At 68.7% G+C, this 56,764-nt stretch carries 50 protein-coding genes, 1 tRNA gene and 2 pseudogenes (2 of these 53 running past the window's edge); 30 read left to right on the forward strand and 23 right to left on the reverse strand.

The features are described 5' to 3' along the window. Nucleotides 1-385, reverse strand: partial view of a YajQ family cyclic di-GMP-binding protein gene (locus tag AC5Y7V_RS05415; RefSeq protein ID WP_499879034.1) — the 5' portion only. It extends 107 nt beyond the left edge of the window; the window shows 385 of its 492 coding nt (coding positions 1-385); it begins with the start codon at nt 383-385; its stop codon lies beyond the left edge, outside the window. A gap of 68 nt (nt 386-453) precedes the next feature. Here AC5Y7V_RS05415 and AC5Y7V_RS05420 point away from each other — a divergent pair. Together AC5Y7V_RS05420 and AC5Y7V_RS05425 are read left to right on the forward strand one after the other, a co-directional pair. Then, nucleotides 454-539: transfer RNA gene (locus AC5Y7V_RS05420), tRNA-Tyr, on the forward strand. A 149-nt stretch (nt 540-688) separates the two neighbouring features. Next, on the forward strand, nt 689-1,981 hold the full coding sequence (locus tag AC5Y7V_RS05425) for an NRAMP family divalent metal transporter (protein ID WP_499879035.1): 1,293 nt from the start codon (nt 689-691) through the stop codon (nt 1,979-1,981). On the opposite strand, the gene AC5Y7V_RS05430 is transcribed toward AC5Y7V_RS05425, so the two are convergent. The 3 genes from AC5Y7V_RS05430 to AC5Y7V_RS05440 are packed head-to-tail and all read right to left on the reverse strand — an operon-like array spanning nt 1,978 to nt 5,083. Further along, nucleotides 1,978-2,997, reverse strand: a complete 1,020-nt coding sequence (locus AC5Y7V_RS05430) for a cation diffusion facilitator family transporter (RefSeq protein ID WP_499879036.1) — start codon at nt 2,995-2,997, stop codon at nt 1,978-1,980. The genes AC5Y7V_RS05425 and AC5Y7V_RS05430 overlap by 4 nt on opposite strands. 14 nt (nt 2,998-3,011) lie before the next feature. Continuing rightward, on the reverse strand, nt 3,012-4,343 hold the full coding sequence (locus AC5Y7V_RS05435; protein ID WP_499879037.1) for an ATP-binding protein: 1,332 nt from the start codon (nt 4,341-4,343) through the stop codon (nt 3,012-3,014). Further along, entirely contained in the window at nt 4,343-5,083 is a 741-nt protein-coding gene (locus AC5Y7V_RS05440) for a response regulator transcription factor (RefSeq protein WP_499879038.1), read from the reverse strand. Before AC5Y7V_RS05440 ends, AC5Y7V_RS05435 begins: the two co-directional genes overlap by 1 nt. Nucleotides 5,084-5,191: 108 nt before the next feature. Here AC5Y7V_RS05440 and AC5Y7V_RS05445 point away from each other — a divergent pair, with 108 nt between their 5' ends. Further along, nucleotides 5,192-6,163, forward strand: a complete 972-nt coding sequence (locus tag AC5Y7V_RS05445; RefSeq protein WP_499879039.1) for a DUF1259 domain-containing protein — start codon at nt 5,192-5,194, stop codon at nt 6,161-6,163. Between the two features lie 8 nt (nt 6,164-6,171). Here AC5Y7V_RS05445 and chrA read toward each other — a convergent pair whose 3' ends face one another. The 4 genes from chrA to AC5Y7V_RS05465 form a co-directional block, all read right to left on the reverse strand. Beyond that, on the reverse strand, nt 6,172-7,353 hold the full coding sequence (gene chrA / locus AC5Y7V_RS05450; protein ID WP_499879040.1) for a chromate efflux transporter: 1,182 nt from the start codon (nt 7,351-7,353) through the stop codon (nt 6,172-6,174). Between the two features lie 66 nt (nt 7,354-7,419). After that, nucleotides 7,420-7,818: a hypothetical protein gene (locus AC5Y7V_RS05455; protein ID WP_499879041.1), complete on the reverse strand. Its 399-nt coding sequence runs from the start codon at nt 7,816-7,818 to the stop codon at nt 7,420-7,422. Further along, nucleotides 7,815-8,108: a PepSY domain-containing protein gene (locus AC5Y7V_RS05460; RefSeq protein ID WP_499879042.1), complete on the reverse strand. Its 294-nt coding sequence runs from the start codon at nt 8,106-8,108 to the stop codon at nt 7,815-7,817. The genes AC5Y7V_RS05455 and AC5Y7V_RS05460 overlap by 4 nt, the downstream gene beginning before the upstream one ends. A gap of 116 nt (nt 8,109-8,224) precedes the next feature. Further along, on the reverse strand, nt 8,225-8,968 hold the full coding sequence (locus AC5Y7V_RS05465; protein WP_499879043.1) for a YoaK family protein: 744 nt from the start codon (nt 8,966-8,968) through the stop codon (nt 8,225-8,227). Nucleotides 8,969-9,318: 350 nt separating this feature from the next. Between AC5Y7V_RS05465 and AC5Y7V_RS05470 the strand changes: the two genes are divergently transcribed. Further along, entirely contained in the window at nt 9,319-10,320 is a 1,002-nt protein-coding gene (locus tag AC5Y7V_RS05470) for a hypothetical protein (RefSeq protein WP_499879044.1), read from the forward strand. Between the two features lie 447 nt (nt 10,321-10,767). Here AC5Y7V_RS05470 and AC5Y7V_RS05475 read toward each other — a convergent pair whose 3' ends face one another. The 3 genes from AC5Y7V_RS05475 to AC5Y7V_RS05485 form a co-directional block, all read right to left on the reverse strand. Further along, nucleotides 10,768-12,360, reverse strand: coding sequence for an ABC transporter family substrate-binding protein (locus AC5Y7V_RS05475; protein WP_499879619.1), 1,593 nt, complete (start codon nt 12,358-12,360; stop codon nt 10,768-10,770). A gap of 353 nt (nt 12,361-12,713) precedes the next feature. Beyond that, the gene (locus AC5Y7V_RS05480; protein WP_499879045.1) at nt 12,714-13,358 is read right to left on the reverse strand and encodes a DUF5134 domain-containing protein; all 645 of its coding nucleotides are present in this window, start codon (nt 13,356-13,358) and stop codon (nt 12,714-12,716) included. A gap of 375 nt (nt 13,359-13,733) precedes the next feature. Continuing rightward, nucleotides 13,734-14,459, reverse strand: a complete 726-nt coding sequence (locus AC5Y7V_RS05485) for a hypothetical protein (protein WP_499879046.1) — start codon at nt 14,457-14,459, stop codon at nt 13,734-13,736. Between the two features lie 101 nt (nt 14,460-14,560). Here AC5Y7V_RS05485 and AC5Y7V_RS05490 point away from each other — a divergent pair, with 101 nt between their 5' ends. Together AC5Y7V_RS05490 and AC5Y7V_RS05495 are read left to right on the forward strand one after the other, a co-directional pair. Continuing rightward, entirely contained in the window at nt 14,561-15,478 is a 918-nt protein-coding gene (locus tag AC5Y7V_RS05490; protein WP_499879047.1) for an alpha/beta hydrolase, read from the forward strand. A gap of 115 nt (nt 15,479-15,593) precedes the next feature. Continuing rightward, nucleotides 15,594-16,625, forward strand: coding sequence for a fused (3R)-hydroxyacyl-ACP dehydratase subunits HadA/HadB (locus tag AC5Y7V_RS05495; RefSeq protein ID WP_499879048.1), 1,032 nt, complete (start codon nt 15,594-15,596; stop codon nt 16,623-16,625). A 6-nt stretch (nt 16,626-16,631) separates the two neighbouring features. Here the strand turns inward: AC5Y7V_RS05495 and AC5Y7V_RS05500 are convergent, their stop codons facing one another. Further along, complete coding sequence (locus AC5Y7V_RS05500; protein ID WP_499879049.1) at nt 16,632-17,993, reverse strand: hypothetical protein; 1,362 nt, start codon at nt 17,991-17,993, stop codon at nt 16,632-16,634. A gap of 106 nt (nt 17,994-18,099) precedes the next feature. On the opposite strand from AC5Y7V_RS05500, the gene AC5Y7V_RS05505 reads away from it, so the two are divergent. After that, complete coding sequence (locus AC5Y7V_RS05505) at nt 18,100-19,539, forward strand: amidase (RefSeq protein WP_499879050.1); 1,440 nt, start codon at nt 18,100-18,102, stop codon at nt 19,537-19,539. A 76-nt stretch (nt 19,540-19,615) separates the two neighbouring features. On the opposite strand, the gene AC5Y7V_RS05510 is transcribed toward AC5Y7V_RS05505, so the two are convergent. From AC5Y7V_RS05510 to AC5Y7V_RS05520, 3 genes are all read right to left on the reverse strand, one after another. Further along, the gene (locus AC5Y7V_RS05510; RefSeq protein ID WP_499879051.1) at nt 19,616-20,848 is read right to left on the reverse strand and encodes a cytochrome P450; all 1,233 of its coding nucleotides are present in this window, start codon (nt 20,846-20,848) and stop codon (nt 19,616-19,618) included. Nucleotides 20,849-20,954: 106 nt separating this feature from the next. After that, the gene (locus tag AC5Y7V_RS05515; protein WP_499879052.1) at nt 20,955-22,163 is read right to left on the reverse strand and encodes an MFS transporter; all 1,209 of its coding nucleotides are present in this window, start codon (nt 22,161-22,163) and stop codon (nt 20,955-20,957) included. Between the two features lie 23 nt (nt 22,164-22,186). After that, nucleotides 22,187-23,056 (reverse strand): NYN domain-containing protein, encoded by an 870-nt coding sequence (locus AC5Y7V_RS05520; protein ID WP_499879053.1) that lies wholly within the window; start codon nt 23,054-23,056, stop codon nt 22,187-22,189. Nucleotides 23,057-23,164: 108 nt separating this feature from the next. On the opposite strand from AC5Y7V_RS05520, the gene AC5Y7V_RS05525 reads away from it, so the two are divergent. From AC5Y7V_RS05525 to AC5Y7V_RS05555, 7 genes are all read left to right on the forward strand, one after another. Continuing rightward, nucleotides 23,165-23,518: a hypothetical protein gene (locus tag AC5Y7V_RS05525; RefSeq protein ID WP_499879054.1), complete on the forward strand. Its 354-nt coding sequence runs from the start codon at nt 23,165-23,167 to the stop codon at nt 23,516-23,518. 15 nt (nt 23,519-23,533) lie between these two features. Continuing rightward, entirely contained in the window at nt 23,534-23,950 is a 417-nt protein-coding gene (locus AC5Y7V_RS05530) for a hypothetical protein (RefSeq protein ID WP_499879055.1), read from the forward strand. 68 nt (nt 23,951-24,018) lie between these two features. Continuing rightward, nucleotides 24,019-25,101, forward strand: a complete 1,083-nt coding sequence (gene galT / locus AC5Y7V_RS05535) for a galactose-1-phosphate uridylyltransferase (protein ID WP_499879056.1) — start codon at nt 24,019-24,021, stop codon at nt 25,099-25,101. After that, nucleotides 25,098-26,195, forward strand: coding sequence for a galactokinase (locus AC5Y7V_RS05540; protein WP_499879057.1), 1,098 nt, complete (start codon nt 25,098-25,100; stop codon nt 26,193-26,195). The genes galT and AC5Y7V_RS05540 overlap by 4 nt, the downstream gene beginning before the upstream one ends. Then, a complete protein-coding gene (locus AC5Y7V_RS05545; protein ID WP_499879058.1) occupies nt 26,192-26,953 on the forward strand; it encodes an enoyl-CoA hydratase in 762 nt (253 codons plus the stop codon). The genes AC5Y7V_RS05540 and AC5Y7V_RS05545 overlap by 4 nt, the downstream gene beginning before the upstream one ends. Nucleotides 26,954-27,011: 58 nt before the next feature. Beyond that, entirely contained in the window at nt 27,012-27,239 is a 228-nt protein-coding gene (locus tag AC5Y7V_RS05550) for a ribbon-helix-helix domain-containing protein (protein ID WP_499879059.1), read from the forward strand. Continuing rightward, nucleotides 27,226-27,573 carry a type II toxin-antitoxin system PemK/MazF family toxin gene (locus AC5Y7V_RS05555; protein ID WP_499879620.1) on the forward strand — a complete coding sequence of 116 codons (348 nt, stop codon included), beginning with the start codon at nt 27,226-27,228 and terminating at the stop codon, nt 27,571-27,573. Before AC5Y7V_RS05550 ends, AC5Y7V_RS05555 begins: the two co-directional genes overlap by 14 nt. 33 nt (nt 27,574-27,606) lie before the next feature. Here AC5Y7V_RS05555 and AC5Y7V_RS05560 read toward each other — a convergent pair whose 3' ends face one another. Together AC5Y7V_RS05560 and lpqN are read right to left on the reverse strand one after the other, a co-directional pair. After that, nucleotides 27,607-28,092 (reverse strand): hypothetical protein, encoded by a 486-nt coding sequence (locus tag AC5Y7V_RS05560; protein ID WP_499879060.1) that lies wholly within the window; start codon nt 28,090-28,092, stop codon nt 27,607-27,609. A gap of 74 nt (nt 28,093-28,166) precedes the next feature. After that, entirely contained in the window at nt 28,167-28,841 is a 675-nt protein-coding gene (gene lpqN / locus AC5Y7V_RS05565; protein WP_499879061.1) for an envelope biogenesis lipoprotein LpqN, read from the reverse strand. 154 nt (nt 28,842-28,995) lie between these two features. Between lpqN and AC5Y7V_RS05570 the strand changes: the two genes are divergently transcribed. Next, nucleotides 28,996-31,629: a GH92 family glycosyl hydrolase gene (locus AC5Y7V_RS05570; RefSeq protein WP_499879062.1), complete on the forward strand. Its 2,634-nt coding sequence runs from the start codon at nt 28,996-28,998 to the stop codon at nt 31,627-31,629. Between the two features lie 4 nt (nt 31,630-31,633). On the opposite strand, the gene AC5Y7V_RS05575 is transcribed toward AC5Y7V_RS05570, so the two are convergent. Beyond that, nucleotides 31,634-34,021 (reverse strand): lysylphosphatidylglycerol synthase domain-containing protein, encoded by a 2,388-nt coding sequence (locus tag AC5Y7V_RS05575; RefSeq protein ID WP_499879063.1) that lies wholly within the window; start codon nt 34,019-34,021, stop codon nt 31,634-31,636. A 120-nt stretch (nt 34,022-34,141) separates the two neighbouring features. Here AC5Y7V_RS05575 and AC5Y7V_RS05580 point away from each other — a divergent pair, with 120 nt between their 5' ends. From AC5Y7V_RS05580 to AC5Y7V_RS05635, 12 genes are all read left to right on the forward strand, one after another. Further along, the gene (locus AC5Y7V_RS05580; RefSeq protein WP_499879064.1) at nt 34,142-35,092 is read left to right on the forward strand and encodes a class I SAM-dependent methyltransferase; all 951 of its coding nucleotides are present in this window, start codon (nt 34,142-34,144) and stop codon (nt 35,090-35,092) included. A gap of 2 nt (nt 35,093-35,094) precedes the next feature. After that, on the forward strand, nt 35,095-36,033 hold the full coding sequence (locus AC5Y7V_RS05585) for a class I SAM-dependent methyltransferase (protein ID WP_499879065.1): 939 nt from the start codon (nt 35,095-35,097) through the stop codon (nt 36,031-36,033). A gap of 60 nt (nt 36,034-36,093) precedes the next feature. After that, nucleotides 36,094-37,272, forward strand: a complete 1,179-nt coding sequence (locus AC5Y7V_RS05590) for a glycoside hydrolase family 76 protein (protein WP_499879066.1) — start codon at nt 36,094-36,096, stop codon at nt 37,270-37,272. 82 nt (nt 37,273-37,354) lie between these two features. Then, complete coding sequence (locus AC5Y7V_RS05595; protein ID WP_499879067.1) at nt 37,355-38,077, forward strand: FadR/GntR family transcriptional regulator; 723 nt, start codon at nt 37,355-37,357, stop codon at nt 38,075-38,077. Beyond that, nucleotides 38,074-38,871 (forward strand): MlaE family ABC transporter permease, encoded by a 798-nt coding sequence (locus AC5Y7V_RS05600; protein ID WP_499879068.1) that lies wholly within the window; start codon nt 38,074-38,076, stop codon nt 38,869-38,871. The genes AC5Y7V_RS05595 and AC5Y7V_RS05600 overlap by 4 nt, the downstream gene beginning before the upstream one ends. A 1-nt stretch (nt 38,872) precedes the next feature. Further along, the gene (locus AC5Y7V_RS05605) at nt 38,873-39,742 is read left to right on the forward strand and encodes an ABC transporter permease (RefSeq protein ID WP_499879069.1); all 870 of its coding nucleotides are present in this window, start codon (nt 38,873-38,875) and stop codon (nt 39,740-39,742) included. Between the two features lie 5 nt (nt 39,743-39,747). Next, on the forward strand, nt 39,748-40,962 hold the full coding sequence (locus AC5Y7V_RS05610) for an MCE family protein (RefSeq protein WP_499879621.1): 1,215 nt from the start codon (nt 39,748-39,750) through the stop codon (nt 40,960-40,962). Further along, nucleotides 40,959-41,990, forward strand: coding sequence for an MCE family protein (locus AC5Y7V_RS05615; RefSeq protein WP_499879070.1), 1,032 nt, complete (start codon nt 40,959-40,961; stop codon nt 41,988-41,990). Before AC5Y7V_RS05610 ends, AC5Y7V_RS05615 begins: the two co-directional genes overlap by 4 nt. Beyond that, complete coding sequence (locus AC5Y7V_RS05620; protein WP_499879071.1) at nt 41,987-43,411, forward strand: virulence factor Mce family protein; 1,425 nt, start codon at nt 41,987-41,989, stop codon at nt 43,409-43,411. The genes AC5Y7V_RS05615 and AC5Y7V_RS05620 overlap by 4 nt, the downstream gene beginning before the upstream one ends. Next, nucleotides 43,408-44,865 carry a virulence factor Mce family protein gene (locus AC5Y7V_RS05625; RefSeq protein ID WP_499879072.1) on the forward strand — a complete coding sequence of 486 codons (1,458 nt, stop codon included), beginning with the start codon at nt 43,408-43,410 and terminating at the stop codon, nt 44,863-44,865. Before AC5Y7V_RS05620 ends, AC5Y7V_RS05625 begins: the two co-directional genes overlap by 4 nt. Then, entirely contained in the window at nt 44,862-46,004 is a 1,143-nt protein-coding gene (locus AC5Y7V_RS05630) for a virulence factor Mce family protein (RefSeq protein ID WP_499879073.1), read from the forward strand. Before AC5Y7V_RS05625 ends, AC5Y7V_RS05630 begins: the two co-directional genes overlap by 4 nt. Nucleotides 46,005-46,007: 3 nt before the next feature. Further along, the gene (locus tag AC5Y7V_RS05635) at nt 46,008-47,558 is read left to right on the forward strand and encodes an MCE family protein (protein WP_499879074.1); all 1,551 of its coding nucleotides are present in this window, start codon (nt 46,008-46,010) and stop codon (nt 47,556-47,558) included. A gap of 5 nt (nt 47,559-47,563) precedes the next feature. Here AC5Y7V_RS05635 and AC5Y7V_RS05640 read toward each other — a convergent pair whose 3' ends face one another. Beyond that, the gene (locus AC5Y7V_RS05640; RefSeq protein WP_499879075.1) at nt 47,564-48,265 is read right to left on the reverse strand and encodes a TVP38/TMEM64 family protein; all 702 of its coding nucleotides are present in this window, start codon (nt 48,263-48,265) and stop codon (nt 47,564-47,566) included. Nucleotides 48,266-48,338: 73 nt separating this feature from the next. Between AC5Y7V_RS05640 and AC5Y7V_RS05645 the strand changes: the two genes are divergently transcribed. Next, a complete protein-coding gene (locus AC5Y7V_RS05645) occupies nt 48,339-48,581 on the forward strand; it encodes a type II toxin-antitoxin system Phd/YefM family antitoxin (protein ID WP_499879076.1) in 243 nt (80 codons plus the stop codon). Between the two features lie 3 nt (nt 48,582-48,584). Beyond that, a pseudogene (locus tag AC5Y7V_RS05650) lies at nt 48,585-48,848 on the forward strand (PIN domain-containing protein); the annotation flags it as partial. Between the two features lie 154 nt (nt 48,849-49,002). Here AC5Y7V_RS05650 and AC5Y7V_RS05655 read toward each other — a convergent pair. Then, nucleotides 49,003-49,281, reverse strand: a pseudogene (locus AC5Y7V_RS05655) (hypothetical protein); the annotation flags it as partial. On the opposite strand from AC5Y7V_RS05655, the gene AC5Y7V_RS05660 reads away from it, so the two are divergent. Next, nucleotides 49,264-49,503 carry an antitoxin gene (locus tag AC5Y7V_RS05660; RefSeq protein WP_499879622.1) on the forward strand — a complete coding sequence of 80 codons (240 nt, stop codon included), beginning with the start codon at nt 49,264-49,266 and terminating at the stop codon, nt 49,501-49,503. The pseudogene AC5Y7V_RS05655 and the gene AC5Y7V_RS05660 sit on opposite strands and share 18 nt — an antisense overlap. A gap of 49 nt (nt 49,504-49,552) precedes the next feature. Here the strand turns inward: AC5Y7V_RS05660 and recD are convergent, their stop codons facing one another. The 3 genes in view from recD to recC are tightly spaced (at most 2 nt apart) and all read right to left on the reverse strand, a layout consistent with a single transcriptional unit that may run on beyond the window. Beyond that, on the reverse strand, nt 49,553-51,265 hold the full coding sequence (gene recD, locus AC5Y7V_RS05665; protein ID WP_499879623.1) for an exodeoxyribonuclease V subunit alpha: 1,713 nt from the start codon (nt 51,263-51,265) through the stop codon (nt 49,553-49,555). Between the two features lie 2 nt (nt 51,266-51,267). Continuing rightward, nucleotides 51,268-54,564 (reverse strand): exodeoxyribonuclease V subunit beta, encoded by a 3,297-nt coding sequence (recB, locus tag AC5Y7V_RS05670; RefSeq protein ID WP_499879077.1) that lies wholly within the window; start codon nt 54,562-54,564, stop codon nt 51,268-51,270. Continuing rightward, nucleotides 54,565-56,764, reverse strand: the 3' portion of a protein-coding gene (gene recC, locus AC5Y7V_RS05675) for an exodeoxyribonuclease V subunit gamma (RefSeq protein ID WP_499879078.1). The gene runs 1,106 nt beyond the window's last position; only the last 2,200 of its 3,306 coding nucleotides appear in the window; its start codon lies beyond the right edge, outside the window; the stop codon is at nt 54,565-54,567.

Consider the following 56,764-nt stretch of genomic DNA (forward strand, 5'->3'; position numbering starts at 1 on the left):
CGCCCTGGATCTGGGTCTTGACGTTCTTGGGTCCCTCGTCGCGGATCAGCTTGGTGATCTTCTTGGCGCTCTCACTGCTGATGCCCTGCTTGAGGGTGCCGCTGACCTTGTAGGTCTTGCCGGAGGCCTGCGGCTCGCCAGCGTCGAAGGCCTTCATCGAGATGTCGCGACGGATCAGCTTCTCCTTGAAGACGTCGACGGCGGCCTTCACGCGCTCCTCGGTGGACGACGTCAGCTCGATGGCCTCGTCGCCCTTCCACTCGATCTTGGTGTCGGTGCCGCGGAAGTCGAAACGGGTGGCGAGCTCCTTGGCGGCCTGGTTCAGCGCGTTGTCGACCTCCTGCCGATCGACCTTGCTGACGATGTCGAACGATGAGTCGGCCATTCGATCGGTCCCTTCCATCTGGTTAGCCGTTTGTGCCTTGTCTACCCGTTCGTTGTAACCTGTCTGGCGGCAGGTTGCCCGAGCGGCCAATGGGAGCGGACTGTAAATCCGTCGGCTTACGCCTACACAGGTTCGAATCCTGTACCTGCCACCACGTTTACGCCGGACTCATTTCTGCGACGGCGTCTCCCTGCGCGGATTCCGCAAACCCGACGGGGCGGGCTACCAATCTGGTTAGGGTAGCCTTACTCTGTTCCCGGGGCCGGGTGGCCGGAGTTGCTGGCGCGAAGGAGTTGGTCAAGGGTGACCGAAACAACCACACCGGTGGCCGACGCGTCAGACCAGCCACCCGAATCGGCCGCGCGCCGCGGTCGATGGCTGCGCTGGGGGCTGCTGACGGTATGGGGCCCGGGCCTGGTCGTGATGCTGGCCGACACGGACGCGGGTTCGCTGATCACCGCGTCGCAGTCCGGCGCCCAATGGGGTTACCGGATGGTCCTGCCGCAGCTGATCCTGATGCCGATCCTCTACGTCGTCCAGGAAATGACGGTGCGGCTGGGCATCGTCACCAAGAAGGGGCACGGCGCGCTGATCCGGGAACGGTTCGGCCGCTTCTGGGCGTGGGTTTCGGCGTTCACTCTTTTCGCGTCGTCGATCGGGGCGTTGCTCACCGAGTTCGCCGGCGTCGCCGGCGTGGGAGAGCTGTTCGGCGTCTCGCGCTGGGTGAGCATCCCGATCGCGACCGCCGCCCTGCTGGCGCTGGCGCTGACCGGCAGCTACCGCCGCGTGGAACGCATCGGCCTCGTCATCGGCTCGGCCGAGCTGGCGTTCCTGGTCGCCATGATGATGGCGCGGCCCGAGCCCAAAGCCTTTGTGGAGGGCCTGAAGTCGATGCCGCTGGGCAACTCGTCGTATCTGTTGCTGGTCGCCGCCAACGTCGGCGCCGTCATCATGCCCTGGATGGTCTTCTACCAGCAGGGCGCGGTCGTCGATAAGCACCTGTCGGTCGCCACGATCCGCCAGGCCCGCCACGACACCGCCGCGGGCGCCGTGCTGACCCAGCTGATCATGATCTCGGTAGTTGTCACGGTGGCCTCGACGATCGGGGCACATGGCGGCGAGACCGCGCTGAACACCGTCGGCGACATCGCCAACGCGCTCACGCCGTACCTGGGCCGCGTCGGCGGCACGGTCCTGTTCGGGCTGGGCATGCTCGGCGCGGCGCTGGTCGCCGCGATCGTGGCCTCGCTGGCCGGCGCGTGGGGACTGTCCGAGGTCTTCGGCTGGAAGCACACCCTCAACCAGCGGCCCAACCGGGCGACCGCGAAGTTCTACATCACCTACGGGCTCGCGCACGTGATCGGCGCCGCGCTCGTGTTGGCCAGCGTCGACCTGGTCAACCTCGCCGTCGACGTCGAGGTGATGAACGCGCTGCTGCTGCCCATCGTGCTGGGCCTGTTGCTGGCGCTGGAATCCCGCGCGCTGCCCGAGCAGTGGCGCATGCGCGGGCCGCGCAAATACATCGCGTGGGCCCTGTGCCTGGTCGTGATGGGCTTCGGCCTGTACATGGTTCCGCAGGCCCTCGGCTTGACCTAAGCGCCCGGGTGCGCCGGGTAGGCGTGCACGAGCGCGCTGTCGAGCCGCGGCACGGCGTGGGTGAGCTGGTGTTCGGCGTCATGCGCGATGCGGTGGGCGTCCTCGAGGCTGGTGGCGGGATCGATGTCCAGCTCGGCGTCGGCGTGCAGGCGGTGCCCGATCCAGCGCATCCGGACCCTGCGCACGCTGCGCACGCCCGGCCGCGCGGCCAGCGTCGCTTCGGCGGTGTCGACGAGCTCGGGGTCCACGGCGTCCATCAGCCGCCGGAAGATGTCGCGCACGGCGCCGCGCAGCACCGCCAGGATCGCCACCGTGATGATCAGGCCGACGATCGGGTCGGCCAGCGGATAGCCGAGGGCGACGCCGCCGGCCCCGAAAAGCACTGCCAGCGAAGTGAATCCGTCGGTGCGGGCGTGCAGGCCGTCGGCGACCAGGGCGGCCGACCCGATCCGGCGGCCGATCCGGATCCGATACATGGCGACGACTTCGTTGCCAAGGAAGCCGATCACGCCTGCGGCGGCGACCCAGCCGACGTGCTCGATCGCGACGGGGTGGATCAGCCGCAGGACGGCCTCGTAGCCGGCGACGATCGCCGACAGCGCGATCATGGCGATGACGAACAAGCCGGCGACGTCCTCGGCCCGGCCGTAGCCGTAGGTGTAGCGCCGCGTCGCCGGGCGGGTGCCCAACGCGAACGCGACCCACAGCGGGACCGCGGTCAGGGCGTCCGAGAAGTTGTGGATGGTGTCGGCGGCCAGCGCGATGGATCCGGAGACGACGGCAATGACGACCTGCACGATCGCGGTCGCGCCCAGCCCGACCAGGCTGACTTTGACCGCCCGGATGCCGATGGCGCTGGATTCCAGGGCGGTGTCGACGCTGTCGGCGGCGTCGTGGCTGTGCGGGACCAAGAGCTGCGACACGATGCCACGAATTCCATGGGCGTGTTGGTGATCATGCCCGTGGGCGTGTTGGTGACCATGCCCATGGTCGTGGTCATGGCTATCTGCATGCATACGCAGATAATAAGTTACTTTGGGTCGGCGGGAAACCCGACGGTGATTTCGGCGCCGCCGCCGTTGTGATTGGCGGCGGTGACCGTGCCGTGGTTGCGCTGCGTGAGCGTGTCGACGATGGCCAGTCCGAGCCCGGTGCCCCCGGTGGTCCGCGCGCTGTCGGCGCGGGTGAATCGCAGAAAGGCGTGGGGGAGGAAGCCGGGCGGGAACCCGGGACCGTGGTCGGTGACACGGATCTCGACGCCGTCCGCGGTGGCCTGGACTCGGATGGCGATCGGTGGGGCGCCGTGCTGCGCGGCGTTGTCGATGAGGTTCCCGAAGATCCGATCGACGTCGTCGGGGTCGGCGCGGACGTATTGGCCCGCGGGGCAATCGATGTCGAGTTGCCCGTCGAGGATGGGACGGTAACGCTCACCGATGTCGCGCAGGCGGGCGCCCAGGTCGATGGTCGGCGCGTCGGCCGGGCGGCCGGTGTCGGCGACGGTGAGCAGGTCACGCGCCAACCGGGACAACCTTGTGGTTTCGTGCAATGCCGAGCGCACCGCGGCGAGCAGTTCGGGGTTGCTACGTGGCCGCCGCAGGGCCAGTTCCAGTTCGGTGGTCAGCAGGCTCAGCGGGGTGCGCAGCTCGTGGCCCGCGTCGATCACGAATTGTCGCTCTCGCTCCAGCGCCTCCTGCAACCGTTGCAGGAGTTCATTGAAAGTGGTTCCGAGATAACGGATTTCGTCATGGGCGAGCGGGACGGGCAGGCGGGCGTGCGCGTCGGAGGCGCTGATCCCAGCGGCGCGAGCGCGCATGCGTTCGACCGGCCGGAGGGCCGCTGCCGCCAGGAGGTAGGCGCCAATTGCGGTGGCCAACAACAGGATCGGGAAGCTGACGGCCAGCTCGTCGCGTAGATCCGCGACCGCGGCATCGCGGTCGGCCAGGCTCTGGGCCGCGACGACGACGCGCCCGCCGGGCCCCGGGCCCGCCGCCAGCCGCACCGGGCCCTCCATGTTGCCCAGGTGAGGGCGGTCGGCGACCAGCTGACTGTGCCCGGCGGTCTCCAGCTGGGACGGCGACAGCGCCGGCTGACCGGCGAGATTCGAGGTCGCGGTCAGCACCTGGCCGCCGGGGGCGACGATCTGCTGGGCGGTGTCGGGGTCGCCGCCGGCCAGCAATGGATCGTCGTCGGCGGCGATGGGGCGCAGGTTGGCCAGCTGAGTGGACACGGACTCGGTGATCGCCGCGTCGAGAGACTCTTTCGTGTGGTGGACGGTGAATGCGGCAACGGCCAGCAGCACCAGCGCCATCACGGCGGTGAAGGCGGCGGCGAGCCTGATCCGGATGGGCCAGCGGCGCACCATCAGCCCGCTTTCCCGGGCGCACCGCCGTCGGTGCGCATCCGATAGCCGATGCCACGGACGGTTTCGATCGAGCGCACCCCGAACGGCCGGTCGATCTTGTCACGCAGCGCGCGGATATGGACGTCGATGACATTGGAACGTGATTCGTAGGCGAAGTCCCAGCAGTGTTCCATCAGAAGCTCTCGGGTCAACACCGTGCCGGGCCGGCGCATCAGCAGTTCGAGCAGCCCGAACTCCTTTGTGGTGAGCTCGATTTCGGTATCGCCGCGCCAGCATCTGCGGCTGGCGGGGTCGGCGCGCAGCGCTCCGACCGTCAGCACGGTCGGTCGCGGCGTCGGTCCGCGGCGGATCAGCGATCGGAGCCGCGCGAACAGCTCCTCGAGGTGAAACGGCTTGGTGAGGTAGTCATCGGCGCCGCCGTCGAGCCCGGCGACCCGGTCCACGACGGCGCCCCGGGCGGTGAGCATCAGCACCGGCACCCAGTTCTGCCGGCTGCGCCAGTTACGGCAGATGTCGAAGCCGGACATTCCCGGCAGCATGACGTCCAGCACGACCGCGTCGTAGTCGCAGACCGTGGCGGCCTGGTAGCCGCTTGGTCCGTCGGCCGCGACGTCCACGGCGTAGCCGTCCTCGACAAGGCCGCGGCGCAGCAGGTCGGCCATCTTGGGCTCGTCCTCGACCACCAGCACACGCACGGTTGCCACCACCTTCTTCGCGCTCGGTGTCGCGCCCGACTCCATCATCGTCCCTAGCGGGGTAAAGCAGGTGTAGTCGGCGTTGATGAAGCCACGATGAGGACACCGGGCGGCTTCATCGTGGCTTCATCAAAGGGGGCTAGACCGTGCGCTATGGCGCGGAAACGAGTGGGCCCTTTGCGTACTGTCGCGATCTACGCCGCGGTGGCGCTGCTGCTGGCGGGTTGCGGTTCGGGCTCCAAGGGGACCGCCGGAAGCAGCACGAGCCAACCCGCCAATCCCCAGTCGGCGGCGACCACGAACGATTCCGACTGGAAGCCGGTGGCCGACGCGCTGGGACGTACCGGCAAGCTGGGAGACAACAACACCGCCTATCGAATCGCCCTGGTGCGCAACGACCTTCAGGTCACCACCGACGGTGTCCCGATCAAACCGGGATTGTCCCTGGGCGGGTATGCGGCGTTCGCGCGCTACGACGACAACCAGACGCTGCTGATGGGCGACCTGGTCGTCACGGAGGCCGAGCTGCCGAAGGTGACCGACGCGCTACAGGCCCACGGCATCGCCCAGACCGGGCTGCACAAGCATCTGCTGCAACAGACCCCGGCGGTGTGGTGGACCCACGTGCACGGCATGGGCGACGCGGCGCAGCTCGCCCAGGGCCTCAAGGCCGCGCTGGACGCGACGTCGATCGGCCCGGCCGCCCCGGCACCGGCGCAGCAACCACCTGTCGACATCGACACCGCGGGTATCGAACAGGCGTTGGGCCGCAAGGGAACTGCCGACGGCGGACTGTTCAAGTACAGCATCCCGCGCAAGGACACCATCGTCGAAGACGGGCGCGCGCTTCCGCCGGCGTCGCTGAACCTGACGACGGTGATCAACTTCCAGCCCGTAGGCGGTGGCCGCGCGGCGATCAACGGCGACTTCATCCTGATCGCGCCCGAGGTGCAGAAGGTCATCCAGGCGTTGCGCGCCGGCAACATCCAGATCGTCGAACTGCACAACCACGGCCTCACCGAGGAGCCGCGGCTGTTCTACATGCACTACTGGGCGGTCGACGACGCGGTCACCCTGGCCAGGGCGCTGCGCCCGGCGCTGGATGCCACCAACCTACGGGGGTAAGGGCCATTTCAAAACAGCAGGATGCCGAGCGCTCCCGTCGCGACGACGACGTACGGCTCTTTGACTTTGAATCGCCACAGCACGCCCAGCGTCGCCACGGCGATGCCGGCGGTGATCCAGTCGGTGACGGCTTGGCGAGTCAGCACCACGACGGCGCCGCAGAGCGCCCCGCCGGCGGCGGCGGTGGCACCGGCGACGAAGGCGCGCACCTGGGCATTGTCGCGGTGGCGCAAAAACCAGCGGCCGGGCACGACGACACCGAGGTAGATCGGGGTGAAGATGGCGACGCTCGAGACGATCGCCCCCGGCAATCCCGCGACCAGGTAGCCGATGAATCCGGCGCTGATCACTACCGGTCCGGGGGTGATCAGCCCGATCGCCACGGAATCGAGAAACTGGCTGTTGGTCAGCCAGTGGTGCTGGTCGACGACACCGGCGCGCATGAACGGCACGATCGCCAGCCCGGATCCGAACACGATGGCCCCGGTTTTCAGGAAGAACAGCGCGAGCGATGCCAGCGTCCCCCCGCCGGCGAGCGCGCCGAGCCCGATGACCAGCGGCATGGGTCTGGCGTTATCCTCCGTTCCGGCAACGTCTTCCGGCGGTCTGCGGCGGGGTAGCCGGATGCGCGGACGGGCGTCGAGCAGGATCATCAACAGACCCGCGCCGACGATCACGAGCACCGGTTCGGAACCCGTGAGCGCGGTGAGCGCGAACACCGCGGCGCTGATGCTCCACAGCCGCCAGTCCCGGCCGTCGGTCAGCTTGATCAGCTTGATCGCGGCGATCGTGATGATTGCCATCACCGCCGGGGCGATTCCGTAGAACAGCGCCTGCACGACACGCGAGCCCGAGTAGTGCGAGTAGACGGCGGCCACGGCCACCACGATGGCGAACGACGGGGCGACGAAGGCCGCCGCGACGGCGGCCGCACCGCCGGCGCCGCGCCGCAGGTAGCCGACCCACATCGCGACCTGCGCCGCTAAGGGGCCGGGCATGGTCTGCCCGAGGGCGACACCGTCGAGGAAGTCTTGACGGTTGATCCATTGCCGCTGTTCGACCAGGTCGCGTTGCATATAGCCGACGGTGGCGATCGGTCCGCCGAACCCGATCGCGCCCAGCTTCAGGAAGTAGGCGAGGATCCGGCCAAACCCCACGGGCCCGCCGGGTTCCTCGTCCGGGTCACTCATGTCGACTATGTAACCGCAGTTGCATTTGACGGGCGACCGTTGAGCGCGCCGTGACGCTCTCTCCGTTCATATGGCGACGACGTTGACGAGCAGCGCTATCGCGACGGCACTCGTTCGCGCTTGGCCGTTGCGCCGGGGATCGGTGGGTGACCGCAGATCGGCGTAGGCCGAGAGGAAGACGTAGGTCATCACCGGTGCGAGCCAGTCGTTGGCGGAAAAGCCGGGCAGTCCATCACTGTTGAGCTGTGGCATGTTGGCCGAGATTCGCCACAGGAAGACCGCGGCCCCGCTCAGGACGCCGATGATCACGACATCGGGCCAGGCGGACCGCGGCAGCCACCACGCCGCCGCGGCGAGCGCGAGCACGGCCGTCAGCGCGGCGGTGAGCGCGATCTGCGTGACGCTGAAGCTCCCGGCCTCGGCGGCGAGGTCCGTTGCGATGCCCGCGGTTTGACTGGACGTCAATCGTTGTCCGGGGCTTCGGTGCCCAGGAAGTGGAAGCCCTGGTCCAGGTGCACCTCCAGCTGGGTGCCGTCGGTTTTGGTGACGAGCACCCCGTAATAGGCGGCGCCCTCGTTGGTTTCCCTTTCGACCTTTCCGGCCTTGCCCGGTATGGCTTGTACCGCCGCGGCACGGGCCTGGTCTGCGGCTGGCCCGGTGACCTCGCCGTTGTCTGCGTTGGCTATGCCGATGCCAACCGACGCCACGATGGCGGCGCCGGCCGCACCAATGACCATCCTCGTTCTGACCCTCATCGATCCATCCCTTCTCGTCCGGAAACCCCGGTCGCGAAGGCGACGCTAACGCCGGCACATGAAGCCAGCATGAATGTGATCGAATTCGAGCCGATCATCGACCCACTGGCAATTTGTCAGCTTGGCTTCTTCCACATCATCTTTGGCAATGGAAGGCCAGTCGGACGTCCGCCGTTCGACGCCCGCAACAGAGCGCGGCGGTCGCCATGGAAATAGGTGTATCCGGCTGCTAGCGAGCAGACGGCCGTGGCGATTGCCAACATCTGGGATCCGTTGGTAATCAGGCTAATCAACCCACCGGCGACGGCGCCAGCGATGAAGCTCAGATACAACAGAAAGTATCCCAGCCAGGCCGCCGCCGAGCCGCCGCTGATGTGACGTTCAATGCCCTGGCCCATCTTCACGAGTGTCCCGGTCACATAGCTCAACGGGGTTGACACCTCGCCGTCCTTGACAAATGAGGTGTTCAGGGCGCCAATCCCGAACGCGATGAAAAGGATTGGCGCGAACGAGAGTTCGCCCATTTCCGACCATCCGTGGGTGGCAACGCAGACCGTGGTGGCGACAGCCAACGACAAGGCGGTGAGAACCGTCGGGCCGTGCGGATGCGCCACCCACAGATGGCGCCGGCACCAAGACGCAACCACCACGCCGGCGAGAAACGCCGCCAACAGCAGCGTCGCTGTCAGGGCGAGCCAGGGTTGGGAGCGAAAGTATCCCAACGCCGCGCGTTCGGTGTTGCCGGTCATGAATGTCACGAAGTATCCGGCGGAATGAGTGAACGCCGCAGCGCCGATCAGACCGGCCAGCGCGGCCAGGACCCACGACAATCGTGCTTCGCGGTCGAATGTCTCGCGCATGAGAGTCGCGAACCCTGCACCTAGCAGTTGAGATGGGGAACGCAACCGGACGGTCCGCTCGGGGGAATGTCGTGACTGTCCGTGGGTGGTGCGGACGGTGGCGTGACGCTGGACGACGGGGTCGTCGTCGTGGTGGTGGGGGTTGCGCCGGTCGACTTGGTGCCCGTACCGCATCCGACCGCCAATACAAGCATGGCGGTACCACCCACCAGGGAGATGGCCGTCCTCACCCGAGATTTCACCGAATCCTCCGTTCTCCGAGTTTTTCCTCGGAAGTGATCGTAGACTAATATACCCCTACGGGGTAGGGGCAGCGCGGGAAGAGTGCGTGACAACTATTGGAGGTTGAGGTGACCGAGCCCAGTCCGGCCGGCCCGAAGCCCCGCAAGAGCCGCAGACGACTGCTTATGGTGTTGGCGGCCGCCGGCGCAACAGTGGCGGTGGCCCTCGTCGCGGCGATCACCGTGTTCGACGGGCAACGCGGGCAGGCGGGTGGATCGGCCGGCGACGCCGTCAAGAGCTACTTGGAGGCGCTCGCCCGCGGAGACGCCGCGACCGCTCTGTCCTATGGCATCGAGCGAGCGGACACGAACCAGTTTCTGACCGGCGAGATCCTCAAGAAGCAAATCGCGCACTGGCCGATCCGCAATATCAGGATCCTGCATGATAATTCGTCGTCACCTGGTGCGGCGCTGAGCATGGCCCATGTGCATGTGGCCGCGACGTTTGGTGACCAAACCTCTGACGCGATACTGGATTTAATGATGGACCACAACCGCTGGAAGCTCGCCTCGTCGGCGATCAAGTTCACACCTGGCCTGGGCGCGTCGATGGGCAATGCCGCCGCGAAGACGGTGACGTTATTCGGCACGCCGATCGGCGACGCCACAGTTTACGTGTTTCCCGGTTGGATCGAGCTCGGCAGCACCAGCCCCTATCTGGGGGCGACGGTCCCACCGCTGCTGCTCGACCAACTCACGACGGCGGCTCCGTACTGGGTGCATCCCACCTTTGTCTTGACGGATACGGGACGTGACGCGGTGAGAACGCAGCTGTCCGCGGCGATGGCCGGCTGCCAAAAGTCCAAACTGCTTTCGCCTCTTGACTGCCCGGTGCGTCTGGATCCCCATGGTCTGGCCGACGGCACTGCCGTGTGGGGGGACGCCGACCTGAGTGCGATCACATTCGACGAGTTCGATTCGTACCGGATGACGCAGGCGTTCTCCGGTCGCGTTCGCCTGCCGGTTACCGTCCAGACGTCCAGCGGCGCGACCGCCAGCGAAGAGGCCACCGGATTCCTATCGGGCGTAGCCGATTTGGCCAAAACCACGCCCGAGCTCACCTTGCGCTAGATCAACCGCGAGACCTACTGCCTTCTCGGCCCGGCAGCTCCTGTGTTGTCAAGTGCAGGTCGCTGCCGGGCCGAGTGCGTTCGACACCTAGCAGTTCGCGTGAGGGATACAACCGGTGTCACCACCACCGGGAGCGTTAAAGTCCCTCGTCTGGGGGCTAGTTCCGGGGCCTCCTGGAGCCGGCGGCGGCGTTGGAGCAACGCTGGACGTGGGCGTCGCGATCGTCGTGGGTATGGTTGTGCCGCTTAACAACACGCCACCACCGACACCCGCCCCCAGGGCAACCACGACCGCACCACCGACCAGGGCGACCTTGGTCTTGGCTCGAGATAGCATCGAAATTCTCCGTTCACTGTTGGATGATCCTGCGACCACCATCATGGTCCAATTATACCCCCCGGGGGTAGGGACTTTCGGCCCTTATTCATCGCGCGCAGGTGGTCAGGGTCAGGTTCGCATGAACCCGATAGTCGTGTAATCCAGGTCCGCGATGCCGGTCGCGCCGAAGTTGGCCAAGGTGCTGCGGACCGCGACGATGCCGGCGGATTGGGTTAGTGGCACGCTGAATCCCTCTGCCCAGATGAGCTTGTCGACCCCGTTGGCCAAGCCGCGGGCTTTCACCGGATCGAGCTCTTCGAGCATTTCCTCGATTTTGGCATCGATCTGGCTGCTGCGGATCTTGCCGAAGTTGCTCTGTCCCCCGGATGCGTAGATGGTCGTGAGCGCTGACAACGGGAAGGCGTCCCCAACCCAGCCGAACTCGGCGATGTCGAAAGCCCCGACATTGATGTAGTTGGTGAAGAAGTCGGGGCCGGCCTTGGCGTGGAGTTCGAGCTTGACCCCGACCTCGGCGAGGCTGTGCTGTGCGATCAGGGCGGACTGCCGGCTGCTCGGTTCGTCGTAGAACAAGTCGTTGAGAACCAGCCGGCGACCGTCCTTTTCGCGGACCGGCCCGTTGGGCTTCCATCCCAGGGCGTCGAGTTCTCGTCTCGCCTCGACGGGGTCGTAGGGCACGACAGAGCTGTTGTCTTGATACCCCTCCTGCCCGGCCACGTAGACGTGGTTATTCAGCGGGACTGGATTATTCGTCAGGCCGTGCTCGGTCACCTTCGCGATGGTCTGACGATCTATGCCTTTGGCGACGGCGAGGCGCAGCGCGTTGTCCTCCAGCATCGCTCCGGGGGCACCGTTGAAAGTGAAGTGATACCAGCTCGGAGCGGGAGCACGCCGAATCGAGATGCCCGGGGTGCGGCGTGCGATGGTCAACTGGTCCACAGTGCCCAGAATGCTCGCGTCGATCGTATTGTTCTGCAGCGCCGACGTCCGGGCTGCTTCATCGAGCACCAGATACGTAATGCTGGTAAGGAGTGGGGGCTTGCCCCACCATTTCGGGTTGCGGGTCAATAAAATTCGCTGATTGGTCCGGTCCAGACCGGAGACGATGAACGGACCGGCCGACGGCCCGGGCCGCTCGAGTTGACCCGTGTTGAAAGCCTCGGGCGTCGCGGTCATGCTGGCGGGCAGCAGTATGGTGTTGCCCGCAAACATGCCCCGCCACTCGGAGTACGGCTTGGCGAAGGTTACGACGGCCTGCCGGTCGTCGACGCCGGGGGTTACCGACGCGACCCGGTCGGCGCCGCTCGGTCCGGCGATCGCGAAGGTCTGGTCAGCGCCACTGAGGGCATGGATTTGGCTGGCAATGTCCTGCCAGGTGATTGGCGTACCGTCGGACCACACAGCTTTGGGATTGATGGTGTAGGTGACGACTTGCGGTGCAGTGCTTGTGAGTTCGATGCTGGTGAAGTAGTCGGTATTGAGCGTCGTCGAGCCGTCCGGGCCGATTCTGAACGCTCGCGGCATCGTTGCGTTCATCACCGCGGCGCCGTCGGGGTCGTTGCCGTCGATGTTCAACGTGTTGAAGTTGGCTGGAAACTCGGCGAGCGGTAACCGTAGTTCCCCGCCGTTGAGTAGTGTGGCGGGATCCTGGGGATTGACATCACGGGTGGCGCCGACCTCAGACTTTCCGCCGGCCGCGGGCATGGTCGCTGCTCCCGTCGAACATCCGGCGGCTGGCGGCGCAACAACGAGGAGCGCGACGGCGATCGAGCGTCCGCAGGCCGGGATCCGGCGGATCACCCTGATCAGCGCTGCGCTCGCCCCGAGCCGGATCCCGTCGTCGCGGCGACCGCCGCCGTACGTAGTCATGTCAGGGGTGGCTGGCAAGCTCCTCACTTCTCCCGGCTCGCTGGTCGCACCGCCATCGGACGGCGAGCTGGTTCACCGCTGAAAGATCGGGCGAAACAATCAGATACGACAGCTTGGGTCGGTCGTGGAGAACGCGCAAGGGCACAAAGTTGGTTTGGCTGATCCGCGATGCTTCGACTATTCGCACGCTATAGGAGTGCGCCGAACATCAGGGCTGTTCCGGCGGCGGTGCACAGCTGATAAAGCGGTTCCACGTATCCGAGCGGGCCGGGTCGCGGCGCCGAATTCGGTTGGGACCTTGAGATGTAAGAACAGGCCCAGTACAGGGTTACGACCGCGAACCCGACGGTCAGTATCCAGTTCACCGTGGTGACCCATTCGGTTCCGGATCCGGCCGGAGACATCTCGTGCATCGGCATCATCTCCGGCTCGGGTTTGTCCATGGCCAGCACGCCCGACGGCACATGATCAGATGATTGATCGATCTGTCCTGGCAGGCCGCCGTTCATGACCGCGAACATCCACGCCATCGCCCCCATCATCACCGCGTAGTAGGCGTTGGTCAGTCGGTCGCCATTCGCGGTCGGCATCCGACCGGCGGCGTGCGCAAACCAAAGGCCGGCCAACACAAAGAAGAAGATTGTGCCGGTGGTTGGGAGGCTCATTCCGATGCCCCAGACCATCAAGATCATCGCTACCGACATCGCGAGGTGAAGCAGGTGACTGACAGTCACGTTCAATCGCGGACGTTGGGCCGCAAGGATATACAGATATGTGGTGATGCTGACGCCAAAGAGAATGGTTACGACCCATCGCAGCGCGAGGTCGCTCATTGGGTTCGCGGACATCGCGAGTTTTTCACAACTCGGCCTTTCGATTCATCGACTGGTGCACCCGCGGGCCTGACTCCGCGCCGGCGGCCACCAAATACCCCTACAGGATGGTCACCTGCAAAAAATCAGCCAAGGCCTCGACGCGTTGTCGAGGCCTTGGCTGAAGGTGATCAATCGTTGCAGGTGCAGTTCGGGTGGCCGCAGCTACAACCGGCGGTTTGGGTGCAGCCGGAGTCGCCGCAGCCGCATCCGGTGGATTTACAGTGGCAGATGTGGGTTTCATTCATGATTAGAACGATACCCGGGTAGGGTATCTATGTCAACGCTCGGGTGGGTACTCGGTGTCACTTAGACTCGTGAGTTTCGTTGTCTCGGCTAGAGACCCGGGACGGTTGCCGCGTCTTCTGCTCCGCCCAGGGTCTTCAATGGGCCTGCGGTGAGCAGGTTCTGCCGCGAACCCCGAAGCTCGGCAGCCAGATCGTGCTCGAACGCCGGGACCTTCAGACCCCGGCGGCGCAATTGTCGATCCAGCTCTTCGATGAACAGGCCCTCGCCCTTGCGCCGGCACGCCAACACGGCGCGCTCGTTCATGACGTCGCGAGTGAGAGCGGCGGCCGGACAGGACGCGACCACTTCCAGCGACGCCCGCAGATCTAACGTCGTCGCCACGCCACACGATGGCGAGGCGCCGATCCCGATCATGCCCGCGACCGTGATCCCGGAACGCCGGTAGTCGGCTACATCGCGAGCGACCCGGCGCGCCAACCGCCGATAGACGAGGCGGGTCCACACCACGAACGCGCGCAGCAGCAGGCCCCGCAACGGATACAGCAAGCCGCCCTTGGAGTGGTAGAGGTGAAGGCTGTGGGGCTTCAGTACCCCGCCCCAGGCGAGCCGCTCCGGGCACGGCATTTGGTGAATCCCGTAGCCGGCACCGATCAGCTCCTCGACCGCCTCGGTCACCCCACCCTGTCGCGTCGCCCCGCCGGCATAGCGGGTGTTCTCGTTGAGCAGGCAGTGTGACACCAGCACCACTCGGCGGCCGCGCTCGTCGCGCAATTGGTCGAGCACTAACCGCGCGTGGGTTCGTTTTTCGCCCACGCCCACAGCATCGACATCCACGCGACCGTTCAGTAGGGGCCAAGGTCACCGAAGACCAGCCCATATGGTCCTGGTCGCCGCGGGGCCGGCGGTGCAGATTCATGGACGTGTCCGTGCGCGAGGAAGTGTTCTTCGACTCCGACGGTGTGCGGTGCGCGGCCGATCTCTACCTGCCCGCGACCTCGGGCAGCGCGCCATGCGTGGTCATGGGGCACGGCGCCAGCGCCACCAAGCGCCTCGGCCTGCCCGCGTACGCGGAGAAGTTCACGACGGCGGGCCTCGCGGTGCTGGCGTTCGATTACCGGCGTTTCGGGGCCAGCGCAGGCGAGCCCCGACAGGTCGTCAACGTCGCCGAGCAACAGGACGACTATCGCGCGGCGGTGCGATTTGTGCGCGGCCGCGACGACGTTGATACCCATCGGGTGGCCTTGTGGGGGACGTCGCTCAGTGGTGGTCACGTGCTGGCGGTGGCCGCCACGGATCCGGATATCGCCGCCGTGGTGTCGCAGGTCCCGCTGATCGACGGCTGGCACCGCGGCCGCACCCTCGGCGAACGCCTGAATTGGGATGTGGCGCGGCGGACGCTGCAATTCAGCGTCGCAGCGGTGCGCGATGCGGTTGGCGCGAAGCTGGGTAAGGAACCGTATCTGGTTCCCGTGGTCGCCGATTCGGGCGCCGTCGCGGTGTTCACCGAGCCCGAGGCGAAAGCGGCCTTCGAGGCGCTGGGCGGCGAAGCCATCGGCTGGCGCAATGCGCTCGCCCCGCGCATGCTCTTCGCCTTGCCCCGCTACCGCGCCGGCACCGCGGAGAAGCTGCGCATGCCCGTGCTGATGTGCCTGGGGGACCACGACCAGCAAGCGTCGCCGAGGTTCGCGGCACGGATAGCGTCCCTGATGAGTGACGTCGAATTGCACCGCTATCCGGTAGGGCACTTCGACGTCTACACGGGTTCGCTCTTCGAGGAGATCAGCTCACTCGAGGCGGATTTTCTCCGGCGCCACTTGATACGAGATGACTGACGAAGTTCCGAACCACTCCGGCGAAGCGTATCGGGCGTGTATGCCCACCTTGCCGGCGCGTTAGGGTGTCTCGTCGGCAACCGCAAACAAGCCGATAGAAAAGTTGAGCAAATCCATGACCGCAGCAGCGGAAGCGCCGGCGCTTCAATCGCGGGTCGGCCACTACTACCAGATGGACGGCACGTACCTGGTCGGCCGCGAGAAGGTCCGCGAATACGCCCGCGCGGTGCAGGACTATCACCCCGCGCACTGGGATGTCGCCGCGGCCGCTGAGCTGGGCTATTCCGGCCTGGTGGCGCCGCTGACGTTCACGTCGGTTCCCGGGATGATGTGCAATCGCCGCATGTTCGAGTCGGTGGTCGTCGGCTACGACACCTACCTACAGACCGAAGAAGTCTTCGAGCAGCACCGCCCGATCGTGGCCGGCGACGAACTACACATCGACGTCGAGCTGACTTCGGTGCGCAGGACCGCCGGCAGGGACTTCATCACCGTCACCAACACCTACACCGACGCCGCCGGCGAGCGGGTACACACCCTGCACACCACCGTCGTCGGCATCACGGCCGAAGACGTCGATCCCCAGGTCAAGTTGGCCGCGCCGAAGATCATGATGCACGACGTGGACATCCTCGCAATCGCCGAAGCGGGCGCCGGGTACGAGAAGACGGTGCGCCCCGAGGGTGAGGTTCGGATCGCCCAGGAAGGCGCGACCCGCACGCCGGGGACGCCATCCTTCGAGGACGTGAAGGTCGGCGACGAGTTGGCGGCGCATCACACCCGACTGTCGCGCGGCGATCTGGTGAACTACGCCGGCGTGGCCGGCGACGCCAACCCGATCCACTGGGACGAGGGCATCGCCAAGCTGGCCGGCCTGCCCGACGTGATCGCCCACGGAATGCTCACCATGGGCCTGGGCGCCGGATTCGCCTCGGCGTGGACGGGCGATCCCGGCGCGGTCACCCGGTACGCGGTGCGGTTGTCCCAGCCCGCGATCGTGTCGGCGGCCGAGGGCGCCGACATCGAGTTCACCGGGCGGGTCAAGTCGCTGGACCCGGAGACCCGCAGCGGCGTCGTCGTCGTCGCGGCGAAGTCCGGTGGCCAGAAGATCTTCGGCATGGCGACGCTGAACGTCCGCTTCCGCTGAGCCTGCTCAGAACCACGGTCCGGGGAAGTGGCCGTCCTGGTCCTGCACCATCACGATGTCCTTGCAGTCGCCGTTGAGGGCGGCGGCGTTCTCGCCGCGGCACACCAGCGTCCAGCCCGATATCCGCGCGAACGGCCGGACCGACCAGGTCGTCGCGACCGGATCCGGGGCGGGCAGGGCGAGCACGGCGAACGTGTTGCCTACGTTGGTGATGTAGAGGTGGTCTTCGAAGAACGCCAGCTTCGCGATATTCATCTTCTTCGCGTCGTCGCGCGTCTTCAGCAAGTCCCAGTGCTGGGTGTGCAGGTTCCACACGCCGAACCCGAACTGTGAATTGTCCGAGTTGCGGCCGTCGACGAACAGTTTCCCGTCCGACAGCGTGGCGGACAATCCGCCCCCGGACACCCGGTCCGAATCGCCCACCTTGATAAGGGATTTCGCGTTCAGGTCATAGAACATCGTCGACACCACCGGGGGGTTGTAGGAATCCCAGTGGGTGATCTTCACCAGTTCGTCTGGGCCGTCGGACAATTCGCCGTCGACGGTCCAGATGTCGTTGTCCTGATAGATCGCTTCCCCGCTCGGCCGGCGCAGCTCCGCTCCCGACGCCTTGGCCGCGCCGGTCTTGTCGGTGTTGCGCTGGAACGACAGGACGTCCTGCCACACCCGGCCGGGCTGCGGGTCGTTCCACATCATCGACAGGTCGGCCCCGGACAGGATGACGGTCCGCGGCGGCGCCGCGGCGCTGTGCCCGTCGGTGAAGGCGTTCACCCACGCCACACCGGTCGCGGTCGCCGCCAGGCCCCATTCGTTCGCCGCGGTCAATTTCAGGTCGGGCGTCGGCGGCGTCAGCTCCTTGGTCACCACGGGCTGGCTCGTCTTGAGGTCGAAGGCGTACGCCGTGGCCTTGGTGACCTCGGGCTGCGACCCTTGCGCCGGCTTGGTCGTCGTCACCACGTAGACGACCCTCATGTTGTCGGCGGCCGTCCCCGTCAGCGCGCACATGCCGCCGGTCAGGTTCTCACCGGCCGGGATCGCGGGGACGCCCGGCACGGCGTACTGGCCCGTCTTCGTGTCGAACACCTTGGGGCGAATCTCCTCGAGCGCCGACTTGCGCTGCACGTATTTTTCCGGGCACCCGACGTAGGCCGTCCCGCCGTAGCTTTTCCAGTCCCTCTCCAGCGGGCCGGTCACCGGGGGCGGCGCGGGCGCCGCAGCTGCCGTGGTTGTCGAGGTCGAACTCGAGGTGGTCGGCGTGGCCGCGGGCGGGTCCACCGTCGCCGAACAGGACGCGACGACGACGCCGCCGGCCGCCGCGAGCAGGGCAAGCCTGTGTGCGGGCAGAGTCCGCCCCCGGATCCCACGCATCAACAAAACCCCCGTTAAGTTCCTGTAACCACCGAGCGTAAAGCGGGCCCGGACCGACCGCGAATCGTGCGCGGGCGTCTTGGTCACACGTGGTACACCAAGAACCATGAGCAGCCTCGCCGACGAGACCCGCTGGATGGACGCCACCGACCAGGCGGCGCTGGTGGCAAAAGGCGAGGTCACGCCCGGCGAGCTGCTCGAGGCGGCGATCGAGCGGATCGAGCGCTCCAACCCCGCGTTGAACGCGGTCGTCATCGAGTGGTTCGATCACGCCCGATCCGTGGCCGCCGGCCCTGACCTGCCGAAAGGCCCGTTTCACGGCGTGCCGTTCCTGCTCAAGGACCTGTACACGAGTTTCGCCGGTCAGACGATGTCGAACGGCAACGTCGCGCTGAAAGAGGCGGCGAAGATCGACACCGCCGACACCACGCTGGTCGCCCGGTTCAAGGAGGCCGGCCTGGTGATCGCCGGGCGGACGAACAGCCCCGAGATGGGCAGCCTGCCGACCACGCAGCCGTTGGCCTGGGGGGCGACCCGCAACCCGTGGGCGCTCGATCGCACGCCGGGCGGGTCCAGCGGCGGCGCCGCGGCGGCTGTGGCGGCCGGGATGGTGCCGTTCGCCAACGCCTCCGACGGTGGCGGCAGCATCCGGATCCCGGCGTCGTGCTGCGGGCTGGTCGGCCTCAAGCCGAGCCAGGGACGGATCACGGTGGGCCCCGTGCGCGCCGAGTCCGGGCTGGGTGTCGAGCTGTGCGTCAGCCGCACGGTGCGCGACACGGCGCGGTTGCTCGACGCGGTGCGCGGTCCCGGTGTCGGCGACTCCGTCATCGCCCCGGCGCCGCGGCGCCCCTACACCGACGAACTCGGCGCCGACCCGGGCCGGCTGCGCATCGGGCTGCTGGACGCGCATCCGCGCGGCGACTTCCTGCACGACGACTGCGTCGCGGCGGTGCGCGCCGCCGCGTCGATGCTGGAGGGGCTCGGCCACGCCGTCGAGCCGGCCTGGCCGGCCTGCCTCGCCGACACCACCCTGGTGGAAAAGTTCATGGCGTTGTGGGCCACGCAGTTGGCGATGGCGGCCCGCGGGTTCGGCGAGACGCTCGGGCGCGAGGTCACCGCGGACGACATCGAGCCGGTGAACTGGGTGCACGTCGAGCGCGCGCAGCGGCTGACGGCCGTCGACTACGCCGTCGCGCTGGATGCGGTTTCCGCGTTCCGGCGGGCGCTGCAGCAGTGGTGGGCCGACGGGTGGGACCTGCTGCTCACGCCGACGCTGGCCGAGCCGCCGCTGCCGCTGGCCGAGTTCGAGAACAACCCCGAACATCCGACGGCGCCGATGCGCCGCGCCGGCCGGTTCGCGGTGTTCACGCCGCCGTTCAACATGAGCGGGCAGCCCGCGATCAGCCTGCCCCTGCACCGCAACGTCGAAGGACTGCCCATCGGCGTGCAGCTCGCCGCCGCCTACGGGCGCGAGGACGTGCTCATTCGCGTTGCGGCCCAACTGGAATCGGCCCACCCCTGGGCGTCGCTGCACCCGGCGGACTAAATGACCGCGAGCAGACACAGAATCGCACCCCTGCGGGCGAGATCATGCGATTCCGCGTCTGCTCGCGCAATGACCGTCACTCGGTGTCGAACTCGATGGGCAGGCTCAGCGGGCCGCTCAGGCTGACCATCGGCTTCCACGGCACCGGTCCGGCGATGCGCGGGTTCTGTAGCCGGCTAGCGAGGACGTTGAGCGCCTCGGCGATCTCGCGGCGGGCCAGGTTGGCGCCCAGGCAGTAGTGTGCGCCGCCGCCGAACGTCAAAATCGGCGGCGCTCCGGCGCGCGTGATGTCGACGCGGTCCGGCTCGTCGTAGACCGCCGGATCGCGGTTGGCCGCAGCGGTATTCACCAGGACCATCGTGCCGGCGGGGAAGAGGTAGCCGTCCAGCTCCGCGTCCTGGGCCACCAGCCGCAGGGTGCCGCCCGCGATCGGCGAGTGTCGCATCGTCTCCTCCACGGCCGGCATCGCCAGCTCGGGGTGCTGCTTGAGCAGCGCCCACTGCTCCGGGTGCTCGCACAGGACGTGGACCGAGGCGGCCACCTGGTTGCGGGTGGTGTCCGTGCCCGCGAGCAGCAGGCCGCCGGCCAGCATGCGCAGTTCGGCGGCGTTGAGGCGGTCGCCGTCGTCCTCGGCGCGGATGAGGTCGGACAGCAGGTCGTCGGTGAGGCTGTTGCGGCGCCGGGCCACCATGTCGTCGACGTAGTCGTCGAGCTCCCGCCACGCGCGCATCACGACGGGCTCGACCTCGCGAACATCGACCGTGAAGGTGAAGGCCTTGAACACGTCGTCGGCCCACGACGAAAACTGTTGCCAATCCTCGCGGGGCGCTCCGAGCAACGCGCAGATGATCGGGACGGGATAGGGGCGCGCGAGATCGGTGACCACGTCGCAGTGGCCCGCGTCGACGACCTTGTCGACCAGCTCGTTCATCACCGCGACCATGGTGTCGTGCAGGCGCAGCGTCGCGCGGGGCGTGAACGCCTTGGACGTCAGGCTGCGCAGCCGTTGGTGCGCGTCGCCCTCCAGGCACAGCAGGCTGTTGACCACCTTGTCCCACAACGGGCCCGAGGTGATGCCCTGGGCGAGCAGGTTTATGCCGGGCGGGATCTGGAACCGGGAATCCCGAAGGACGGACCGGACGAGGTGGTAGGACAGCACCTCGGGCCCGAACGGTCCCAGCGCCACCGGGGCCTGCCGCTGCGCCGCCTGGAGCCGCGGATACACGTCGGCGGGAGTTTCCTCGGCGCCATACTCCAGCGTCGGCAGGTCGGCGTCGAAAACGCTTGGGGGAGCGGCACCGACGGTCATGACGGTCTCCTCGCGACGAGTTTGTCACAATGTATGGCCATGCCGGGCGACTGTCAACGATATCGCTTGCCCACCACCGAATTTGCCCCCGAGTCGCCATACACACTTACCCCTTGTGTATTGCCGCGCCGCGGGCCAGCTGGCCGCCGATCAGCGCGATCGCGAACACCCCGCCGGTGATGCCCGAGATGAGCAACGGCAGTTGCCCGTTCGAACCCCACAGGAAGCCCGCCCACAAGCCCGCCACCAGCACGGCCAGGCCGGTGGCCCCCTGGAACACGCCCTGAGCGCTCGCCTGATGCTCCTGGCCGACCAGGCCCGAGATCCAGGCCTTCCCGACGCCGTCGGTGCACCCGGTGAACACGCCGTAGGCACCGATCAGCAGCCAGGCCGTCACCAGGTCGGTGGTCAGCCCCAGCCCGGTGTAGCCGACCGCGAAGAACGCCAGACCGAGGCCGAACAAGGCCGGCTTGCCGATGCGGTCGGCGAGCGCTCCGGCCGGGTAGCTGGCCAGCGCGTACACCGCGTTGTATCCGACGTAGGCCAGAATCACCTCGACCACCGAGAAGCCGATCTCGTTGAGCCGCAACAACAACAAGGCGTCCGGGAAATTCACCAGGCTGAACCCGACGAGCAGCGCGGCGACCCGCCAGTACGGCCGCGGCAACGTGCGCACACCGGCCCACATGGACCCGCGTTGCGCCGGCGGGATGGGCCGTCTGCGCTCGCGTGCGAGGAAGACCAGGGCCACGCTCAGGACGGCGGGCACGATGGCGATGTACAGCAACGGCGGGATCCGATGGTCGAGCAGCTCGTAGCCCACCAACCCGAGCAGCGGACCGACGACGGCGCCCAGGGTGTCCATCGCGCGGTGGAAACCGAACACCCGGCCGCGCTGGGCCTCGTCCACGTCGTCGACCAGCAGCGCGTCGCGCGGCGCGCCGCGAACGCCCTTGCCGAGCCGGTCGACGACGCGACCCGCGAGCACACCGGGCCACGCCCCGGCCACCGCGACGATGATCTTGCCGAGCGCCGCCATCCCGTAACCGGCGGCGATCAGCGGGCGCCGCGCGAACCGGTCGCCGAGCGGGCCGGCCGCGAGTTTCGTGAGCGATGACGCTCCCTCGGCCACCCCCTCGACGGCCCCCACCACGGCCGGCGGCGCGCCGAGCACGGCCGTCAGATAGATCGGCAACAGCGGATACAGCAGCTCGCTGGCGGTGTCCTGCAGGAACGAGACCCCGGAGAGCACCCGGACGTTGCGGGTGAGCCAGGACGGCCACGAGCGTTTGGGTCGGGTCGTTTCCTGCCTCACGGTGGTCAGCGTAGGGGAGCGGCTTAGTCCTTTCCGCGCAACCGCACCATCCGGGTCGTCGAGCTCTCGTCCAGCTCGACGACGTCGGACCGCGACCGCAGGAAGTCGCTGAATGACCGGAAACCCAAGGACTTCTCGCTGAACGACGGGTCCATCCGCTTCATTTGGGCTTTGACGGCCGAGTTGTGCAGCCAGTCGACGTCGTCTTTCTCCAGGCCGATCTGCAGCGCGCGCGTCAGCAGCGCGGTGGCGGCGGCCTGCGGGTCGGGTGCCTCGTCCGGTTCCTCGCGCTTGTCCGCCTTGCTGCGGCCGCTCGCCTTCTTCGGTTTGTCCGGCTCGGGCTCGAACACCGGAACACCGGGGAGCGCGTCGTAGATGACGAACTCGTCGCAGGCGGCCGCCAGCGCCCGGCTCGACGAGCCGGCCACCCCGATGCCCACCACGTACCGGCCGAGCCTCTTGCAGCGCTGCGCCAGCGGGATGTAGTCGGAGTCGCCCGCGACGATCACCACGTGGGTCAGATCGGGCAGCCGGAACATGTCCTCGACCGCGTCCACGGCCAGCCGGATGTCGGCGCCGTTCTTGCCGTAGGCGGCCGCCGGGAAGAGCTGGACCAGATCGACCGCGCGGGCCACCAGCTGTCCGCGGTACCCGGCGTTCACGTCGGCCGACCAGTCCGCGTAGGCGCGGGTGAGCACCAGCGTCCCGAACGACGACGCGAAGTCGATTATCGCCCCGACGTCGACGGTGGCGCGGGCCAGCCGATCGGGCTCGAGCCCGCCGGCCTTGTCCCGCTGGAACGAGTTGCGCCCGTTCACCTGGTCGTACCGCGAGATCACGATGTTGTCGAAATCGAGGTAGACCGCCACGCGGGTCATCGCTGGTTCGGTCATGGCACCCATCTTGTCCGACCCGCGGCGACAGCGGAATGCCGGCCCAACGCAAGAATTTCGCAAGAATTCGGCGAAGAATCGGCAAGCGTTGCGCCGCAACCTAAGTGCATGAAGCGAGTCCTCGCCGGAGTCCTCGTCTCGGCTGGCTTGGCGCTGGCCGGGGCGGGGGCGCCGGCGGGCGTCGCCCGCGCCGACGACGATCACTGCTCGTCGAGGACGGGCTGCTACCACGGTCCCGGGATGCGCTGGTGCCCGGGCGACTACGTGTGGCCCGGGTTGCGGGCCACCGGGTGGGACTTGAACGTCTGCCACGTTTATCACGAGCAGTGTCCTCCCGGGTATTACGGCGGTTGCCCCGACAACATCGTCGAGGGGCCTCCGCCGCCCCCGCCGCCACCCGTCTTCCGCACCCGCGAGGAGTGCGAGCGGGTGCTCGGACTGATCTGCGCATTCGCGCCGTAGTGCGGAGGAGACCAAATGCGTTTCGTTTCAACGATAATCATGGCGATGGTGCTGGCCTGCCTGCTGGTGGCATCGAGTCCGGCGCGGGCGGACGTGGCGGCCCGACCCACGCTGGGCCACGTCTACCCGTTGCGGCCGCCCCCCGCCGCGGGGGATCCGTTCGCCGAGGCCGACGAGCTGCGGCGCCAGATCGCGGACCTCGACGCAGCCTGGGACGGCCTGACGCCGGCGGAGCGAAATCAGCGGATCAAAGGCCTGCAGGATCAGGTCACCAAGGTGGATCTGGACAGCCGCAATCTGCCCCAGGATCAAAAGGCGGGTGTGGACGCGATCCTGTTGCCGTCACTCGTCCATCTGGCCGATCTGCTCAGGAAGGTTCAGACGCCACCGACCTCGCCGTGCATCTTCCCGGCGTGCCTGCCCGGGCTGTAGCCCGATTTAGCGGGTGATCACATGGTTACCCGAACCGCGCCGGGCGGCCCAGGCTAGTCTTCGACGTCGTGACAGCGCCTACGCGGGCAACGCTGGCCGACGGCCGGGATCTGCTGTTCTTCGCGCTGCCCGGCCACCGCCCGGCGCCGGTCGAGGACCGTAGGCCGTTGCCGCCGCGCGCCCCGGACCAGTCGCAGCTGCGGTTCGACCGGTCGACGGGGCAATGGGTGATCGTCGCGGCGCTGCGCCAGGACCGCACCTACAAGCCGCCGGCCGACCAGTGCCCCCTGTGCCCGGGACCGACCGGCCTGACCAGCGAGGTACCCGCCCCGGACTACGACGTCGTGGTGTTCGAAAACCGGTTCCCGAGCCTGTCGGGCGGCGGGCAGCCCGTGGGCGCGCCCGCCGGTGACGGCTTCGTGTCGGCCCCGGGCAGCGGCCGCTGCGAGGTGATCTGCTTTTCCAGCGACCACACCGGGTCGTTCGCGCAGCTGGAACCCGCGCACGCCCGCCTCGTCGTCGAGGCGTGGCGGCACCGCACCGCGGACCTGCTGGCCGCGCCGGGCATCGAGCAGGTGTTCTGTTTCGAAAACCGCGGCGAGGAAATCGGGGTGACGCTGACCCATCCGCACGGTCAGATCTACGGCTATCCGTTCCTTACCCCGCGAACCGCCGGCATGCTGGATCAGGCGGGCGCACATCGAATGCGCCACGGCTCCAACCTCTTTGCCGACCTGCTGGCGCGCGAAGTCGCGGACGGCTCTCGCATCGTCGCGCGCACCGAGCTGTTCACGGCGTTCGTGCCGTTCGCGGCGCGCTGGCCGGTCGAGGTGCACATCTACCCGAACCGGTTCGTGCACAACCTCGTCGAGCTCGGCAAGGACGAACTGGACGCGTTCGCGCTCATCTACCTCGACGTGCTGGGGCGGTTCGACCGGATGTATTCGGCCCCGCTGCCCTACATTTCGGCGCTGCATCAGTTCGTCGCCACCGACGCCCAGGCCGACGGCTACTTTCACGTCGAGCTGATGTCGATCCGGCGCAGCGCGACCAAGCTCAAGTATCTGGCCGCCTCGGAATCGGCGATGGACGCGTTCATCAGCGACGTCACGCCCGAGGCCGTGGCCGCGCGGCTGCGGGAGCTGTCATGACGGTCCGCTACGCCGCCCCGGGGCGGGTCAACCTGATCGGGGAGCACACCGACTACAACCTTGGCTTCGCGCTGCCGATCGCGCTGCCGCAGCGCACCGTAGTGACGTTCGCGCCGGACCGCACCGATGCGATCACCGTGCACAGCCAGCGCGCGCAGGGCGCGGTGCGGTTCCCGCTCAACACCGTTCCCCGCCAGGTGGAGGGCTGGGCCGCCTACGTCGCCGGGGTGGTGTGGGCGCTGCGTCAAACCGGCCAACCGATTCCCGGCGGCACGATGTCGATCACCAGCGAGGTGGAGATGGGCACGGGCCTGTCCTCCTCGGCGGCACTGGAATGCGCCGTCCTGGGGGCGCTCGCGGCGGCCGCGGGCATGCGCATCGACGAAAAGGAGCAGGCGCGGCTGGCCCAGCGCGCCGAGAACGACTATGTCGGCGCCCCAACGGGTTTGCTCGACCAGCTGGCCTCCCTGTACGGGGAACCGTCGACGGCGCTGTTGATCGACTTTCGCGACCTCACCATCACGCCGGTGGCGTTCGACCCGGAAGCGAGCGGGGTCGTGTTGCTGCTGATCGACTCCAGGTCCCGGCATACTCACGCCGGCGGCGAATACGCCGCCCGCCGCAAATCGTGCGAGCGCGCGGCCGCCGACCTGCGGGCGTCGTCGTTGCGTGAAGTCTGGGATCGTGGGCGCGCGGAGTTGAACGCCGTCGGCAACCCGATCGATGCCCGCCGCGCGCGCCACGTCCTCACCGAGAACGGCAGGGTACTGGATTTCGTTGCGGCCTTGGGTAATTCGGATTTCGTCGAAGCGGGCCACATCCTGACCTCGTCGCACGTCTCGATGCGCGACGACTTCCAGATCACCACCGAACACATCGACCTGATCGCCGATACCGCGGTGGGCGCCGGCGCCCTGGGCGCCCGGATGACCGGCGGCGGATTCGGCGGCTGCGTGATCGCGTTGGTGCCGGAGCGCCGGGCGGACGCGGTCGCCGATTCGGTGCGACGGACGGCGCTCGCCGCCGGTCACCCGCGGCCGATCATCACCCGAACCCGCGCGGGCGCGGGCGCGGGGTCCGAGGAGCGCCCATGACGCAGCCTCTGGCGTCGGCCCACCACGACGGTATCCGGGTGCTGACCCTGAACCGGCCCGAGGCGCGTAACGCCTTGAGCCGCAGCCTCGTTGAGGCGCTGTACGACGCGCTCTGTGCCGCCGACGACGACGAGAGCGTGTCCGTCGTCGTGCTGACGGGCGCCGACCCCGCCTTCTGCGCGGGCGTCGATCTGAAGGAAGCCGCGCGCAAGGGCAGGGACTACTTCGAGGTGTACGAGTCGCACGACTGCGTGACCCGCGTCGGCCGGATGCGCACCCCCGTCATCGGCGCCGTCAACGGGCCGGCGTTTACCGGCGGCCTCGAGATCGCGCTCGGTTGCGACTTTCTCATTGCCTCCGAGCGCGCCATCTTCGGCGACACCCACGCGCACGTCGGCATCCTGCCCGGCGGGGGCATGACCGCCCGACTGCCGCAACTCGTCGGCGCGGCGATGGCCCGCCGCATGTCGATGACCGGTGAAATCGTGGACGCCCGCCGGGCCGAACAAATCGGCTTGGTCACCGAGGTCGTCGCCCACGCCGACCTACTGCCCCGGGCCCTCGAGCTCGCCGCCCAAGTAGCCGCCGTGCCGCGGGTGACCATGCGGGGGCTCAAGGAGATCTATCGCCGCGGGTCGGCGGCGGTCATCGAACCCGCGCTTGCCGCCGAACAGAGCATCGCCGGCTCGCAAGCGCCCGCCGCGGATCTCGACGAGGCCTATCGCAGGGTGGCCGAGCGCAATCGCCGGCAGCGGTGACCCTCCGCGCGGGGTAGAAATCGTTGCTACCATCTTCCTACCGCAGTAGTATCGAGGCGTGAAACTCAGCGTGAGCCTCTCGGAGGAAGACGTTGCGGTGCTCGACGCCTACGTCGAAGAGGCTGGGCTGCCTTCTCGTTCGGCGGGGTTGCAGCGCGCGGTCCAGCTGCTGCGCTATCCCGCTCTCGAGGATGACTACGAGCAAGCCTGGGGCCAATGGTCCAGTGACGATCAAGGCGGGTGGGAATCCACCAGCGGAGATGGCATCGACGATGAGGCGAGGTGAAATCTGGCAAGTCGACCTCGATCCAGTCCGCGGCAGTGAGGCGAACAAGAAGCGGCCTGCCGTCATCGTCAGCAACGATCGGGCGAACGCCACGGCTTCGCGCCTCGGTCGCGGGGTGGTCACTGTCGTCCCGGTGTCCAGCAATGTCGACAAGGTCTACCCGTTTCAGGTGCGATTGGCGGCGCCCGCCAGTGGGCTCACCCTCGATTCGAAGGCCCAAGCCGAGCAAGTCAGATCCATTGCGACACAACGGCTCATCCATCGAATCGGTCGAATCTCCCCGCGTGAACTCGTCGATCTCGACAATGCGCTGAGGCTTCACCTTGGTCTTTGACGTTCCCCCGCGGGCCCTGACTAACCGCAACCTTTAGCTGGCCGGCGTGAACTTGACGGCGCCCAGGTGCATCCGGTCGACGGCTTCGGCGAACTCCTCCCGGGTCGGAATCCGCTGGTCGCGGAATTTCAGTCCGATCATTCGCTGGGCGCGCTGCACGCCGTAGGACTCGGCGCAGCGGTGGAAGAGGTCGGAGACGATGGTGCGGTCGCGGATCAGCTCGCCGCGCATGGCCGTCGTTTTGCCGTCGTAGACGACGCTGGCCGTCGCGCCGTCGCGGAAGTTCTGCTTCCACGGGGCGCCGGTCAGCGCGTACAGATCATGGTCGATCACGTGGGCGCTCACGGGAATCGTGAACGGCCGACCCGTCTTTCGCCCGGTGAAGCTCAACACCATCAGCTGCTTGCGTGCCGGTCCGGCGAGCGGGGTACGGAGCAGGAACCCGAGCACCGGGTTGACGAGGCGCAGTAGTGCCGACGGCGGATGTCCGGCGTCTATCGCATACGACTGTTCTGGCATGCCAACACCGTAAGGCCAATCGGGCGCCGCGGCGTAGCGAGTTTCGCCGCCGCGGCGCCTCGAAAGGCCGACGATCAGGGGGTGATGGTCGTTTGGTCGTCGATGATGTTGGCGGCGTCCATCAACGGCGCCTCATCGGCCTGCAGCGCGTCTGCGTTGAGCTGCAGCACGAACACCGCGCCCTGGCTGGGAATCACCACCGTCTTCTGCGCGACGGCCCGGGTCTTGCCGTCCTTCTGGTACGAGCCCTTGATCTGCCAGGCCTGAAAGCCCCCGAGCGTCGAGGCCCGGCCGTTGCCGGTGCCCTGATAGCCGGGCAGTCCGAGCAGCTCGTTGGGGGCGTACTGGATGATCTTCGCGGGGTCGACGTCACCGGTCAGCTTCGAGTAAAGCGCCGAGATGGTGGGGGGATCGGACGGATTGGACGGCTGCGCCAGGACGATGCCGCCGTAGGACGTGCCGGCGTTCTGGTTGAGCTGCCAGCCCGCGGGCACCGGCAGGTCGACGTTGGGTCCGGGGTCGCCGTGGTGCACCGGGGTCTCGGTGATGTGGGCGTCCCGGATGTAGTCGGCGATCGTCGGGCCGCCCTGCGCGCTCGGCGTCGCGGAGGTCGTCGACGTGGATGTCGACGTCGACGTCGAGGTGGATGTCGATGTCGATGTTGATGGTGCTGACTTGTTGCTAGAGCCGCACGCCACGAGCGCCAGACTCAGCGCCACGGTAACCGTTGCTGCGGTCAAGTGTTTCATCAATCAAATCTCCCCAACCTAGGGCCGGCACCAGCGCCAGCCACGCGGAATGAGACTAGCCGACGAGGGTGGCAAACGTTGCTAGTGGATTTCTCCGAATTCCCGCACCGCCGAAATAACGCGCGAAGAGGCGGTTATGCAGTAGAGAACAGCTATGCGGTCACGCAGGGCCCTCATCGCGGTGGTCGCGGCGGGCGCCATTTTCCTGACGTTCGTTGCGGCGGCCCCGCCGATCGCGTACGACGGTGAGCCGCCGCTCGTGACCAATCCCGTCGACCACGTCGACACCCTCATCGGCACGGGCACCGGCGGTGAGACGGTGGGGGAGATCAACGGCTTTCCCGGCGCCTCCGCGCCCTTCGGAATGGTGCAGTACTCGCCGGACACCGCCGGCAACTACGCCGGCTACAACTACGACAACCCGCGCGCGACCGGGTTCAGCATGACGCACGCCTCGGTGGGCTGCCCCGCGTTCGGCGACATCTCGATGCTGCCGACCACGACCCCGATCGGCGGGCAGCCGTGGAACGCCTGGGAACGAATCGCCCACGACGACACCGAGCAGGGCGCGCCGGGTTACTACACGGTGCGGTTTCCCGGCACCGGCGTGACCGCCGAACTCACCGCCACCACCCGCACCGGCATCGGCCGCTTCCGCTATCCGCGCAACGGCCGGCCCGCGCTGTTCCACGTGCGCTCCGGCGCGTCGCTGGCGGGCAATTCTCGCGCCGCCATCGAGATCGGCGAGGACAACACCACGATCACCGGGTGGGCGACCAGCGGCGGGTTCTGCGGCAAGCGGAACACCTACACGGTGTATTTCGCGATGAAGTTCAGCCGGCCGTTCATCTCCCACGGCGCCTGGGACGGCTATTCCGTCTATGCCGGCGCCCGCACCGCGGTGTCGCCCTACAGCGGGGGCTACGTGGAGTTCCCGCCCGGCGCGACGCTCGAGGTGCGGACCGCGATCTCCTACGTCGGCATCGACGGCGCGCGCGCGAACCTGGCGGCCGAGGGCAACGCGAGCTTCGACGATGTGCGCGCCGCCGCGGCTTCCGACTGGAATGCCAAGCTGTCGTGCATCGCGGTGGCCGGCCGGAAGGTGGGCAACCTGGACGCCTTCTACACCTCGCTGTACCGGTCGCTTTTGCACCCCAACACGTTCAACGACGCCGACGGGCGCTACATCGGTTTCGACGGCGTCATCCACACCGTGGAGAAGGGACGCACCCAGTACGCCAACTTCTCCGACTGGGACACCTACCGGAGCCTGGCCGCCCTGCAGGGACTGCTCTTCCCCAAGCAGGCCAGCGACATGGCCCAATCGCTGGTCAACGACGCCGAACAGAGCGGATCGTTTCCCCGTTGGGCGCTGGCGAATTCGGCGACCGGCGAGATGAGCGGGGACAACGTGGTTCCGCTCATCGCCAACCTGTACGCCTTCGGCGCCAAGGACTTCGACGTCCACACGGCGTTGCGCTACATGGTGAACGCGGCGACGAAAGGCGGCGCCGGGCTGGGCGGCTACGTGGAGCGGCCCGGCATCGCGACCTACCTCGGGTTGGGCTACGCGCCGCACACCGTCGAGTTCGGCGGCGGCTGGATCTCCGACGCCTCAATCACCCTGGAGTGGTCGGTCGACGACTTCGCCATCTCCCGATTCGCCGAATCGCTGGGCGACACCGCGACCGCCGCCGAATTCCAGATCCGCGCGCAGTACTGGCAGAACGTGTTCAATCCCAGCACCCGCTACATCTCGCCTCGCAGCACGATGGGGTTCTTCCGCGACGGCCCCGGATTCGTCGATTCCCCTTCGGGTTTCGGCCAGGACGGGTACGACGAGGGCAACGCCGAGCAGTACGTGTGGTGGGTGCCGCAGAACGTCGCCGGCCTGGTGACGGCCCTCGGCGGCCGCGCCGCGGTCGTCGCGCGTCTCGACCGGTTCACCGAGAAGCTCAACGAGGGCCCCAACGAGCCCTACCTCTGGGCCGGCAACGAGCCGGGCTTCGGGGTGCCCTGGCTGTACAACTACGTCGGCCAGCCCTGGAAGACTCAGCTCACGGTCGACCGGGTCCGCGGGCTGTTCGGTCCGACGCCCGACGGCGCACCGGGCAACGACGACCTCGGGGCGCTGTCCAGCTGGTACGTGTGGGCCGCCCTCGGCCTGTACCCGAGCACCCCGGGGACGCCGATCCTCACCGTCGCCACACCGCTGTTCGACCGCGCCGTAATCACCCTTCCCCAGGGCGGATCCATCCGGATGTCCGCCCCGGGCGCATCCGGGCCGCACCGCTTGCGCTACATCAGCGGCCTGTCCGTCGACGGGCAGGCCACCGACCGCACGTGGCTCCCGGAACGGGTCGTCCGCGCCGGCGGCGATCTGAAGTTTTCGCTGGCCGCCTACCCGGACAAGTCCTGGGGCACCGCCGAGGACTCCGCGCCGCCGTCGTTCGGCGCGGGAAGCTCGGCGGTCACCGTCAACGTCGCGCGTCCCATCGTCGCGATCGCGCCCGGGCACGCCGGCACCGTGAACGTCGACCTGCAACGGATGGTCGACGGCGTCGACGGCTTCCGCATCACCGGCACGTCCTCCGACGAAGGGGTGACGGTGGCGCCCGCGTCCGGGACATTCGGCGCCGACGGGGCGGCCACCGTGGACGTCGGGGTCACCGTGGCGCAGTCGGTGCCCGACGCGTACTACGCGCTGTTCCTCAGCACCTCGGCCGGCGAAACCGTGCGGGGCTCAATCGTTTTCGTCTCCGTTCGCAGCGGTCCCGACGAGCCCTGACCCCTCAGATCATCTCGTTCTCGGTCAGCCACCGCATCACCGGCCAGCCGGCGAACACGGGCAGCCAGCAGGTGAGCACGCGATACAGCAGTACCGACGGCACGCCGACGGCCGCGGGTATCCCGAACGCGGCCAGCCCACCGATCAGGGCGGCCTCCACGGCGCCGACACCGCCGGGCGTCGGGGCGGCCGAGGCCAGCGTCCCGCCGACCATCGTCACCACCGTGCAGGTGACGAACGTGGCGCCGCCGCCGAAGGCCTCGATGCTGGTCCAAAGCGCCAGCGCCGCACCGAGAGTCGTCCCGGCACAACCGAGCACGATCAACCCCAGCCGCTTCGGTTCCCGTGCCACCTCGAGGAGGTCGCCGCCGAGCTCTTTCAGCCTCGGGCGCAGGTCCGTGGCCAGCCACCGCCGCAGCCGCGGCACCAACAGTAAGGTGCCGACGCCGCCCAGTGCGACACCCGCGATCAGGTACAGCACCGTGGCGCTCGGGACGTAGTGCGACAGGTCCATCTGCGCGCCCGCGACGGTGGTGAACAGGATCAGCAAGACCAGGTGCATGATCACCTGCACCGCTTGCTGCAGCGCCACCGCGGTCGTGGCCCGCACCGCGGACAGCCCGCCGCCCTTCTGCAGGTACCGCGTGCTGAGCGCGAGCCCGCCGACCCCGGCGGGCGTGGTGGTCGCGGCAAAAGTGTTGGCCAGCTGGGCTATCGACAGCTTCCAGAAGACCACCGATTCGTTGGCGCTCGCCCACAGGGCGGCCGCGGCGCCCACATACGTCAGCGCCGAAATGACCAGGCCCAGAAGTGCCCACCACCAGTTCGCCCGGCTCACTTGGGAAACGAACGTCGGCACGGTGCTGATGAACGGGTACGCGACATACACGAGAGCGACCAGCAGCACCAGCTGGATGACCTGCCTGCGGGTGAACCGGGTGATCGTCTCGGGCTTGATCTGATCCGCACCGGTCTGCCGTTTCACCTCGGCGCGGGCGCCGGAGATCACGGTGCCGGCATCGGCGATCGACCGCCGGAGTTGTTTGGGCATGGCCGATTTCGTGAGCCGGCGCGAAGCGCTCAGCACGGTGTCCTTGCCGAACGCGTCGATCGCGGCGCCCACCGCCGATTCCGAGTCGTACAACGCCGACGTCGTCACCAGCAGTTGCGCGATGTCGGACTGCAGTTGGGTCTCGGTGGCCCCGTACTCGGCGTTGCCGAACCCGCCGAAGAGCACGCGGCCGTCGTCGACCGTGATCGTCGCCGCGCGCAGGTCGCCGTGGGAGATCTGGTGGTCGTTGAGGGTTCGCAGCGACTCCCATGCGCGCTCGACCGGGGTGGCCTTGGCGCACCGGTCGAGCGTCGTTCCCCGAATAGGCCTGTGGGAGTACAACATCCAGCCGCGGTCAAGGGGGGCGACGGCGATGGTCGACGTGTTCGCCAGGCCCAGGTCGCCGACGGCGATGGCCATCAGCGCGCGGTGCTCGACGGCGCGGCGCATCGACGCGACCAGCGGTGCGGTCTCGCGGGAGCGCAGCCGAAGCTTGCGCCACAACTGAAGCAACGCCCCGCCGCTGCGCTGGTGCGGGCCATACAACTCGATCAATGCCTCGTCGGAGGCCGAATCGGAATCCATGCAGGCGGCCGACAACACGAGCGGCCCCGGCCCCGCGGGCCGGACCACCCGAAGCGCGGAGACCACGCATCCGCGTTTGGCCAGCGCGCGCACCGTGGCCTCCAGCGGGACCTCGAGCGCCGGGGTGCCGACGATCAGCACCACCAGCGCGCCGACGAACCACCCGACCGCCAGCCCCAGCAAGGTGCGCGCCGGCACGATGGCGCTGATGAACAGGTGAATCGGCACGAAGGCCAGCAGCAGCGTCCACCACCAGTGCCGCCAGCGCGCGGGCAGCCAGGGACCCGACACGGTCAGGACGGCCGCGAGCAGAGCGATCCAGCGCGGGTCGTCCAGGATCTGGGCCAGCACGGTCTGCGGCCGATCGGTGAGGTCGAAATGCCAGCGCGGCGCCGAGAAGCCGTTGCCGCCGATCGACAGCGGCAGCACCGCCAGCAGCCCCGCGGCCGCGTAGGCGCCGAGCATCTTCCATTGCCGGGCCGCGACCAACCCGATCAGGATCGCGAACGGCAGAGCCAGGATCGCGATTCCGTACACCAGGTAGACGAGGTCCGACTGGGTGGGGGTCAGCACCCCGACGATCTCCGATATCGACTTCTCCAGCGCGACCCACTGCGGGCGGGTGATCAGCGAACCGGCGATCACGATCGCGAAGAAGACGACCGTCGCGGCGAGCCGAAGGATGTCGTTGGTCCGCCGGTTCAGCGGTTGCAGCAAGTTGCCCGAAACGCTGATCTCGCGCCCGTCAACTCGCATGTCGAGACCTTAACCGGATACTTGCCGGTCAGGGCGCATGAACCTGACGGACAGGTTGTTCACATGCGGCGCGCGTAGGGTCGATTCGTAGTCGTGCTAGCGAATTGGAGGGGACCGGACGTGGCCAGAACCGACAACGACACGTGGGAGATCACCGAGAGCGTGGGCGCGACCGCGCTGGGCGTCGCGGCGGCCCGCGCGGCGGAAACCGAGAGCGAAAACCCGCTGATCAGCGACCCGTTCGCGCGCATCTTCCTCGACGCCGCCGGCGAGGGCATGTGGAACTGGTTCGCCGCCCCTGACCTGCCCGCCGAAATCGAAGAAGCCGACCCCGACCTGCTGCCGCGCATGCGCGGAATGGTCGGGTACATGGCGGCCCGGACGGCGTTCTTCGACGGGTTCTTCCTCGACGCGACTCGCGCCGGCGCGCTCCAGGTGGTGATCCTGGCCGCGGGCCTGGACTCGCGGGCATGGCGGCTGCCCTGGCCGGACGGCACGACGGTGTTCGAGCTCGACCAGCCGCGCGTGCTGGAGTTCAAGTCCTCGACATTGGCCGAGCACGGCGCGCAGCCGACGTGCAACCTGGTGCACGTGCCGATCGACCTGCGCCACGACTGGCCGGACGCGTTGCGGGAGGCAGGTTTTGACGCCTCCGCGCCGAGCGCCTGGTCGGCCGAGGGGCTGCTGCCGTTCCTGCCGGCGGCGGCGCAAGAGCTGCTCTTCGAGCGGGTCCATGCGCTCGGCACGCCCGGCAGCCGGATCGCCGTGGAGGCGCCCGGCCCGGGCTTCATGGACCAGGCCGCCCGCGACAGGCAGCGCCAGAGCATGCAGCGGGTGCGCGAGCTGATGGCCAGGTTGCAGCCCGAACGCGATATCCCCGAAGTCCAGGACCTGTGGTACTTCGAGGAGCGCGAGGACGTCGGCGATTGGCTGCGCCGACACGGCTGGGACGTGACGGTGACGCCGGCCGCGGAGCTGATGGCCGGCTACGATCGCCGGCCGCCCGAGGGCATCGAGGACGCAGTCCCGCGAGCCTTGTTCGTGTCGGCACAGCGGACCGAGGGGAACTGAGCGTGGCCAGGACCGACGACGACACCTGGGAGATCACCGAGAGCGTGGGTGCGACGGCCCTGGGCGTGGCCTCGGCGCGCGCCATGGAGACCGAGAGCGACAACCCGTTGATCAGCGACCCGTTCGCGCGGGTCTTCCTCGACGCCGCCGGCGACGGGCTGTGGAACTGGTACTCCGCGTCGCAGCTGCCCGCCGAGGTCCTTGAGGCCGAACCGACTCTGCGGTTGCAGATGAAGGCGATGGTCGGCTACATGGCTTGCCGCACGGCGTTTTTCGATAAGTTCTTCGTCGACGCGAGCGAGGCGGGCATCCGCCAGGCGGTGATCCTGGCGGCGGGTTTGGACTCGCGGGCGTGGCGGCTGCCCTGGCCGGACGGTGTCACGGTGTACGAGCTCGACCAGCCGCGGGTGCTGGAGTTCAAATCGTCGACGCTGGACGCGCACGGGGCCCAGCCCGCCTGCAACCGCGTCGCCGTCCCGGTGGACCTGCGTCAGGATTGGCCGACGGCGTTGCGGCAGGCGGGTTTTGACCCCTCGGCGCCCAGCGCCTGGTCGGCCGAGGGCCTGATGCCCTATCTGCCCGCCGCGGGCCAGGACCTGTTGTTCGAACGCGTCGACGGGCTCGCCGTCCCCGGCAGCCGGGTCGCGGTGGAAGCGCTGGGCCCGAAGTTCCTCGACCCGGAGTTCCGCGCCAACCGTCGCGCGCGCATGGAGCGGATCCGGGCCCTGGTCACCAAACTGGACCCGCGGCGCGAGATCCCCAACAACGAGGAGTTGTTCTACTTCGAGGAGCGCGAAGAGGTCGGTGACTGGTTCGGCCGCCACGGCTGGGCGGTGACGGTGAAGTCGGGCGGCGAGCTGATGGCCGAGCACGATCGCCGAGCCCCGAAAGAGGTCGAGGACCAGGTTCCGGGGAACCTGTTCGTGACCGCGCGGCGATAAACTCAGCTGCACGGTTTCCGGGCCCCGGCGATCGCTGCCAGCAAAGGGGAACTCGAGCGGATGGATCGCCCGAACAAGGGGATCAGCCGGCGCGATGTGCTTTTCGCGATCGCGGGCGCCTTCGCGCTCACCGCGGTGATACAGCCGACGCAGGCGGTGGCGATTACGGAGAAGTCGTCCCTCGGGCCGGTGGGGCCCGCGGAGCGGGCGGACCTGGCGGAGCGGGCGGTCATGGCGCGGCACGTTCACCCGCTCTGGTGGCACTCCGGGGTACAACTCGGCACGCTGCACTGGCCGTCGTCGCTGTTCGACCGATTGTTGTTGGCGCGCTGGTGTTACTGGTGGCAGGCCCACCTGCTGGACTGTGCGGTGGATGCCGCGTGCCGCGCACGCACCCCCGAACGCGTCGACCGGATCGGTGCCATCGCGCGCGGCATTCACACCCGCAATCTCACCGGCTGGACCAACGCGTACTACGACGACATGTCTTGGCTGGCACTGGCGCTCGAACGCGCCGACCGGCTGCTCGGAGTCCGGTTCGACGATGCCGTTCCGAAGCTGCGGACCGCCCTGCTCGACGGCTGGAATCCGGCGGTCGGCGCGGTGCCCTGGAAGCGCGGCCACGATTACTACAGCACCTCCGCAATCGGTCCGACCGGCATCGCGCTGGCGCGTCTGGGCGAACTGTCCCGCGCCGAATCCCTCGCCGATTACCTGCACACCCGGCTGCGCGACACCGAAAGCGGCCTCATCATCGACGGCGTGCACGAACCCGGCGGGCCGGTGAACCGCTCCCTGATGACCTACTGCCAGGGCGTGGCCATCGGGCTGGAGACCGAATTGGCCCTGCGCACAAGCGATTCGAGCCATCGCGACCGGGCGGCGGCGCTCGTCGCCGCGACCTCCGACAGGCTCGCCGACGCGGGCGTGATCGCCGGGGCCGCTGGGAACGACTCCGGGCTGTTCATGGGCATCCTGGCCAGATATCTCGCCCAGACCGCGCTGGCCCTGGGCGACACCACCGCCGCCCAGCTCGTGCACGCCTCCGCGCGGGCGGCCTGGGACAACCGCGCCGAGGTGGACGGGCTGCCGCTGTTCGGTGCGCATTGGGCTCGCCCGGTCACCGTGCCCTCGTTGCTGGCGACGTCGTCGCCGAACCAGAGCCGCGATCTCTCGGTACAGCTGAGCGGGTGGATGCTCCTCGAGGCGGACTACCAGCTCACCTCCGCCGGGCACTGAGCTCACCGCGGCCCGGCGTTGACAGCACGACACACTGGTCTGACCACTTGACGTCTGACCTCCGACCAATCACACTTCACCCATGGCGCTGCAGCCGGTGATCCGCCGATCGGTGCCCGAAGAGGTGTTCGAGCAGATCGCGACCGACGTGCTCAGCGGCGAGATGCAGCCCGGCGAGGCGTTGCCCAGCGAACGGCGGTTGGCCGAGGTTTTCGGGGTATCTCGGCCGGCCGTTCGCGAGGCGCTCAAGCGCCTTTCGGCGGCCAGCCTGGTCGAGGTGCGCCAGGGCGGCGTCACGACCGTGCGTGATTTCCGCCGACACGCCGGCCTTGACCTGCTGCCGCGCTTGCTGTTTCGCAACGGCGAGCTCGACCTCGCCGTCTTCCACAGCATGCTCGAGGCCCGGCTGCGCATCGGCCCGAAGGTCGCCGAGCTGGCGGCCGAACAGCGCGGGCCGGAATTGGCCGGATCGCTGGAGGACGCGTTGCGGGTCCTCGAGCGCCGCCAAGACCCGGTCGAGTGGCAACGCGCCACGCTCGCGTTCTGGGATCACGTGGTCGACGGCGCCGGATCGATCGTGTTCCGGTTGATGTACAACGCTTTTCGCGCCGCCTACGAGCCGGCGCTGGATGCCCTGGCCACCGCCATGACAAGCGAGGTCAAGCGTCCGGGCGGCTACCGGAAATTGGCCGACGCGATCCGTGCCGGCGATCCGGCCGCGGCGAAGAAGGCCGCCCAGGACATGCTCGAACTCGCCAACACCTCGATGACGGCCGCGCTCGACCGCCGGGGGAAGCGTCGATGAGCACCCACACCGTGATCACCGCCTACCTGCGGGGCCAGGTTCAGCCCGGCATCGACGCGATCGGCGGTTTCTTCCGCACCTGCGTCCTGACCGGAAAGGCCTTGTTCCGGCGCCCCTTTCAGTGGCGGGAGACGATCGAGCAGGGCTGGTTCATCACCAGCGTCTCGCTCCTGCCCACGCTCGCGGTCGCGATTCCGCTGACCGTGCTCATCATCTTCACGCTCAACATCCTGCTGGCCGAGTTCGGCGCCGCCGACATCTCCGGCGCGGGTGCGGCGCTGGGCGCGGTCACGCAACTGGGGCCGCTGACCACCGTCCTGGTGATCGCCGGCGCCGGGTCCACCGCGATCTGCGCCGACCTGGGCGCCCGCACCATCCGCGAGGAGATCGACGCGATGGAGGTACTCGGCATCGACCCGATCCACCGGCTGGTGGTGCCCCGCGTCGTCGCCGCGACCATCGTCGCCACCCTGCTCAACGGCGCCGTGATCACCATCGGGCTGGTCGGCGGATTCATTTTCGGCGTTTACATCCAACACATTTCGGCCGGCGCCTACGTCGGCACCCTGACCCTGATCACCGGCCTGCCCGAGGTGGTCATCTCGGTGGTCAAGTCGGCCATCTTCGGAACCATCGCCGGCCTGGTCGGCTGCTATCGCGGCCTGACCACGAAGGGCGGGCCCAAGGGCGTCGGAACCGCGGTCAACGAGACGCTGGTGTTGTGCGTGATCGCGCTGTTCGCGGTCAACGTGGTGCTGACCACGATCGGGGTGCGGTTCGGGACGGGGCGCTGACGTGTCGAGTGCCGCGGTGTTCCGGTCCCGCTACCCGCGGACCGCCGCCAACCTCAACCGCTACGGCGGCGGCGCGACTCGAAGGCTCTGGCAGATAGGGATTTTCGCGAGGTTCACCCGGATCAGCGTCGGGGAGATCGGGTGGGCGTTGCGCCACTATCGGCGGGAGACGCTGCGGCTCATCGCCGAGATCGGCATGGGCACCGGCGCGATGGCCGTCGTCGGCGGCACCGTCGCGATCATCGGCTTCGTCACCCTGTCCGGCGGTTCGCTGATCGCCATCCAGGGCTTCGCGTCGCTGGGCAACATCGGCGTCGAGGCGTTCACCGGATTCTTTGCCGCACTGGCGAACACCCGAATCGCCGCGCCCATCGTCGCCGGGGTCACGCTGGCCGCCACGGTCGGCGCCGGCGCCACCGCCCAGCTGGGCGCCATGCGGATCAGCGAGGAGATCGACGCCCTGGAAGTCATGGGCATCAAGTCGATCTCGTTCCTGGTCTCCACCCGGATTCTGGGCGGGCTGGCGGTGATCGTGCCGCTCTACGCGCTGGCGCTCGACATGGCGTTCACGTCGGGTCAGGTCGTCACGACGGTGTTCTACGGCCAGTCGAACGGCACCTACGAGCACTACTTCCGCACCTTCCTGCGGCCCGAGGACGTGGGCTGGTCGGTTCTCGAGGTCGTCATCATCGCGGTGGTCGTGATGATCACCCACTGCTACTACGGCTACACCGCCAGCGGCGGCCCGGTCGGCGTCGGCCAGGCCGTGGGCCGCTCGATGCGATTCTCATTGGTCTCGGTGGTGGTCGTCGTCCTACTGGCCCAGTTGGCGCTTTACGGCGTCGACCCCAACTTCAACCTCACGGTGTGACGGCGATGACGGCGCCGGCGACGCGGAAGAACCGACGGGCGTGGGTGTACGTCGAGGGTGTGATCCTGCTGGCGGCCTGCGGGCTGGTTCTTGCGTTGGTGTACTTGCAGTTTCGGGGCGACTTCACGCCCAAGACCCAGCTGACGATGGTGGCCTCGCGGGCCGGGCTGGTGATGGAAACGGGATCGAAGGTCACCTACAACGGGGTGGAGATCGGCCGGGTGTCGCACATCTCGGAGATCGAGCGCGACGGCCGGCCGGCGGCCAAGCTGATGTTGGACGTGAATCCGCGCTACCTCAACCTGATTCCGGCCAACGTGGTGGCCAACATCGAGGCGGCCACCCTGTTCGGCAACAAGTACGTGTCGCTGACCTCGCCGGAGGACCCGGCGCCGCGGCGCATCTCGCCGCACGACGTGATCGACGTGCGGTCGGTCACCACCGAATTCAACACGCTGTTCGAGACGGTGACGTCGATCTCCGAGAAGGTCGATCCGATCGAACTGAACGCGACGCTGTCCGCGCTGGCGCAGGCGCTGGACGGCCTCGGGTCCAAGTTCGGCCAGTCGATCGTCAACGGCAACGAGATTCTGGCGCAACTGAACCCACGGATGCCGCAGATCCGCTACGACGTGCGCCGGTTGGCGGACCTGGCCGACGTGTACAGCGGCGCCTCACCGGATCTGTGGGACTTCCTGCGCAACGCGGTGACCATCGCGCGCACGCTGACCAGGCAGCAGGGCGACCTGGACGCCGCGCTGCTGGCGGCGGTGGGCGTGGGCCGCACCGGCGAGGAGGTCTTCGCCAAGGGCGGGCCGTACCTGGCGCGCGGGGCCGCCGACCTGGTGCCCACCGCCGAACTGCTGGACACCTACAGCCCCGAAATGTTCTGCACCATCCGCAATTTTCACGACGCCGCGCCCGAAGTCGCCAAAGCGGCCGGCGGCAACGGCTATTCGCTGTCGGCCGCCGGCTCGCTCATCGGGGCGCCGAACCCGTACGTCTATCCGGACAACCTGCCCCGGGTGAACGCCCGCGGCGGACCCGGGGGCCGGCCGGGCTGCTGGCAGAAGATCACCCGGGACCTGTGGCCGGCCCCGTATCTGGTGATGGACACCGGTGCCAGCCTGGTGCCCTACAACCACCTCGAGCCCGGCCAGCCGCTGGCCACCGAATACGTCTGGGGCCGCCAATACGGGGAGAACACGATCAACCCATGAGAACCACTGGCACAGCGGTCAAACTCGGCGCCTTCTGGTTGGTGCTGGCGATGTTCACCGTGATGATCATCATCGTGTTCGGCCAGGTGCGCTTCGGCCACACCACCGGGTACTCCGCGGTGTTCACCGACGCGAGCGGGCTTCGAGCCGGGCAGTTCGTCCGCGCGTCGGGGGTCGAGGTCGGCAAGGTCTCCAAGGTGACGCTGATCGACCGGGACGCGCGAGTGCTGGTGGAGTTCAACGTGGATCGCTCGCTGCCGCTCGATCGGGCCACGACCGCGTCGATCCGCTACCTCAACCTGATCGGCGACCGTTACCTGGAGCTCAAACACGGCGACAGCGGGCAGCGGCTGGCGCCCGGGGGCACGATCCCACTCGAGCACACCCAGCCCGCGTTGGATCTCGACGCGCTGATCGGCGGGTTCCGCCCGCTTTTCAAGGCGTTGGACCCGAACAAGGTGAACAGCATCGCGCAGTCGATCATCACCGTGTTCCAGGGCCAGGGCGCCACCATCAACGACATCCTCGACCAGACCGCCGCGCTGACCGCGGCGCTGGCCGACCGCGACAAGGCGATCGGCGAGGTCGTCACCAACCTCAACACCGTGCTCGCCACCACCGTCAAGCATCAGAAGGACTTCGACCGGACGGTCGACAACTTGGACCTGTTGATCACCGGGCTGAAAAACCGGGCCGACCCGCTGGCCGCGGCGGCGGCGCACATCAGCGACGCGGCCGGAACCCTGGCCGACCTGCTGGGTGAGGACCGGCCGTTGCTGCACGGCACCCTCGAGCGCCTCGAGGGCATCCAGCAACCGCTCATCAACGACCTGCCCACCCTGGACGGCGTGCTGGCCAAGCTGCCGAACGCGTTTCGCGTCATCGGCCGCGCCGGTGGCATCTACGGCGACTTCTACAACTTCTACCTGTGCGATATCGCGATCAAGGTCAACGGATTACAGCCCGGCGGTCCGGTGCGCACCATCAAGCTCTTCGGCCAGCCCACCGGGAGGTGCACGCCGCAATGAGAACGCTGACGGAGTTCAACCGCACCCGAGTCGGCCTGACGGGCGCGCTGGTCACGCTGCTGGCCGTCGGTGTGGGACAAAGCTTTACCAGCGTGCCGATGCTGTTCGCCACGCCCACCTACTACGCCCAATTCGCCGACACCGGCGGCATCAGCGCCGGCGACAAGGTCGAGATCGCCGGGGTGAACGTCGGCCTGGTGCGCTCGCTGGCGATCCACGGCAACCGGGTCCTGGTGGGCTTCTCGATGCCCGGCCGGACGATCGGGCGGCAGAGCCGCGCCGCGATCCGCACCGACACCCTGCTCGGCCGCAAGAACATGGCGATCGAAAACCGCGGGGCGGATCCGTTGCGGCCCAACGACGTTATCCCGTCGGGGCAGACGACCACGCCCTATCAGATCTACGACGCATTCGTCGACGTCACGAAGGCCGCGACCGACTGGGACATTGACGCCGTCAAACGGTCGCTGAACGTCTTGTCCGAGACGTTCGATCAGACCGCGCCGCACCTGAGCGCCGCCCTTGACGGGGTGGCCAAGTTCTCCGACACCGTCGGCAGGCGCGACGATCAGCTCAAGCAACTGCTGGCCAACGCCGGCAAGCTCACCCGCGTGCTCGGCGACCGCAGCCGGCAGGTCGACGGGTTGCTGGTCAACGCCAAGACCCTGCTGGGCGCGTTCCGGCAGCGCAGCCAGGCGCTGAGCATCCTGCTGAGCAACGTGTCGGCCGTGTCGACCCAGGTGTCCGCCCTGATCAACGAAAACCCCAACGCCCATCGCGTGCTGGAGCAATTGGGCACCGTCAGCGACGAATTGGTGAAGCGGAAAAAGGAATTGGCCGATGTGCTGGTGCTGCTCAGCCGATACACCGCGTCCCTGACCGAGGCCGTCGCGTCCGGGCCCTACTTCAAGGCGATCGTGGCGAACCTGCTGCCCTACCAGATCCTGCAGCCGTGGGTGGACGCCGCATTCGAGAAGCGGGGCATCGACCCGGAGAACTTCTGGCGCGGAGCCGGCCTGCCGGAGTTCCGCTGGCCCGACCCCAACGGCGGGCGGTTCCCCAACGGCGCCCCGCCGCCGGCGCCGCAAGTGCTGGAGGGCACGCCGGACCATCCGCAACCGGCCGTCCCGCCGGGATCGCCGTGTTCGTACGCCCCGGCCGCCGACAGCCCGCCGCGGCCCGGAAACCCCTTGCCGTGCGCGCTTTCCGAGCAGGGCCCGTTCGGGCCCGTCGCCGGCGGGTTCCCGGCGCCGCTGGACGTTGCGACGTCGCCACCGAACCCCGACGGCCCACCGCCCGCACCCGGCATCCCGAGCGCCGGCCGGCCGGGGCAGACCCCGCCGGCCGTCCCCGGCACCCCGGCGCCGCTTCCGACGCACGCACCACCCGGCGCGCGCACCCACGGGACGGGGGACCGATGAGCACCATCTTCGACGTCCGCAACCTGCGACTGCCGCAGGTGTCCGGGCGGGTGATCGTGGTCGCGGCGCTGGCGGCGGTCTTCGTGTTCATCGCCGCCGTCGCCGGGACGCAGCTCTACCGCAGGCTGACCAACACGACCGTCGTCGCGTACTTCCCCGAGACCCTCGCGCTGTACCCGGGCGACAAAGTTCAGATCATGGGCGTGCGCGTCGGCTCGATCGACAAGATCGAGCCGGACGGCGACAGGATGCGAGTCACGTTGCACTACAGCAACGAATTCAAGGTGCCCGCCACGGCGACCGCCTCGATCCTGAACCCCAGCCTGGTCGCCTCGCGCACCATCCAGCTGTCACCGCCCTATACGGACGGACCGACGCTGCGCGACGGCGACGTCATCCCGATCGAGCGCACCCGGGTGCCCGTCGAGTGGGACCAGCTGCGCGATTCCATCAACGGCATCCTGCGTCAGCTCGGCCCGACACCCCAGCAACCGAAGGGACCGTTCGGCGACATCATCGAATCGGCCGCGGACAACCTGTCCGGAAAAGGCAAGCAGGTCAACGAAACCCTGAACAGCTTGTCGCGGGCACTGACCGCGCTCAACGAGGGCCGGGGCGACTTCGTCGCGATAACGCGAAGCCTGGCCCAGTTCGTCACCGCGCTGTACCAGAACGACCAACAGTTCGTCGCGCTCAACGACGACCTCGCCGAGTTCACCGGCTGGTTCACCAAATCCGACCACGACGTGACCGACACGGTCACCCACCTCGACGACGTGCTCACCACCGCCCGAAAGTTCGTGAACGACAACAGGTCCGCGCTGAGCCACGACGTCAACAACCTCGCGGACGCGACCACCACACTCCTGCAACCCGAAGCGCGGGACGGCCTGGAGACCGCGCTGCACGTGCTGCCCACCTTCGCCGGCAACTTCAACAACCTGTACCACCCCGCGCACAGCTCGCTGGTGGGCTTGTTCGAGTTCACCAACTTCGCCAACCCGATTCAGTTCATCTGCAGTGCGATCCAGGCCGGCAGCCGGCTGGGCTACCAGGACTCCGCCGAGCTGTGCGCGCAGTATCTGGCGCCCGTTCTGGACGCCATCAAGTTCAACTACCTGCCGGTCGGCCTGAACCCGTTCAACTCGGCGGCCACCCTGCCCAAGGAGGTGGCGTATTCCGAGGAGCGGCTGCGTCCGCCGCCCGGATACAAGGACACCACCGTCCCCGGAATCTTCTCGCGCGACACCCCGTTTTCGCATGGCAACCACGAACCGGGCTGGGTCGTCGCGCCGGGGATGCAGGGCACCCGGGTGCAGCCGTTGACCGCCGACATGCTGACCCCCGAATCGCTTGCCGAGCTGATGGGCGGCCCCGACGCCGGGCCGCCGCCGCCCGGAACCAATCTGCCCGGACCGCCCAACGCCTACGACGAGTCGGGGCCGGGACGGTGAGCGCGCTTCGCCGCGGGCTGGTGTTGCTGCTCGCCCTGCTGCTGGTGCCCGTGGTGCTGACCTCGTGCACCTGGCAGGGCATCGCCAACGTGCCGCTGCCGGTCGGGCGCGGCACCGGCGCCAATCGGATGACCATCTACGTGCAAATGCCGGACACGCTGGCGCTCAACACCAACAGCCGGGTGCGGGTCGCCGACGTGTGGGTAGGAACCGTGCGCGCCATCGCGCTGAAGAACTGGATCGCCACCCTGACGCTCGACCTCGATCCGGGCGTGCGGCTGCCGGCGAACGCGACCGCCAAGATCGGCCAGACGAGCCTGCTCGGCACCCAGCACGTCGAGCTTGCCGCGCCGAAAAACCCGTCGGCGCAGCCCTTGCGGAGCGGCGACACCATCGCCCTGAAGAACTCCTCGGCCTACCCCACCGTCGAGCGCACGCTGGCGAGCGTCGCGGTCATCCTCAACGGCGGCGGCCTGGCCAACCTCGACGCGATCCAGACCGAGGTGGTCAACATCCTCGACGGCCACGCCGGCCAGGTTCGCGAATTGCTCACGCGGCTGGACGCATTCGTCGCCGAGCTGAACCGCCAACGCGACGACCTCATCCGGGCGATCGATTCGACCAATCAGCTGCTGACCATCGTCGCCAACCGCGACGACACGCTGGACCGGGTACTCACCGAGATCCCGCCGCTGATCCAGCATTTCGCCGACACCCGCAATCTGTTCGCCGACGCCACCGAATCCCTCGGCCGGTTCAGCGACGTCGCCAACCGGGCGCTGGCCGATGCCCGCCCCAACCTCAACCGGAACCTGCAGTCGCTGCAGCGGCCGCTCAGCCAGCTCGGCCTGGCTTCGCCCTACGTGGTCGGAGCGCTGAAACTGGGCCTCACGGCGCCGTTCAACATCGACCACATCACCCAGGTGATCCGCGGTGACTACGTCAACCTGTCGCCCGTGCTCGACCTGACGCTGTCCAGCCTCGACAACGCGATGCTCAGCGGAACCGGGTTTTCCGGGGCATTGCGCGCGCTCGAGCAGGCGTGGGGACGGGACCCGAACACCATGATCCCGGACGTGCGCTACACGCCCAACCCCAACGACGCCCCCGGGGGGCCGCTGGTGGAAAGGGGCGAATGAAAGATGTTGCCCCGCGTCGTCAGAACGCAGCTGGCCGTGTTGGCGGGGGTGGCGGTGGCCGCCGTCCTCGTCCTCGGGCTGTACTACCTGCGGCTGCCCAGCCTCGCCGGCGTCGGCCGCTACACCGTCTACGCCGAATTGCCGCAATCCGGCGGGCTGTATCGCACCGCCAACGTCACGTACCGGGGCATCACCATCGGCAAGGTCACCGGCGTCGAACCGACCGCGCGCGGGGCCCGGGCGACCATGAGCGTCGACAACCGCTACCAGATACCGGCCGACGCGTCGGCCAACGTGCACTCCGTCTCCGCGATCGGCGAGCAGTACATCGACCTGGTGTCGACCGCCAACCGCGGGCCGTACCTGCGAAACGGGCAGACGATCACCAAAAGCACCGTCCCCAGCCAGATCGGCCCGGCGCTCGACGCCGCGAACCGCGCGTTGGCGGTGCTGCCCAGGGAGAAGGTCGCCTCGGTCCTCTACGAGGCCTCACAGGCCCTGGGTGGGTTGGGACCGTCGCTGCAGCGGCTGGTGGACGCCACCCAGGCGATCGCCCACGACTTCCGGGGCAGCATCGGCGACGTCGACGACATCATCGCGCGTTCGGCGCCAGTCATCGACAGCCAGGCCAATTCCGCCGACACGATCCGGCGGTGGGCCGCCAACCTGAACACCCTGACCGCGCAGGCCGCACAGCAGGATCCGGCGGTGCGGCGCATCCTGGCCAATGCGGCGCCGACCGCCGAGCAGGTGAACGCCACGTTCGGCGACGTGCGGGAGGCGCTGCCGCAGACGCTGGCCAATCTCGAGGTCGTGATCGACATGCTCAAGCGCTATCACAACGGCGTCGAGCAGGCGTTGGTGTTCTTGCCGCAGTCGGGTGCCATCGCCCAGTCGGTGACCGCGAACTCGCCCGGCCAGGCGGCGCTCGGCGTCGGCGCGATCGCGCTCAACCAGCCGCCGCCGTGCCTGACCGGCTTCCTGTCCGCGTCGGAGTGGCGCGCGCCGGCCGACACCAGCGGCGCGCCGCTACCGGCCGGCACCTACTGCAAGATCCCCATGGACGCGACGAATGTGGTTCGCGGAGCGCGTAATTACCCGTGCGTGGACACGCCCGGCAAGCGGGCGGCGACCCCGCGCGAGTGCCGCAGCACCGAGCCGTACGTGCCGCTGGGCACCAACCCCTGGTACGGGGACCCCAACCAGATCCTCACCTGCCCGGCACCGGCCGCGCGCTGCGACCAACCGGTGAAACCGGGTCAGGTGATACCCGCGCCGTCGGTCGACAACGGCCTCAACCCGCTGCCCGCCGACCAGCTCCCGGGCACCCCGCCGCCGGTCAGCGATCCGCTGCAGCGCCCGGGCTCGGGCACGGTCCAGTGCATCGGGCAGCAGCCCAACCCGTGCTTCTACACCCCGGGCGCGCTCCCCGCGGCGCTTTACGACGTGCGAAGCGGCAAGGTCGTCGGGCCCGACGGAGTGGTGTATTCCGTTGCGAATTCGACCAATATCGGCGACGAGGGATGGAAGCAGATGCTCGGACCCGCGGGCTGAAACGCCTACGGCGTCTCGGCGGCCCCGCCCCGCGCCTGTGCGCGCCATTTCCGAAAGCCGTGCCGCGCCGCGAACGCGCCGACGATGGCGCTCACGCACCACACCGCGATCGCCGCGTAGGCCAGCGGCGACGACAGGTGCCTGATGGAGGCGCCCAGCGCGGTGTAGGCGAATGCCCTTGGCGCCGAACCGATCAGCGAGCCGACCGCCATCTGCCACAACGGAACGCCGAAAGCCCCGAACGCGTAGGAGGCAAGCGCATCGGAGATGCCCGGGACGAATCGCTGACCCACGACCGCCCACAGCCCGCGCCGCTCGATCAGCGCGTCGATGCGGTCGGCGCGCTGCCGGCCCAGCAGGGCTCGCGCGCTGTCCCGCCCGGCCCGGCGGCCGACAAGACTCGCGACCGTCGCCGTGCCCACCGCCGCGCCCAGCGTCACGAAGACCCCCAGCAGCGGTCCGAACAGCATCCCGCTGCCCGCCGCCAGGATCGAGCCCGGCACGAACAGGGTGCCAAGGACCGCCGACACCACGACGTAGGCCAGCGGCGCCGCCGGGCCCGTCGCCGCGACCGCGCGCCGGATCTCGTCGATGTCGATGACCCGCGCCACGGCCACCAGGTAGAACATCGCGGCCAGGAAGGCGGCGAACACCGCGAGCCGCGCGATGTGGCGGCGCCGGGATAAAGGTGGGGATCTGTCGACCATGGTGACCGCGATTCTTCCGCACCGGAGGTGAGCTCGCCGCAATCCATGGTAGCAGTTCTGCTACCATGGATTGATGGCGACCATTCCCCAGAAGGAACTTCGCAATAACGTCGGCGAGGTGCTGCGCCGGGCAGAAGCGGGCGAGGAGATCACGATCACGGTTGCGGGCCGGCCGGTAGCGCAGCTCGGTCCCACCGGGCAGAAGCGATGGGTGAGCGGGCCGGCACTGCGCGCGGTCTGGCGCGCCCCGGCCCCGAAAACGCTTGGCGCAGAACTTGAGCGGTTCCCCGCTTCGATCGTCGACCCCTTCGTGTAGCGGATGCGCGCAGTCCTGGATACCTCGGTCCTGATCGGGGACGAACCAGCACCAAACGTCGAGGCCGCGATTAGCGTTGCCTCGATCGCCGAGCTCCACTTTGGCGTCCTTGTCGCCGGCGACGATGACGAACGGGCCTCTCGCACGGCGCGGCTGGGCGCAATCGAATCCGCGTTTGACCCGATTCCGATCACGGCCGAGATAGCTCGAGAATGGGGTCGGCTATCGGCCGCCGTGAGGAATCGGGGCGGCCAGCCGCGGCGCCGCTCAATCGATCTCGTAATCGCCGCCACCGCAAACATTCACCGGGTGCCGCTCCTCACCCACCACACCGGTGACTTTCAGATCATCAGCGACCTCGTGGACGTTCGCCACCCGTCGAATGTTCAGCCGGCCGAGCCGGATGACACCATCCCCTCGGCTAGCGCAGACCAAGCGCGGCGCGCAGCCGATCCGCGTCCATCCCGCCGCGACCGGCCGCGTCGGCGGGAAACGAGTCCAGAAGTTTGATCAGGTCGCCGCGACGGGTGGGGTCGTCGGCGGCCTGCCGCGGGGTGCGGCCGTCAAGCGCGGGAAGGGACGTGTCGAGCCAGTTGGCCTCGTAGTCGCGGATGAATTCGTTGAGGGCCGCGGCGATCTCGGGGTCGTCGGGATCGGGTACGTTCCCGGCCGAGGACGGAAACTGCTTGGCCAGCTCCGCACCACTATTGATCTGCCCGACGACCTGCATCAGCTGGCGCTGGCGATTGCACGGGATACGCACCGCACGCTGAGCGAGACTGTCGCCGACCTCATCCGGCGCGGCCTCGGAGCCGGCAACACTTCCACGATCACCAGGGATTCGAGGACGGGACTGCCGTTGGTGAGTCTTGGGACGGTCGTGACTTCCGAGGACGTGCGCTCTCTGGAGGACGAGGTGTGACGTTGCGGTGCTCATTTCCACGGCAAGTTGACGTCGCGCGGCACCAGGATCAGCGCGCCGCCTGCAGCCGCTGACGCAGCCCGCTCGCCCGCACCGCCCGCCGTCCGATCGCGGCGCGCACCGACGCCTCCGAACCGACCACCCGGACCTTCGCCTTAGCACGGGTCACCGCGGTATAGAACAGCTCACGGGTCAGCAACCGCGAATCCTCGGGCGGCATCAGCACCGTCACCTCGGCGGCCTGGCTGCCCTGGCTCTTGTGGATCGTCATCGCGTGCATGGTCTCGATGTCCGCCAGCCGGCTGGGGGAGAAGTCCAGCGGCCCGGCGGCGCCGGCGATGACGGCCCGCAGCCCATCCTCGCCGGCGACCACGACGCCGGTGTCGCCGTTGTAGACCTTGAGCCCATAGTCGTTGGCCGTCACCAACAATGGGCGGCCGGCGTACCACGCCGCGAACGCCGGCTGGCCCGTCTCCTCGGAGAGCCAGCGCTCCACCTTCCGGTTCCAGTGCGACACCCCGTACGGGCCGCGGCGGTGCGCGCACAACAGCCGGTGCTCGTCGAGCGTCGCCAACGCCGCACCGGCGGCCCCGAGCACCGCGGCCTCCCGCACGCGCAGCGCGTGGGAAACCAGCACCCGGCGCAACCGGTCGGCCGGGCGGTCGGAGTCGATCCACTCGATGTGCTCCCCGCCCGCAACCAGCAGCGCCACCACCCGGTCGTCGTCGCCGGTGCGGATCGCCTCGGCCAACGCGCCGATCGACTCGCCGAATCGGTGGGGCGTGCGCAGGGCGGCCACCCGGATGTCGTGACGGGCGGCGAGCCCCTCCACGAGGTCCGCGAGCACCGCGCCGGCTTCCACCGAGGCGAGCTGGTCGGGATCGCCCACCACGATCAGCCGCGCGTCGGGGCGCACGGCCTCCAGCAGCCGGGCCATCATGGTCAACGACACCATCGACGTCTCGTCGACGACGATGACGTCATGCGGCAGCCGGTTGCCGCGATTGTGCTTGAACCGCACCGACGTATCCGGCCGCGCGCCCAGCAGCCGGTGCAGCGTGGTGGCCCGCAGGCCGGCGAGCCGCGCCCGGTCCGCCGCATCGAGCTTCTCGACCTCGGCGGCCACCGCCTCGGCCAGCCGCGCCGCGGCCTTGCCGGTCGGTGCGGCCAGCGCGATCCGGGGTCGCGGGGCACCGGCGAGTTCGGCCTGGCCGACCAGCAGCGCCAGCAGCCGCGCCACCGTGGTGGTCTTGCCGGTACCGGGCCCCCCGGTGAGCACCGTAACCGCTTGCGACAGCGCGATTTCGGCGGCCGCGCGTTGCTCGTCATACTCCGGGTGAGGGAAGAGCCGCTGCAGGGCGGGCACGTCGCCCGCTGTCTCGGACACCGAGAGCGCCAACAGATCGGCGCATACCTGCTCCTCCTCGAGCCAGTACCGATCCAGGTAGAGCAGGTCCCCGAACAGCCGCAGCGCCGGCGGCGATCCGAGTAACGGGCTGGCGCCCACCGCGGCCAGCCAGTCGTCGGCGGCGGGCCAGGGCAGCCCGGCGGTGCCGAGCTGCGCCTGTACCGCCCGCAGGTCCACGCACACCGAACCGCCCCGCAGCGCGCGCACCACGAGCGCGATCGCCAGCGCCACCCGCTCGTCGGGCTCGCCGGCGAGCGCGGTGAGCCGCTGCGCCACATGGACATCCGCCGCCTCGAAGACGCCGGCGTCACCGAATGCCCGCAGCAATCCCTCGGCGGCGATCGCCTGCACCACCGTCACGCGACCGCCCTCCCCGCGTCGAGCAGATCCGACAACGCCGTAACCAACGAAGACGGCGGGTGCCAGCTGAACACCCCGGACGGATGCCCGTTGACGGCGGGCGTGTCCGCCCCGCACATCCCGCGCACGAACAGGTACAGGACACCACCGAGGTGCTGCGCGGGATCGTAGCCGGGCACCCGCCACCGCAAGAACCGGTGCAGCACAACACTGTACAACAGCGCCTGCAGCGGATAGTCCGAGTGCAGCATCGCCTCGATGAGCCGCCGCCGGTCGTAGTCGGCCGACGTCAGCGGCCGCTCCGGCTCGCCCAGCCAGTTGGTCTTGTAATCCACCACCAGATAGCGGTGCCCCGCGCCGTCGGGAATGCGTAGCACGGCGTCGACCGAGCCAGACAGGTAGCCGCGCAACGACTGGCCACCCAGCGCCGGGCCCGCCAACCGGTCGGCGTACGAGGCCAGCGCGTCGTCGGCGGGCAAGTGCTCGCGCAACAACGCGCCCATATCCGCCAGGAGAAGCTCGGGTGCCGTCGCACGCAGATCGCCGCCGGCCAGCGGAAACTCAAAGTCCATCTCCCGCAGGCGATCGCGCAGCCCGATCCGCCGCAGCGTCAGACCGCCGGCCAGCGGGCCCAGCGGGGTGTCGTGCATCGGCACCAGCGCCGCGGCCAGCGCCTCGGCCGCCACGTCGACCGGCCACCATACCGAGTGCCTCCGGATGTGCGACTCCAACTCGGCCGCCAGATCGGCGGCCAGCGGGTCGGCGGTCTCCAGCACCGCGTGCACCAGGGTGCCGAACTTCGCGCCCATCGGCAGGTCGGCCATCGGCGAGGGCAGCTGCGGCCCGGATGCGTTCTGGGTCAACGGGACTGCGCCGGATTCGTCGTCCAGCTCGGTGACCTCGGGCTCGCTGCTTACCCCGGTGGGCTCGGCCATCCGGATGAGACCGGAGTAGGAGGTGCGTCGCCAGCCGGTGTCGATGCTGCGGTGGAAGTGCCGGTTGTTTAGGTTCGGCGGCACCGGCTCGGGCGGCATCGAGGGCAAGGCCGGGGCCATCACCGACTCCTCGATCACCGGGCCGCCCGCGGCCTCCCATTCGCGCAGCCGGGCCAGCGCGTCGTCATCGGAGATCTTCGCGGGCTCGCAGCGGTCCGGCACGAACGCCTCTCCCGGGCGGCGGCCGCGCAGCAGCCGGGACAGGCCGCCGTTTGGTTCGTCGAAGGCCGGCGACCACCACGCCACCACCTGCGACTGCGCGCGGGTCATCGCGACGTAGGTCAGCCGGCTGGCGTCGCCGGCGTCCTCCGCGCGTCCCAGCCTCTCGACGGTCGCGAAGTCGGGGCTGTCGCTGCCGCCGACGTGCAGGCAGCGCAACCGGTCGTCGTGGAACAGCACGATGTCGCGTTTCGGCACGCTGCGGTTGAATGCGAACGGCAGGTACACGATCGGGTACTGCAGCCCCTTGCTCACGTAGACCGTCATGATCTGAACGGCGGCCGCGTCGCTGTCCAGCCGCCGGTTGCGTTCGGTCGAGCCGCTGCGTTCGTCGCGCTGGCGGCGCAGCCAGTCGCGCAGCGCGGGCAGGCTGTAGTGCTCGCGGTGCGCCACATCTCCCAGCAGCTGCGTGATGTGTGCCAGGTCGGTCAGGTGGCGCTCGCCGCCCTGCCAGGACAACACCCGATCGCCCATGCCCCGCAGTTGCGCGGCCTCGAAGATCGCCGCGACACCGCGCTCGCGGGCATGACCCGCCCACTCCCGCAACGTTTCCGCCACCCGGTCGGTCAGCGCATCACCGCCGGCTGCCAGCGATTCGGCGGTCTCGCCGAAGAACATCGTCGCCGCCGCGGCGCGGACCATGCCGGGCCGGTGCGGTTGATCGAAGGCCTCCAGCAGGCAGAGCCAATCCTCGGCCGCATCGGAGGTGAAGACGTCGGAGTCGCCGGTGTACACCGCCGGGATGCCCGCGTCGCACAGTGCCCGAAAGCATGCGCTGGCGTCCTTGTGCCTTTCCACGATCACGGCGATGTCGCGGGCCTGCAGCGGCTCACCGGCGAAGGTCGCTCCGGCGGCGAGCAGGGCGCGGATGTCGGCGGCCAGGTCGGCACCGATGTGGCGCCGCAGCTCCTCGATCGGCAGGTTCGCCAAACTCCTGCGCCCCAACGCCGTTCGCGGCACCACCCGCAACCGGAACGGATCGTTGTGGGGGCCGCCGGCCAGCCGGTGACCCCGATGGTGCGCGTCGACCTCGTTCACCACGATCGCGGGATCGCCGAGCTGGGCGCCGCGCAGCACCACCTGCAGGCGTTCGACCAGCGCGGCGTCGCTGCGCCAGTTGGTGCCCAGCGTCTTCTTCTGGCCCGCGGTTTCGGCCGCGCGCAGGTACGTGTCGATGTCGCCGCCGCGGAACGCGTAGATGGCCTGCTTCGGGTCGCCGATCAGGACGACGGTGGAGCGCCCGCTGAACGCGCGGTCGATGACCTGCCACTGCACCGGGTCGGTGTCCTGGAACTCGTCGACCATCACGATCGGCCAGCGTTGATGCATGCGCACGCGGGCGGGCGAATCGTCGGTGGCCAGCGCGTCCGCCAGCCGGCTCAGCAGGTCGTCATAGCTCAGCACCCCCAGTTGCCGCTTGCGGGTATCCAGCTCGGCAAGAACATGTTTCGCGAATCCCACGCACACCGCCGCCCGCGATCCGGGGGCGGGATCGAGCGGCCGCAGCTGCGCCGACGGGTTGTTGGCCACCTCGCGCGCCAGGCGCAGCGCATCGCGGTAGGTCAGCAGCGGATCGTCCCGCTGCTGACCGAAGTGGGCCAGATACAAGTCGTCGACGATCTCGGTGACGAGCTCGTCGAGGCTCTCGATCAGGGTCACGCTGGCGGCGGTGTCGCCGGCCACCCCGAGCGAGCGCAACACCAGCTGGCAGAACTGGTGGGTGGTCGCGATGGTCGCCGCGTCGAATCCGGCCAGCGCGTCACGGAGGCGCTGCCGGCGCAGCTTGCGCTCGTCGTCGGTGCCGTCCAGCAGGTGGGCCACCAATTCATTGGCCTCGGCGTCGCCGTCGAAAGCGGCTACGGCGTCGACGATTTGGCAGCGCACCCGCTCGCGCAGCTCCTGGCTGGCGGCCCGGCCGAAGGTGATGAGCAGCATCTGGTCGAGCGTCGCCGCGCCCTCGGCGAGGTAGCGGGTCACCAGGCCGGCCAGCGCGAAGGTCTTGCCGGTGCCCGCGCTGGCCTCCAGCACCGTCGTGGAGCGATCGGCGGGCAGCGGGCCGAGCAAATCGAAGCGCTCCATCTAGCCCGGCCTGCTCTCGGCGCGCAGCATCGGCAGCCAGACCCGGGCGGCGTAGGCGCCGAGTCGGGTGTCCTCGCCGTCGCACTCCTCACCGGGCCGCGGAGGCCGCATCAGGTCCTGCAGGCGCGCGTTGCGGCCCCAGGCCCGCACGTGGGCGGGGGCCTCGTTCTCGCCGGGATAGTTGCCGGATTTCCACCGGAATTCCGCCTCGCGGACGGGATCGTCACCGCAATGCCGGGCGGCCGCCCAGGCATAGGATGTCTTGACGGGCAACGGAATCGGCTCCCGGCGCCCGGCGTCGTAGATCGCCACCAGCTCGCGCAACAGCCGGACGGCTTCGTGGGCGGGGTCCGGCGGCCGCCTTAGCCCCTCCGCCCGCGGGGCGGTGCCCCGCTTGGCGCGGCCGATGCACACCGCCGACCAGTCGTGGCCCGGGTCACGAGCGGTCAACGCCAGCAACGGAATCCACGACTCGAGCAGGTGCTTGCCGTCCAGCCTGGAATAGGTGACCGACACCAGCCGGTCGCCGTACACCGGCGACACCGTGCCCGTGAGCCGTCGCCCGCAGCCGAGCTCGATGTCTTGGATGTCCACGTCGTAGGCCCGAGGCTCCGCCCGCCGCAGCCGCAGCGCCTCCTTGGCGAGCACCGTGGCCTGATCGCGGATCTCGGTCGCTTTGCGCCACCCCAGCTGGCCGGGCGGCAGGGTGCCGCGGCGCCACTCGGCCTGCCGCGCCTCATCGGGCGTCATGCCGCGCAGGATGTCGCCCAGCATCCGGTCGCCGACCGTCCACTCCTCGAGCGCGTTGAGGTCCACGGGCATGGCGTCCTGCACGCCGTCGACGTCGCGGGGCAGCGTGAATTCCAGGGCGCGGAAGAAGCCCTTCACCGGGTCCTTGAAGAAGTCGACGAGGTCGGCGAGGATCACGTCGTCGGCGGGCGCTGGCGGCAACGGCCCGGAGATGAAGTCGGGACGCTCGCCGCGCTCGCCGCCGGCCACCCTCGCCGCCCGCAGCACGGTCGGGTCGAAGCTGAACGGAACCTTCGGCACCAGCTCGCCGGGCGTGACGTTGCGAATATCGAACGGCTGCAACGGATGCTCGACGAGGACGCGCTCGCGGACGCCGCCCGGCACGGTCTCATCGAGGGTGTCCAGCAGTTCAGCCAGCGGCACCGCCGGCGGGCGCGGCTGGCCGGAGTACTCGTTGGCGCCGGTGTAGGTGATCACCAGTTTCTCGGTGGCCGCGCCGATGGCGTCGAGCAGCAATTGCCGGTCCTCCGAACGGATGTCGCGTTCACCGGTCATCGGGTTGCGGGCCAGCACGTCGTCGCCGTCGACGACGCCCACGCGGGGGAACACACCGTCGTCGAGCCCCACCAGGCACACCACCCGGTGCGGCACCGAACGCATCGGCACCATCGTGCATACCGTCAGCGTGCCGGTGCGGAAGTTGGCCCGGGTGGGGCGCCCGGCGAGGTGCCGGTCGAGCAGCGCGCGGACGTCGGGCAGCCGCAACTCGGTCTCAGCGCGCGGGCCGGCGTCGGCCAGCACCTGGGCGAACTCACGCTGCAGCTGGCTGGTCTGCCACAGGTCCGCATCGTCGACGCGCGCCAGCAGGGCGATGCCCTCGGTCAGGGCGGCCAGCCACTCGCGCAGCGGCCGCGCGCCGCTGAGCGAGTCGACGACATGTTGCAGCCGGCAGACGAATTCGGCCAACTGCCCGGCCAATTGGACGCGGTTGCTGCTGACGTCGTCGAGGGGGAGGGTGGCGTCGATCCAGGCGTGCGAGTCGTCGGACATCGCGACGCCGGTCAGCACCCGGTCGATGCCGAAACGCCAAGTGTTGTGGACGAAGTCGACGTGATACGGCCGCCGGTGCTCCTGGTCGAAGCCCCACCGGATGTTCGCCTGCCGCACCCAACGGGTGATGGCCTCCAGGTCGTCGTCGGTGAAACCGAAGCAGGCGCGCACGGGCGCGGCCTCGGCGAAGTCCAGCACCTCGCTGGCGGTCACCCGGCTGCCCGCCAGCGCGAGCAGCTGCGCGGCCACGCCGAGCAGGGGGTTGGTCTGGATCGGCGAGCGGTCGGCGAGCCGCACCCGCAAGCGGTGGGCCGGATGCGCGCCGTGCACCACGTCGCCGAGCCCGAAGTCGGCGACGATCAGCGGCGCGTAGGTCTCGATGTCCGGACACATCACCAGG

The sequence above is a fragment of the Mycobacterium sp. NGS34 genome (genome assembly GCF_059812845.1).

What these genes read in the sequence shown, in the direction of transcription:
- AC5Y7V_RS05430 (WP_499879036.1), bottom strand. Translation starts at nt 2,997, where the DNA reads ATGCATGCAGATAGCCATGACCACGACCATGGGCATGGTCACCAACAC.
- AC5Y7V_RS05435 (WP_499879037.1), bottom strand. Translation starts at nt 4,343, where the DNA reads ATGGTGCGCCGCTGGCCCATCCGGATCAGGCTCGCCGCCGCCTTCACC.
- AC5Y7V_RS05440 (WP_499879038.1), bottom strand. Translation starts at nt 5,083, where the DNA reads ATGGAGTCGGGCGCGACACCGAGCGCGAAGAAGGTGGTGGCAACCGTG.
- AC5Y7V_RS05445 (WP_499879039.1), top strand. Translation starts at nt 5,192, where the DNA reads ATGGCGCGGAAACGAGTGGGCCCTTTGCGTACTGTCGCGATCTACGCC.
- chrA (WP_499879040.1), bottom strand. Translation starts at nt 7,353, where the DNA reads ATGAGTGACCCGGACGAGGAACCCGGCGGGCCCGTGGGGTTTGGCCGG.
- AC5Y7V_RS05460 (WP_499879042.1), bottom strand. Translation starts at nt 8,108, where the DNA reads ATGAGGGTCAGAACGAGGATGGTCATTGGTGCGGCCGGCGCCGCCATC.
- AC5Y7V_RS05465 (WP_499879043.1), bottom strand. Translation starts at nt 8,968, where the DNA reads ATGCGCGAGACATTCGACCGCGAAGCACGATTGTCGTGGGTCCTGGCC.
- AC5Y7V_RS05475 (WP_499879619.1), bottom strand. Translation starts at nt 12,360, where the DNA reads ATGCCCGCGGCCGGCGGAAAGTCTGAGGTCGGCGCCACCCGTGATGTC.
- AC5Y7V_RS05480 (WP_499879045.1), bottom strand. Translation starts at nt 13,358, where the DNA reads ATGAGCGACCTCGCGCTGCGATGGGTCGTAACCATTCTCTTTGGCGTC.
- AC5Y7V_RS05490 (WP_499879047.1), top strand. Translation starts at nt 14,561, where the DNA reads ATGGACGTGTCCGTGCGCGAGGAAGTGTTCTTCGACTCCGACGGTGTG.
- AC5Y7V_RS05495 (WP_499879048.1), top strand. Translation starts at nt 15,594, where the DNA reads ATGACCGCAGCAGCGGAAGCGCCGGCGCTTCAATCGCGGGTCGGCCAC.
- AC5Y7V_RS05500 (WP_499879049.1), bottom strand. Translation starts at nt 17,993, where the DNA reads ATGCGTGGGATCCGGGGGCGGACTCTGCCCGCACACAGGCTTGCCCTG.
- AC5Y7V_RS05505 (WP_499879050.1), top strand. Translation starts at nt 18,100, where the DNA reads ATGAGCAGCCTCGCCGACGAGACCCGCTGGATGGACGCCACCGACCAG.
- AC5Y7V_RS05510 (WP_499879051.1), bottom strand. Translation starts at nt 20,848, where the DNA reads ATGACCGTCGGTGCCGCTCCCCCAAGCGTTTTCGACGCCGACCTGCCG.
- AC5Y7V_RS05520 (WP_499879053.1), bottom strand. Translation starts at nt 23,056, where the DNA reads ATGACCGAACCAGCGATGACCCGCGTGGCGGTCTACCTCGATTTCGAC.
- AC5Y7V_RS05525 (WP_499879054.1), top strand. Translation starts at nt 23,165, where the DNA reads ATGAAGCGAGTCCTCGCCGGAGTCCTCGTCTCGGCTGGCTTGGCGCTG.
- AC5Y7V_RS05530 (WP_499879055.1), top strand. Translation starts at nt 23,534, where the DNA reads ATGCGTTTCGTTTCAACGATAATCATGGCGATGGTGCTGGCCTGCCTG.
- AC5Y7V_RS05540 (WP_499879057.1), top strand. Translation starts at nt 25,098, where the DNA reads ATGACGGTCCGCTACGCCGCCCCGGGGCGGGTCAACCTGATCGGGGAG.
- AC5Y7V_RS05545 (WP_499879058.1), top strand. Translation starts at nt 26,192, where the DNA reads ATGACGCAGCCTCTGGCGTCGGCCCACCACGACGGTATCCGGGTGCTG.
- AC5Y7V_RS05555 (WP_499879620.1), top strand. Translation starts at nt 27,226, where the DNA reads ATGAGGCGAGGTGAAATCTGGCAAGTCGACCTCGATCCAGTCCGCGGC.
- AC5Y7V_RS05560 (WP_499879060.1), bottom strand. Translation starts at nt 28,092, where the DNA reads ATGCCAGAACAGTCGTATGCGATAGACGCCGGACATCCGCCGTCGGCA.
- lpqN (WP_499879061.1), bottom strand. Translation starts at nt 28,841, where the DNA reads ATGAAACACTTGACCGCAGCAACGGTTACCGTGGCGCTGAGTCTGGCG.
- AC5Y7V_RS05570 (WP_499879062.1), top strand. Translation starts at nt 28,996, where the DNA reads ATGCGGTCACGCAGGGCCCTCATCGCGGTGGTCGCGGCGGGCGCCATT.
- AC5Y7V_RS05575 (WP_499879063.1), bottom strand. Translation starts at nt 34,021, where the DNA reads ATGCGAGTTGACGGGCGCGAGATCAGCGTTTCGGGCAACTTGCTGCAA.
- AC5Y7V_RS05590 (WP_499879066.1), top strand. Translation starts at nt 36,094, where the DNA reads ATGGATCGCCCGAACAAGGGGATCAGCCGGCGCGATGTGCTTTTCGCG.
- AC5Y7V_RS05595 (WP_499879067.1), top strand. Translation starts at nt 37,355, where the DNA reads ATGGCGCTGCAGCCGGTGATCCGCCGATCGGTGCCCGAAGAGGTGTTC.
- AC5Y7V_RS05600 (WP_499879068.1), top strand. Translation starts at nt 38,074, where the DNA reads ATGAGCACCCACACCGTGATCACCGCCTACCTGCGGGGCCAGGTTCAG.
- AC5Y7V_RS05610 (WP_499879621.1), top strand. Translation starts at nt 39,748, where the DNA reads ATGACGGCGCCGGCGACGCGGAAGAACCGACGGGCGTGGGTGTACGTC.
- AC5Y7V_RS05615 (WP_499879070.1), top strand. Translation starts at nt 40,959, where the DNA reads ATGAGAACCACTGGCACAGCGGTCAAACTCGGCGCCTTCTGGTTGGTG.
- AC5Y7V_RS05620 (WP_499879071.1), top strand. Translation starts at nt 41,987, where the DNA reads ATGAGAACGCTGACGGAGTTCAACCGCACCCGAGTCGGCCTGACGGGC.
- AC5Y7V_RS05625 (WP_499879072.1), top strand. Translation starts at nt 43,408, where the DNA reads ATGAGCACCATCTTCGACGTCCGCAACCTGCGACTGCCGCAGGTGTCC.
- AC5Y7V_RS05635 (WP_499879074.1), top strand. Translation starts at nt 46,008, where the DNA reads ATGTTGCCCCGCGTCGTCAGAACGCAGCTGGCCGTGTTGGCGGGGGTG.
- AC5Y7V_RS05640 (WP_499879075.1), bottom strand. Translation starts at nt 48,265, where the DNA reads ATGGTCGACAGATCCCCACCTTTATCCCGGCGCCGCCACATCGCGCGG.
- AC5Y7V_RS05645 (WP_499879076.1), top strand. Translation starts at nt 48,339, where the DNA reads ATGGCGACCATTCCCCAGAAGGAACTTCGCAATAACGTCGGCGAGGTG.
- recB (WP_499879077.1), bottom strand. Translation starts at nt 54,564, where the DNA reads ATGGAGCGCTTCGATTTGCTCGGCCCGCTGCCCGCCGATCGCTCCACG.